This is a genomic window from Rhizobium sp. P1_E6 (genome assembly GCF_056405875.1).
Window position 1 is genome coordinate 1 of record NZ_JBFUBG010000027.1, and the last position, 57,212, is coordinate 57,212.

Consider the following 57,212-nt stretch of genomic DNA (forward strand, 5'->3'; position numbering starts at 1 on the left):
CTTCCAGATTGCCTTCATCCTTGCTCTTGAAATTCATCTGAAACGCGACGGTTTCGGCCGGCGGCTGCCAGTAACCGTTATGGTCGGCATCCAGCGCCACGAACGTCTTGTCGATCTCGGGAATGAAGGAGCCGATCCAGTCCATGTTGCCTTCGGGCAGGATGGCGAGCATCTGATCGTTGCCGGAGATCTGCGGCAGCCTCAGGCAATCGACATGCAGCGAGGCGGCATCCCAATAGTTCGGGTTGCGGCACTGTTCGTAGACCTGCGGGGTAAAGCGGCGCACATCCGTCATCGGGCCGGATCCGACCGGCTTCTCATTCTTGAAGGCGGCAGGATCGGAAACATCTTTCCAGATATGCTCAGKCACGACGGCGAGATCGGCAAGCGTCTCCGGGAAATCGGAATTGACGGCCTTGAGCTTGATCGCCACCTCGGTCGGCGACGGCGCCTCGACGGAGGCCACGGTCTCGCCGACGCCGACCGTATCGAGTGCGGCATTCTTCAGCATCAGATCGATCGTGTATTTGACGTCGGCTGATGTCAGCGGCTGGCCGTCTGACCATTTCACGCCCGGCCGCAGTTCATAGGTGATCGACTTCATGTCATCGGAAAACTTGTAGTTCGTGGCAAGGCGCCAGACCGGCTTGCCACCGTCCTGCGCGTTGAAGATGACGAGCGGCTCATAGATGAAATCCATGGTGCTCTGCCGGCGGCCGGCAAGGTCGAAAGGATTGAAGTTCTGCACCCAGCTCGTCTGCTCTTCGATATGCATCGTCAGCACGGATTCGGCGGCTGAAGCAGCCGATACCCCAAACGCCACGACCGCTGTAAGGGCGGTCGCCGCGGCCCAACCGGCACGCGCGGAAACACTGCGGAATACGCTCTTATCCAGTCCCATTTTTACGTTCCCTTAGTTTTTATTTTTGAAGTCAATCAAATTGATTTAATCAAGCTAGCGCAAGATTTCTGATCCGGTCAATCGGGTGGAAACTAAAATTTTCGGCTTTTAGCCTCTAACTTGATTACTTCGACGCACGAGCTGACAGGTTGCCAGCCAACCGCGGGCTGCGTCGAGAATGCCAAATTGTCATACTTATTTTGCGTCGCGAAAAGTTTGGCGCAAGCGCCGTCAGTCAGACTGAATTCGTTGAAATGTGATTATTGATCCAGTCTATATTGAAGCCATGACGGCTCTTTTCATTACTATCAGCCGTCCAGCACCTGCTGGACGGCTATTCCAACGTTGGTCGACTTGGATTGGCCTCTCCAAGAACTGCAACAAAACCATGTAATCTCCTGATTTTATTATGATATACGAGGCCTACAATAGCTTCCCGAACAAGCGCAGGTAACCAGGTTTGTTATCGCCGGCATATGTTTGCTGCTGCAGCTTGACGTAACGTTCGATACCCATGACCCAATTGGATTGGAGCAGATCCTGAGTGTCCTTCGAGTTCTTGGCAGGCAATCGTCCATCAATGTTCGCAAGGTGCTTTGGACCTGCGAAGAGATCGGCATGGATTAAGTGCAGGAGGATTGGGGACAGGGTTTGCTTCCACCCGGACGCCGGAATTTCGCGCGCTCAACTCGAATGGCCTGGTGCCGGTTATCGAAAGCGATGATGGCATCTTGTGGGAATCCAACACGATCTGCCGTTATCTCGCGTCCTGGCATGGTAGCGACGATCTCCTGGCGGCCTCCCCGTGGAGGCGGGCGCCGCCAGATAAGAGCAGATATCCAGCATCGAATTTGAAGGTTTCGCTCAGAGACATCCAATCAGGTCTCGGAATCTTCGTTGGCAATCGCTACTTCTTTCCTGATGTGATTGTGGGAAAAGGTGAGCCCGTGCAAGCGGACCTGCAGAAAGATATGACGGTCTGGTTCCGGTCGCTGGCGCCCGTCAAACCCGTCGAGATGGTTGGGTTATGGCGAGGCGTCGGCATTCCAACGGGGCATCCGCTCGATGGAGTCCTCGAAAACCTGCGATGGTTCGGCAAACGTTTTCATCCCGACATGCGGGCCGACGCGCTACTCTTTCAGTGGCATCCGGGACGGCTCGTGGCCATGGACCCGCGCTTCGCCCCTATCGGGCTCGCGACCAAGCTGGCACCATTCGGACGGACCGCCCTCGCCCGGACCATGTTTTCGTCTTTTCAGAAGGCGCTCCGCGCGCGAGGCACGACAGCCGCGCTGGAGGTTCGGGCATTCGAGCAGATCGCAAGCGCCGCAATGGTCTACGACGAGCAGCCGATCGTCGACCACTTCAGACGGGTGGACGAAAATACGCTGGCTGGGATGATGTGCTTGCGCGACGACGAAAAGCGGTTCTTTTTCAAGCTCACGAAGATGGACGCGCAAGGTTAGCGCGATGTTGAGGACAATCGCATGGGCAATCACGGCAGCTTCAGTTACGGGCAACTGTTTCGCGGCGGATGCGGATCGTGGTGCGAGAATTTTCCGGGCCTGTTCTTCATGTCACACTATCGATGACACCAGAAGTACATTCGGCCCGTCTCTGAAGGGTGTCGTGGGACGGCGGGCAGCTATCAAAGACGACTATGCCTACTCTCCCGCGCTGAAGACAGCCGGCCAAGACGGCCTTGTGTGGAGCGAGCATGAACTTGCAGAATTTCTGGCAAGTCCGAGCAGAAAAATCCCTGATACAAAGATGCGTTTCTGGGGACTCTGGAGTTTCGAAATCGACGACCTTATCGCCTTCCTGAAGGCAAATCCGTAGTAGAGCAGGCGGCAGGTACATATGAGCTCTGCCGCCGCCTCCACATCGATTCTCAGGATGGGCGCCTTCCACAATTCAAACGCTGGCAACGCATGACACCCTTGCTGCGAGCGATCATCTTCCTAAAATAATGCGGGATACCGCGTCCTGCCCTCGGTCGGTGCAGATCAAACTTGGGAGAAAGCGATGCAAGAGGCCCTCGTCGTTCGCCGCGAAACGCATCTTTCTGCGCCGCCTGCTGCAGTGTTCGCCCTGCTGACGGATCCGGAAAAGATCCTCCGCTGGATGGGAACAGAGGCGGAGATCGAGCCGCAGCCTGGAGGGCTCTACCTCGTCAACGTCACTGGTGCACGTTTCGCTCGCGGCTCTTTTCGCGAAGTGGTTCCGGTTCATCGTCTGGCTTACAGCTTCGGCTGGGATGGTAGCGAGGTGGTGCCGCCGGGCTCCAGCCTGGTGGAGATCGATCTGATCGAACAGCCTGATGGAACGCTCCTGCGTCTGACGCACACTGGTTTGCCCAATGTCGAGCAATGCGCCGGCCATGCCGAGGGTTGGGCTCACTACCTTGGCCGGCTGAGCACCGTGGCGGCCGGACGCGACCCGGGACCCGATGCTTTTCATGGCAGGAAATGACCAAGCTTCTCATTTGAAAGACAAGCTGAATTCATGCGGAGGGCGATGTCTTGCCGTATAAAAAACGGGCCGGCGTGCTGCAACAGCTGCCCGGCTGACATCAGGTAAGCGCTATGGCATGATCGAGGAATGGATTTGCCCGCCCACATTGCCTGGCTGATCGATGAGGCTAGCGGCTCGTCCGGCCCCGAACACTTCATAGCCGAGCTTGGTCCCCAGTTGCTTGCCGACGGTCTGCCCCTTGTGGGCGGCGCCCTCACTCTTGCCGTTCCGCATCCGATCATTGCGCGCCGCACCTGGTTGTGGCGGGCAGAAACCGGCGCCGTCATCGAGGCGCTCGATTTTGCCGGCGGCMCACTCAACAAGGCTGCGGGCGACTGGCTTGCCGGACTTGGGCCAATACATGAAGGAAGGATCGGCCGAGACTCCGACAGCCCGATATTGGGCTGGGCCGGATCCCGTTTGTTCGATCCGACCGAGGCGGATCGGTTAAACCAGGCCGCCCGCTTTGCGGCGGCACCCCTGGCAGCTCTGACCGCACGAACGGCGCTGACAACCCTGCTGGAGGCCTATCTCGGTCGACGAAGCGCCGCACAGGTGCAGGCCGGCGCGCTCGGCCGCAGCAGTGGCGAAACCATCCGCGCCGCTTTGCTCTGCGCTGATCTACGCGATTTCACAGCCCTCTCTGAAGCAACGGAACCCTCTCTCATGATCGCCACCCTTGATGCCTGGTTCGATCGGATTGCAGGCGCAGTCCACGCTTTCGGGGGCGAGGTGCTGAAGTTCATAGGTGACGGTGTCCTGGCAATCTTTCCCGTTACCGGCACGCCTGGTGAGGCCTGCGAAGCGTCGTTACGCGCCGTCGCGGCCGCCCGTGCCGGCATGGCCCATCTTGATACCTCGCGCCAAGCGCAAGGCCTGCCACCACTTCCGTTCGGCGTGGCGCTGCATTTCGGCGAGATGCTCTGGGGCAATGTCGGTGCGGCCGACCGACTGGATTTCACCGCCATCGGCCCCGCCGTCAATCTGGTGAGCCGGCTGGAGGGGTTGTGCAAGTCCCTCGGCCACCGTGTGCTGATATCAGGCGCGCTCGCTGCGGAGATCCCCACGCAACTGATCCCCTTGGGTGAGCACCGGTTGCGCGGCATTGCCGAACCCTGCGCTGTCTTCACTCTGCCAACGGATTGAACGGCGCGGTCGCGCGCAATCGCCGGGGGCAGTGACACCAGTCAATCTGCCCCCGCAGCGTTATCATTTGGCTTCCAGCAGATATCCCTCATTCAGATCATCAAGCGCGGTGCCGTTGATCGTCACGGAGCAGCGATCCGCGTCCACCTTCGAAACGGAAACCTGATATTTTCCACTCGGCAGATCGAGCTCGGCGGAGAAGCCGTCCCATCCGGGCGGCAAGGCCGGCTTGACCTGCAGCCGGCCATTCTCCGAGCGTATGCCGAGGATGCCCTCGATTGCCACACGGTAGAGCCAGCCGGCCGAGCCAGTATACCAGCTCCAGCCGCCGCGGCCCTTGAGGGCGCCTTCACCATAGACGTCGCCGGCGACCACATAAGGCTCGATCCGATAAACATCCGCAGACGATTTATCGAGCGAATGATTGATCGGGTTCAGCATCTCGAAGGCACGCCATGCGTCTTCGGCGCGGCCCATGCGGGCGAGAGCAAGGACCGCCCAGGTGGCAGCATGGGTGTATTGGCCGCCGTTTTCGCGCACGCCGGGCGGGTAGGCTTTGATGACCCCGGGGTCGTTGACAGGCTTGACGAAGGGCGGTGTCAGCAGACGAATGAACTTGCCTTCTTCATCGACGAGCTTGTCGAGCACGGCCTTCATCGCCATTTCGCTGCGCTCGGGGTTCCCCTCGCCTGACAGCACGCTCCAGGACTGGGCGATCGAGTCGATCTTGTCCTCTTCCGACTGGCTGGAGCCGAGCGGCGCGCCGTTGTCGTAATAGCCGCGACGATAATATTCACCGTCCCAGCCGGCCGTTTCGATTGCGGCCTTGAGCTTTTCCAGATGCGCCGTCCAGAGGCCGACACGCTGGGTATCACCACGGGTTTCGGCATAGGAGATGAACTGGCGTAGCGCACCAGCCAGGAACCATCCGAGCCAGACGCTCTCCCCGCGGCCGGCCATGCCGACGCGGTCCATCTTATCGCACCAGTCACCGCTCATCATCAGCGGCAGGCCATTGACGCCGGTGCGCTTGATCGCGAGATCGAGGCCAAGAGCGGCATGCTCGTAGAGCGATGCGCTCTCATCCGAAACGCGCGGCTGAAGGAAGGCGTCGTACTGGCCGGGGCTGAGCTGCGCGCCTTCAACGAAGGGCAGCATCTCGTCCATGATCGCGCTATCGCCGGTCGCCGAGCAATACTGATCGACCGCATAAGCGAGCCAGACCGGATCGTCGGAGATGTTCGTGCGAACGCCGGCGCCGCTGTCTGCCAGCCACCAGTGCTGAAAGTCTCCTTCCGGAAACTGGCGACGGCCGGTATTGAGGATCTGCTTGCGAGCAATGTCCGGCGAGTGCAGCAGGAAAGCCAGCGAATCCTGCAGCTGGTCGCGCAGGTTCCAGGCGCCGCTCGACTGGTAGAAGGCGGTGCGGGCCATGATGCGGCAGCTATAGGTCTGATAAGGCAGCCAGCTGTTGACCATGAAGTCGAGCCGCTGGTCCGGCGTCGAAACGCGCGTCTTGCCGGTGAAGCTCTTCCAGAAATTGCGGGTCTGGCTGAGAACGTCTTCAAAGCTCACGGAGCGGATTTCGGCAATCAGCGCTGCCGCTTCCTCCTGTGAGGCAGCATCACCCATATAGAAGCAGATATCGCGCACTTCGCCTGGCTGGATCGTCAGATCGAACGCCATGGCGGCTGCCGGATCCCCGTCGAGATCCATGGCGTTGGAGAGCCGCGAGCCCGCCGAGACGGTGCGTGGCTGCTGGATCGTTCCATGGCGACCGATGAATTCGCGGCGGCTGGTAGAAACGCTCGATGGCGTTTCGCTTGCAGCAAATGCCGCGACACGCGTCCCGAAGCTTACGCTGAACGGATTGCTCGCGAAGACCGACCCACTCGCGCTGTCGAAGCTGGAGATGATGAACGGTTTGCTCTTCGTCGGGTTGTTGCCGAGGATCCATTCCGCGTAGCCATAAAGGCGCAGCTTGCGTGCCTCGCTCGCATCGTTGCGGATGCGCAGCTGCGTCAGCTTGACCGACTTCTCCATATGCAGGGTCTGCGTGACCTCCAGGGCGATTTCGTCCTGAACCGTCGAAAAGACCGAGTAGCCAAGGCCATGGCGGGCTTCGAAGCGCGTGTCGGACCGCTGAGCGAGCGACGCATAGGGCACGATGACAGAGCCACGATCGAGATCCCTCAGATAGAAGGCCTCGCCCGGTCTGTTGGCGACCATATCGTTCGTCCACGGGGTCAGCTGATGGTCGCGGGAGTTCTGGCTCCAGGTGAAGGCAGAACCTTCCGCCGAGACATGGAAGCCGAAGCTGTCATTGGCCATGATGTTGACCCACGGATGCGGCGTCTGCTCGCCGCCCGACAGGCGTACGACATATTCGCTGCCATCGGCTGCAAAGCCGCCATAGCCGTTCCAGAACGCAAGATCGCCGCCGTCAGCCGGTTCTGGCGAGGCTACGCCGCGGAGCGTCCTCGGCACGAGGGTGGAATCACCCCACTGACCGAGCAGTGCGGGCGAACCGGCAACGGAGCGGGCCCGCTGCAACTGGTCGATGAGGCTGCCGTCGCGCCCGCGCAGAACGACGCGCGAGGCGGCGATGATGGCGTCATAGGCTTCGGGCGTCGTCAGATCCTTGCGCAGCACATAGATGTTGCGCTGGATACCGGCGATTTCGCTGGCGTGACGCGCCGCATCGCAGAGCTGGTCGATCGTGCGCTGCATCTCAGAGGCCGCCTCGCCGGCGCGCTCGTTGAAGATAACGAGATCGACTTCGACGCCGCGCGACTGCAGGAGACCCTGTGCCCGCAGCAACTCCTTGACGAGATCGGTACCGAGCTCATCAGTGATGCGCAGCGTCATCAGCGGCGCATCGCCGGACAGGGTCGCGCCCCAAAGCACAGACTGGGACTTCAGACCTTCGCGAACCGCCTTGCTGTCGGCACGCAGAGCCATATCGGGATAGATGATATAGCGCGAAAACCGCTGGTAGGCTGCTGCTTCCTTCGAGTTGACGCCGATCTGGCGCAGCTGGCTCTGTGTTCTCGTCCAGGCTTGAACGAGGCCCTGGGCAAAGCTTTCCGGCTGGCGATAGTGTTCCAGCGCCGCCTCAAGTTCAGAGCGTTCAGCAGCCGCAACGGTCCAGAAAGTCACGCTGACTTTTTCACCGGCCGGCACGCGTAGCGTACGGCGCAACGACACGCAGGCATCCATGGTGAAGCCGTCGGTGCCTGACAGCTTGGCGTCCGCGTCGAAGGCGGCAGCTTCGGTCAGGGTGCGCCCACGGCCGAGGAAGCGCATGCGGTCGGTTTCGTATTGCGTCTGGCCGTTCTCACCAGACGTATCGACGATGAGCTGCGCGATGGCGACATCGGGATCGGTCAGGCCGCGCTTCTGGCGTTCCACGAAGATTGCGTCACCGGCAGCGGCAATCTCCGTCTTCAGGAACATACGGGCAAAGACCGGGTGTCCTGTATCGACGACATCGAGTGTCGCGACCGGCTCCATATAGGAGGTCACTTCGATGACGCGGTCTTCTGTGCCAGTATTGGTTATCGTCAGGCGGCGGCCTTCCGCATCGTGATCGCTGGCGACGAAGACTTCCATCTCGCTTGTCAACTCGCCGACGGTCTTGATGAATTCCGCCTTGTCGTCGCTGAAGCTGACGCGGACATGCTCGTTGGCAATCGAGCGCGGCTCGGCCGTCGCAGACCACCATTCGTTGGATTCTGTATCCCGCAGGAAGATGAAGGAGCCCCAGCGGTCTTCGGTCGGGTCAGCCCGCCACCGGTTGACGGAGAGGTTTTTCCAGCGGCTGTAGCCGGAGCCGGTCGCCGTCAGCATGGTCGAATAACGGCCGTTGGACAGCAGCAGCAATTCGCGCTCGCGCGATGCCGGATCTTCCAGGCGTCGCACTTCCGGACGCATGAGATCGCCCTGGATGGTCGCCGGCGCATCGGTTTCGTGCTTGGCCGCCATAACTGGAATGTCACGAGGCGCCTTTTCCTGCAGCAGCAATTCGGCTGCCTCGATCACAGGATCGGCGTGGAAGAGTTCGCGCAGCATGCCGTCGAAAGCGACGTTGGCGACGGCAGCGATCGACATGCCGTGATGGTGCGCATAGTAGTTGTAGACCACGGAGCACTGCTTGCCTTCGGGCACACGGCTCGGCGTGAAATCGACGGCATCATGGAAACCGTACATGCCGAGCGCACCAAGGGTCCGCAGCCTGTTGAGGTTTTCGAGGGCGGCGACCGGGTTGTACTGGCTTGCCAGCAACGAGGCATAGGGCGCGATGACGGCGTTCTGGCCGAGGCCACGCTTCAGGCCAAGCGTCGGGACGCCGAAATTGCTGTACAGATAGTTCATCTGGTGGTCGCGGGCGTTGAAGGCCGCTTCCGAAATGCCCCAGGGCGTGCCGAGGCTGCGGGCATAGTTCATCTGCTCGAGAACGATCAGATTATTGGTCTGGTTGAGGATGCCTCCGCTGCGCTCCTGCATGACGAGTGGCGGCATCAGATATTCGAACATCGAACCGGACCAGGAAACCAGAGCGCCGCGCGGACCGACCGGGACGACATGGCGGCCGAGCTTGTACCAATGCTCTGTCGGCAGGTCGCCCTTGGCGACGGAAAACAGGCTGGTCAGACGTGCCTCCGAGGCAAGCAGGTCATAGCACGCCGCATCGACTTCTTCCGTCTCCACGCGGAAGCCGATCGACAGCAGCCGGCGCTCGGGGCGGTAGAGGAAGCCGAAGTCCATGTCGAAAGCGATCTCGCGGGCGCGACTGCCGACGCGGATCAGCCTCTCGCTGATGGCATGCACCTGCGAGGGATCGAAGGCCTTGTCGGTCAGATGAAGCTCGCAGGTTTCCACGAGCTTTTCGGCCCAGTGGACGATCTCGTCGCTTTGCGCTGTCTTCACCTCTCGGTCGAGGCTGCCGGCAAGTTCGCGGATTTCCCGCGCCTGTCCGGCAAATCGCTCAATCAGGCCCGAGGAGAATTCTTTCTCCCGCTTGCCTGTGGAAACCGCCGTCTCGAGATCGGCGATCCGGCCATCAAGCCGATCGTGGAGAGAGCGGACCGATTTATTCTCTTCCCTGAGATCACCGAGCACCTCGCGAAGAATGGCCGCGACATCGCCGATGCCATCGAGGTCGGTGTGAACCTGTGTAAGGGGAGACTGGGCCCAGATCCGGCATGCCGACGATACGGCAATCAGATGACCGGCAAAATTGCCACTGTCGACTGATGACACATATCGGCGGCCGAGCGGCTTCAGCGTATCGGTGTGGTACCAGTTGAAGAGATGGCCGCGATACTTCTCGAGCCTGTCGACTGTCTCGATCGTCTGCTCGATGCGCTTGATCGCATCTTCAAAGGAAATCCAGCCGAAACGGCGTGCCGAAATCACCGACAGCAGATAGACGCCGATATTGGTCGGCGAGGTGCGCATGGCGACAACGGCATGCGGCGTCTGCTGGACATTGTCAGGCGGCAAGTAGTGCTGGCCGGGAACCACGAAGTGATCGAAATAGCGCCAGGTGCGCCTTGCGATCTTGCGAAGCTCGTTGCGGACATTGTCAGGCACATCGAGCCTGTCTTCGGTTTCTGCCGTCTGGCTGACCGTCCAGGCGATGGCCGGCGACAGGACCCAGAGGATGACGAAGGGAAGGCCGACCACCCAAGCGCTGTCGCCTGAGGAAATGGTAAAGAGCAGCGCCAGAATGGCCAGCACCGGTGCCCGCCACATGACCTTGTAATGACCGAGGATCGTCGTCTGCGCCATAGCCTGCGCACTTGCGGCAGTGCGCCACTGCAGCATCAACTTGCGGCTGACGAAGAGGCGGTAGAGCGAGCGGATGATGGCGTCGGCCATGACGCAGGCAGTGTCGGCGATGAAGACGATGCGCATCGCCACCTGGGCGTTGGCATTCTCGATATCTTTCCAGACGGTATGCAGATGGGCCTGAAGAATGATGTCGCTCGTGCGCGGGATGATGCCGTTGATCAGCGACAAGGTCGGCGCAACGAACAGGCTGAAGATCAGCAGGATCTGCCAGATGAGTGCGCCGAGCGGGTCCATCCAGTACCAGCCCATCACGGATGCCAGGAACCAGGCGATCGGCGTCAGCGACCGGCGTAGATTGTCGAACATCTTCCAGCCGCCGAGCGCAGTGACGCCGCGGCGGTCATCAAAGATGTAGGGCAGAAGCTGCCAGTCGCCCCGCGCCCAGCGATGCTGACGCGAGACTTCCACTTCGTAGCGGATCGGAAAGTCCTCGACGAGCTCGCAGTCTGTTACCAGTGCGCAGCGCGCCATCGAACCTTCGAGCAGGTCATGGCTGAGAACCGAGTTTTCCTTGATTCGGCCCTTGAGCGACGCTTCGAAGGCATCGACGTGATAGAGACCTTTGCCGGTGAAGGTGCCTTCGCCGGTGATGTCCTGATAGACGTCGGAGACGGCAAAAACATAGGGGTCTAGGCCGCGATTGACAGAGAAGACGCGCTGGAAGGTCGAAGCATCCTTGCCTGTCGTGAGCGACGGCGTCACGCGGGGCTGAAGCACGCCGTAGCCATCGACGACACGTTGCTTCTTGGCGTCGAATACCGGGCGATTGATCGGGTGATGCAGTTTGCCGACAAGCTTGGTCACGGTGTCACGGACGACCCGCGTGTCGCTGTCAAGCGTCATGACATATTTCACATCCTGCGGCACGCGATCGGCACCGGGCAGGAAGCTCGTGTTCGGTGCGCCGCGCAACAGCATGTTGAGCTCGTGCAGCTTGCCGCGCTTTCGCTCCCAGCCCATCCAGGCGCCTTCGCCCGGATTATATTGACGGCGACGATGCAGCAGATAGAAGCGCTGCTTGCTCTCCTCGGCATAACGTGCCTCCAGATTGGCAATCTTGCTCAGCGCATAGTCGAGCACTTCGAGATCGCGGTCGCTCTGCTCCTCCTGCGCGTCCGGCCAGTCGCTCAAAAGCGCGTAATAGATCTCGCCGCGGGCATTGGCGAGATAATGGACCTCGAGATTGCGGACGAGTTCATCGACATGCTCGCGCTTGCCGATCAGGCAGGGGATGGTGACAAGTGTGCGAGCGTCCGCCGGCAGGCCCTTCTTGAATTCGTAACCGACCAGACGATCGGGCGTGATGAAGAAGGTAGCGAAGAAGTTGAAGAGACCTGTCGCGCCTTCGGATGCCGGAAGCGCAAACATCAGCAGCAGAACGATCATCGCAAAAAGCGGCATGCCGGCATCGACGAAAATCGCATCGGTGATGACCAGCGCCAGCAGCGTCAGCAGCAGAACCGGCACGGCGATCGCCAGCCAGTTCAGCTTGCGGATCGCGCGCATGAAGCGCAGGCCAAGCGTTGGCCGGAAACCGATCTCGGCCTCCAGCGCCCGTCGCCCGTTGCCGACGAAATAATAGCCGACATTGCCCGCCGAAGAGGAGGGATCCTGGCTTTCTGCTTTCGCGCGATCGGCCAGACGCACGGCCGCCTCGGCAATATCCATTTCCGTCTTGTCGGAGCGCTTGGCAAGCTTCTCGATCTGGCGGCGATAGCTGTTGCGGGATCCGGAATCAAGCTCGGCATAATCCGTCTGCTGCCAGAGCAACTTGTCGATCGTGCTGACTTCTTCGACCCATTCGGACCAGTCGGTATCGTTGATCTCGCGCAGGCTCTTGATGATGCTGCCCATCAGCGTGTTGGCCGCGCCAAGACGCACCTGCTCGGCCGACATCACCGCTTCGGCATCGGTCCCCTTTGCCGCGAGTTTCGCCTCGAGCCAGCTGAGCGCAGCTTCGGTTGGCTCCAGCGCGTTGCGCAGGCGATAATGTAGCTGGGTGACGAAGGTCGTATCGTCGAGATTGGCGACAAGGGTCTCCAGGAAGCCGGCGGACCCTGCATCACCGAGCGCTATCGCCTGGGTCGCGGCTGCATTGGCGCTGGTGCGCATTTCACGACTCTTGTCGACGCGCGTCGCAACATGGCGAAGATTGTCGATCAGCACGTAGCGGACGAGCGAGGGCAGCGCCCAGAGTTCGCCGATGCGTAGCGTCTCATTGTCCTGGAAGCCTTCCGTGACCGCCGCCATGCCGGCATTGCTGATATTGCTATGCGCATGCGCCATGTAGAGCCAGGCAAGCGCCAGCGTGCGCGGCACTTCCGTTCCGTCGAGCTTGATCTTGCGCAATTCGCGATAGAATTTTTTCGGAAAGTCACGGCGGACTTCCTGGATGGCTTCCTCGACGATGTAGTGGTTGTCGAGCAGCCATTCGGTCGCCGGCGTGATGCTTTCTCCCGCATCGACATCCTTTGCAGCAGCGCGATAGGCCCTCAGAATCTCGCCTTCGTTCTCCCGGTGCCGCTGGAAGAAGTCGAAATTCTTGAAACTCGTCACATCAAGCGCGCGGCTTTCCGCAAACTGCGCCGCCTTTACCCTCAGCTGATMATTCGACAGGAGAGCGGCGCGGATGCCGAAATCGGGATCAGCGGCGGTTGCATGAACATTCGCGCCCGAAGCGCCCGTAATATTTTGAGAGGACATAGCGTTTTCTCTTCTACTGGGTTCGTGTCCGGCCGATGCATTCTTGCGGAACTGGATGCGAGAAGGGGCACGAGCGTTTCGAATTGGGCATTTTCATTGCTTTGAGCGGGAGTTTACATTCAAAATTGGATTGTTCGAAATGGCGGATAGTGGTCAATAGCGGCGGCAAAATGAACGGGCGATTAATCGAACCATTGGCCGGATAAAATCAGTCCCTTAACGCTATGCCGACGCTTCCATCGCCGTCTCTGAAAATGCAATCGACCAGGCGGTGCCATGGTGGCTCCGCCTGGTCGATTATCTGTTCGTGCTGTGGATTAAGACTATCCGCCGGACGCTTTCAGGCCGCCAGCAATTCATCCGCCGGGCCGAAGAATTCATAATGGATTCGGTCACTGGAAACGCCAAGCGTGCGCAGATCACTGACCACCGACCGCAAGAATGGTTTCGGGCCGCAAATATAGAAATTTGCCGTTTCGATCGGCGTGTTTGCTTCCAACCACCCTCCGGTGATGAAGCCATCCTCGTCATGAGAAAAGCCGGCAACATCTCTGGCGGCGGGCTCGCTGTAGAAGGTGCTTACCGATACCCGGCCGTGCCGCTGGGCAAGCGAACGGACATGCTTGTCCATCGCATGCGTCGAGCTGTTCATTGCTCCGTGAACGAAATGGGCTTCGACGTCAGGATAATCGGCTGCGATTGCTTCCAGCATGCTGACCATCGGCGTGAGGCCCACGCCGCCTGAAAGCAGAATCATTTCGCTGGTCGGCTCTTCAGGCAGGTAGAAGTCTCCGGCGGGCGGCGTGACCTTCAACACCGTTCCGACCTCGACGTGATCGTGCAGATAGCGCGAGGCGCCCTTGCCGTTCTCTTCCCGCTTGACCGAGATGCGATAGAAGTCCTGATTTGGTCCGGACGAGATCGAATAGTTCCGCTTCATCTGGCTGCCATCGGGCAGGCTGAGATCGAAGGTCAGATACTGGCCGGCTCGATGAAGCGCAACGCCTTTGCCGTCGACCGGACGCAAGACGAACGATGTCACCACATCGCTTTCCTTGATTTTTTCGTCAACCCTGAATTCGCGCCAGCCGTTCCAGCCCCCTGCCCGCATTTCAAGCTCGGCTCGTATCTGTTCCTCTCTTTCGATCAGGGTGTCGGCAAGGTACCAGTATGCTTCTCCCCAGGCATTGATCAGTTCCTCGGATACCGCCTCACCCAATACCTCGCGGATTGCCGCCAGCAGCGATTTGGCGACGTGAGGATAATGTTCGGAGAGGATATGAAAACCGATGTGCTTATGCGCGATCCTTTCGATGACGGGCAAAAGAGGCGCGAGGTTATCGATGTTCTGGGCATAACCGACGATTGCCGCCGCCAGCGCGTGTACCTGAGAGCCGTTCTCACCGTGATTGGCCTGATTGAAGAGCGCCTTGATATGCTCGTCCTTGAAGAGCAGCCCGTACATTGTCTTCGTTATGTCACTCGCATGAACGGCAACCGCCGGAGCGCTCTGCTTCACCAGTTCGATGGTGCGTGCTGAAAGTGGTTTAGGCATGTTCTTTCCTTTCAATGCTATTAACGTGGAGAGGATCGCGATCGAAGAATTCGATCTGGAATTGAACCGGGCCATGGAGCTCAAGGTGATGCTCCACTTCCGGCAGGACCCGGCCGATGCGATCGGGATTTAATGGGCTCACCGTCCGCCCTGTCACCAGGCGCATGCTGCCCGTCAAAACGCGGATGAGTGCCCAGGCGCCGGATTTGACCCGATGGCTTTCGAGAAGTGCCGTTGGCACAGTGGTTTCGTCGAAGATCTTTGTCGTCTTGTATGGCTTCAATACCGTCCGCGCGGGTTTTTCGGCCCGCAGCTCAAGCATCTCCCCTGTCAGGGCCAGGTTCAGCCGCGAAGCTATTCGCCCTGCCTTGATCTGCATTTCCTGAGCGACCGCGAGTGGCAGCATCTCGTCCGTCGTCTCGCGCCATAGCGCAAGCCAGCGTTCAAACATTGGGGGCTCTATCCTGTCCGCATGGATCAGGTGCATCGCGACCGGATTGCCCTTGTATTTGCCAGTCGTGAGCATCAGCGAAGACCAGAATTCGGTCAGTCGCTGCAAATGCTCCGGCCAATCCGTCACCACGACGAAAATCGGACCAAGCAGCGAATCGCCCCGGACTTTCTCGTAGAACCGTTCCAGCACCGGCAGAATCTGGCTTTCTTCCAACTTGGTCGCGTCCATCGCGCCACTCCATAATCATGCATCTGGAATGCATGTATACGTAGCCAGTAAAAGATGCTATCCAAATGCATCATTTATTTTGGGCGTTTTGACGCAGGTGCCATGAAGCTCACCCGGTATACGGACTATGCGATCCGCGTGATGATCTACCTCGGATCACACGAGGGAGAAATCCGCTCCATCAAGGAGGTCGCCGACGCCTATGAAATCTCCCAGAACCATCTGATGAAGGTAGTTCAGGATCTGGCGAAAGCCGGTTTTTTGGAATCGATCCGGGGCAGAAATGGCGGAATCCGACTGGGCCGCCCGGCAACCTCCATCAATCTCGGTCGTCTGCTCAGACATACCGAGGGCCTGGACGACATTCTCGAATGCTCTTCCTGTTCCATCAGGGCCGGATGCGGCATGCCGTCAGTTTTGAGAGAGGCGACGGCCGCTTTCGTCGGTGTCTTCGATCGGTACAGCGTCGCCGATATCATAGAACGGAAAGACGTGCTGAGAACGCTCTTTGCCGCCGCATAGGCCACGGCCTGCCAAAAGGCCGTCAGCTCTCAGGTGCTTCCGCGCATCTTGACGTGCGGCTCGATCAGCAGATGACGAGCCTCTCCGCGGCCATCAATCCTGCCGAGTAGCGTCTCCGCCGCCGTTCTTCCAAGTGCAGCGGCGTTCTGGTCCACGCTGGTCAGACCGACGAGCGGTATGGCCGCTACCGGCGAATTGTCGTAGCCGATGATGGCAAGATCTTCCGGAACCCTTACGCCGCTCATGCGCGCGGCATTGATGAGCGGTACGGCATCGAGATCGGACCAGACGAAGACCGCGCGGGGTCGGTCCTTCAAGGCCAGAAAATCATTGATTGCTGCCCCACGGTCAGCACCTACCGATGGCAGCCGGATGATGCGGCCTTCCAGGCCCGCCGCCTTCATGCCGTCTAGATAGCCCTTCTCGCGCTGAACGGCGACGATGGTCGGCGGCGAATCGGCAAGCTCGTAGCCGAGCATTGCGATGTCCCTGTAGCCGCACTGCAAGGCGGTCTCGACCGCCAGACAGGCGCCTCCATGGTCATCGGAATTGACGGTGTCGTAAGTCTGGGCATGCGGCTCGTGATGGGCGATCACCACGATCGGAATTTGTCGCGCATAGAGCTCAAGGATCTTGCCCGGTATTCGCGGGGCGATGATCAACACGCCATCCATGCGGTTATCGATCATCGATTCGATCATCGATGCCTCGATCGAGCTCGCGGAACGGCCGATCCCGATCAGCGCCTTGAAGCTGCTCTCGGCCAAGGTCGCATTGGCTTCCTCGATGACACCCGCAAGGAATGGGTTCGACAATTCGATGACCAGCACACCGACCGTCTGGGTGCGGCCGCGCATGGCGCGAGCAGCGACAGAGGGCCGGTAATTGAGCTTCTCGATTGAGGTCTCGACCTTTGTCCGCAAGATTTCGCTGACACCATAGGCGTTGCGAAGAACCTTCGATACCGCAGCGACGGAGACGCCGGCATCTTGTGCCACGTCACGGATCGTTATCCTGTCTCTCGTCGCGTTAACGGACTGATTTTTCATTCCAAATTGCCTCACTCTCAAGTGTCGTGAAATTATAGGCACAAAACCTCTTGCGCAGCAATCGATAGTGTAGAATGATATACATAGAACGATACACACGGAGCAACCGCTGGAGGAATTGGCGGTTGAGGGAGGTTCTAAATGAAGACTGTTTCGGCCCACGGAATCGCCGGGGAAGATGGCCTTGCCGGTTCTGCTTTCCAATTTACGGCATCGATGATCGGCCCCTCCTGTGACGGCGGCCAGGCAAGCGCAGGCACATTCGTGTCGCGCGAATTCGCGCTCGATGCCGTTCCAGCCGAAGCAACGCTGCGCATCTCGGCACTCGGCCTCTACCGCGCCTTTATCAATGGCAAGCGCGTTGGCAGCGACCTCCTGACGCCGGGCTGGACCTGCTATGATGACCGGATCGCCTATCAGACCTATGACGTGGCGAAGCTCCTCCAGTCCGGTAACAATCGTATCGAAATCTGGCTGGGTGACGGCTGGTATCGCAGCCAGCTCATGTGGGCTTCCAATCCGATCATCAATTGCTGGGGCGACCGGACGGCCGCGATCGCAGAATTGCGCTCCGGCGGCGAAACACTCCTGAAGACGGATGATAGCTGGAAGAGCGGCTTCACCCCCGTTGTCCGCAACGGGATCTATTATGGCGAAGATTATGACGCCCGCATCCGCCCGCAGGACAGCGACGGCGTCGATGTCCTCTCCTTTGACAAGGCTTTGCTGGTTCCGCATGAGACCGGCGCGGTCAAGGAACTGAACGAACGCTCCCCCATCGATAGCTGGACGGAAGCCGATGGCCGAACTGTCTATGATTTCGGGCAGAACGCAGGCGCTTATATAAGACTGCGCCTCAAGGGTGCTGCCGGTGCGCAGGTGCGCGTCGAGCATTCCGAAGTGCTCGGCCCCGCCCGCTTCTTCGACAACCGCAATTATCGTAGCGCGCGCGCCGAGCTGATCTATACRCTGTCTGGACAGGCCGAAGAGGAATATGCGCCGCTCTTCACCTTCATGGGCTTCCGCTATGCGCGCATTACCGTGACCGGCCAAGCCGCGCTGCTCGCCGTCACGATGGTGCCGGTGACGTCGGTGCCAACAAGTGCCGGCGGCTTCACGTCCGGTGTTGCCGCTGTCAATCAGCTCGTCGACAATACCATCTGGTCGCAGCGCTCCAACTTCATCGAAGTACCGACAGATTGCCCGCAACGCGATGAGCGCCTCGGCTGGACAGGCGACGCCCAGGTCTTTGCCGGAACGGCTTGCTGGCTTGCCGATAGCGAAACCTTCCTCAAGAAGTACCTTCGCGACGTGATCCATGACCAGCGTACCGATGGTGCAGTCCCGCATTTTTCGCCTGATCCGACACGATTGCACCCGATCGACGAGCGCGGCGATTGGGCAGGCTCAACTGGCTGGGGTGATGCGATCACCATCATTCCTTGGCAGCTTTACCTGCATTACGGCGACAGCGCCGTATTGGTAGAATGCTTCCCCGCAATGCTGCGTTGGCTCGATTACCTCTGGAGCATCTCCGATGGACCGATCATCCGTCCACCGGCTGTCTGGGGCGCGCACGGTTTCACCTTCGGCGACTGGCTGCAACCGGTCGGGGACAACAGGAAACCGCGCCCGACCGTAGCAGACGATTGCGCCGCGACCCTGTATCATTTCATTTCCACCCAGCTGACGGCAAAGATCGCGCGCATTCTGGGTGAGAGTGTCGAAGCGACAAGGCTCGACAAGCGCGCTGATGAAATCAAGGCGGCGTTCAAGCACGAATTCTTCTCGCCCTCGGGCCGTATTGCCCATAACGACCAGACGTCCTGGTCTTTGGCGTTTCTCTACGGCCTCGTCCCACCGGAGTATGAACCGGCTGCCCGCGACTATTTCCGCAGGGTCGCGGAAGAGACAGACGGCGTTATCGGCACAGGCTTCATCGGCACCCCTGCCCTGCTGCCGGCGCTGACCCGGCTCGGCATGTTGGACCTTGCCGAAAAGATGTTCCTGAACCGGAAGGTTCCCGGATGGCTGTATCAGGTCGAGCGCGGCGCGACGTCGATCTGGGAACGATGGGATGCGCTTGCCGAGGATGGCACGATCTATGATCCCGATATGAACAGCTACAACCACTATGCCTATGGCGCCGTATGCCAATGGCTCTTCGAAGATGTTGCCGGGATCAAACCGCTGGAAGACAGGCCCGGCTTTGAGGAAGTCGCCTTCGATCCTGCGATCCTGCCTGCTCTCTCGCCGGTTTCGGCCTGGCACGACACGCGCTATGGTCGTATCGAGGCTGGATGGACTCTGGAGGAGGGAACCGTCACATGCCGCCTCGTACTGCCACAGGGCGTGACGGCACGTCTGCAGGGCAGAGGCGACCGCAAGTCGCTGACGGCAGACGGCGCCCGGATCGAGCAAGGTGAGGAGACCAGGCTCGGTGCGGGAGAACATACGATTACATTTTTCATCTGATGCGTTTGCCCGCGGATTTCGATCCGCGGGCAAACAGCCCAACGCATTCCGGTCTTCAAGAGGAGGAAATGACTATGCGAATGACGAAGTGCAGCATCCTTGCAGCCAGCATCATGGCTCTTGCCGCTGGAGTGGCACATGCGGATGTGACCCTCAGCGTGCTGATCGATACCAATCTGGAGACGATTGCCTCGTTCGATGCCGTTTCCAAAGCCTATATGGAAAAGCATCCGGACGTCACCTTTGACGTTGAACAGCGCGCCGGAGGCTCGGAGGGCGACAACATCATCAAGACCCGGCTCGCCACGGGCGAAATGGCCGATATCTTCCTGTATAACGGCGGCTCGCTTTTCCAGGCCTTGAAGCCGGAGGAGACGATCGCAGATCTTTCCGACCTTCCGTCAGAAGCCGGCATTCTCGAGAGCTTCAAGAAGGTCGTCACCAGCCCGGATGGCCGTGTTCGCGGCCTGCCTTTCGGTCCTGCCATGGGCGGCGGCATCCTCTACAACAGAAAGATCTACGCTGATCTCGGCCTCACCCCGCCAAAGACCTGGGCGGAATTCATGAGCAACAACGAGAAGATCAAGGCAGCCGGCAAGGTTGCCGTGGCGCAGACCTACGGCACGACCTGGACCTCTCAGCTCTTCGTGCTGGCCGACTTCTATAACGTTCAGGCCGAGGTGCCGAACTTCGCCGACGACTATACTGCCAACAAGGTCAAATATGCCAATACGCCGGCAGCGCTCCGTGGCTTCGAACATCTTGAGGAAGTTGCAAAGGGCGGGTACTTCAATGCGGACTTCGGTGCGGCGACTTTTGACGACGGCATGCGCATGGTCGCCACGGGCGAAGCCGCGCACTATCCGAACCTCACCTTCGGCATCGGTAACATCCAGCAGAATTTTCCTGATAACCTTAAGGATCTGGGCTTTTTTGCCCAACCTGGAACGGACGCTGCCAAGAACGGCCTGACCGTTTGGATGCCCTCTGCGCTCTATGCTTCAGCAAAGTCCGAAAACCTGGAAGAGGCAAAGAAATTCCTCGATTTCGTCGGCTCCAAGGAAGCGTGCGACCTGATGGCAAAGGCCGTTCCGTCAGGTCCCTATCTCGTCAAGGGATGCGAACTGCCGAAGGACATTCCGCCTGTTGTTTCCGACATGCTGCCTTATTTCGAAACCGAAGGCCGCAACGGTCCGGCGCTCGAATTTCTCTCACCCGTCAAGGGACCGGCGCTTGAGCAGATCACCGTCGAGGTCGGAACCGGTATACGCTCGGCCAAGGACGCAGCCGCCCTTTACGACCAGGATGTCGAGAAGCAGGCCAAGCAGCTTGGCCTGCCGAACTGGTAACCTCCCAGTCGATCACCCCACCCAGCCTTATCGGCTCGGGTGGGGACGTTTCACGGTGTCCGTATGATAACACGCAAGTCGCCCTATCCCTACTGGTTCGTCCTGCCGGCGGCGGTGGTATTCACCGTCCTCTTCCTGGCTCCGACAGTTGCCTCTTTCTGGTTTAGCCTCACGCGCTGGGACCTATTCACGACGCAATTCATTGGCCTGGAAAACTACCGCCAGTTCTTCCGCGAACCCTTCCTGATCCAGGGTCTGRTCAATACAGTCATCTACGCGGTGCTGACCTCCGGCACCAAAACCGTTCTCGGTCTCCTGCTGGCGGTGCTCTTGACCTCCGGCCTGTGGGGACAGGGCTTGCTTCGGACCGTGATCTTCTTTCCGGTTCTCGTCTCGACGATCGGTGTCGGCATCACATTCGCGGTGCTCATGCATCCGACACGCGGTCTGATCAACGTGGCGCTCGCCGCCATCGGGATCCACGGTCCCGGCTGGCTGACCGACCCTGGCCTGGCGCTCTATTCCATTATCTTTGTCGATCTCTGGAAGGGGATCGGGCTTGCCACCGTGATCTATATCGCCGGGCTCGCGTCGATCAGCCCCGACTATTATGAGGCGGCCCGCATCGATGGCGCGACCCGCACCCAGATGTTCTTCCGCGTCACCGTCCCGCTGGTCAGGCCTGCGACGGTGACGGTCGTGACGCTCTCGCTGATCGGTGGCCTCAGAAGCTTCGACCTGATCTGGGCGATGACGCGCGGCGGTCCCGGCTTTTCCTCGGATGTGCTCGCAAGCGTCATCTACAAGCAGTATCAGGCGGGCTTCTACGGCCTGTCGACCGCCGGCAACGTGATCCTCTTCCTGCTCATTGGTCTCATCGTCCTGCCGCTGACAGCCTGGTTCAATCGCAAGGAGGTGGATCTGTGAACCGCCGCCAGCTCTATACCGGGATTGCGGCATTGGCCGCCTGCGGCGTGATCTTCGTGCTGCCCTTCCTCTTCATCTTCATCACCGCCGCCAAGACGAAACAGGATGCGGCAACGCTACGATTCAGCTGGCCAGTCGAGTGGCAGCTCTGGCAGAATTTCATGGAGGTCGTGCAGACCCGCAACTACATGCTGCTGCTCGCCTACTTCAATTCGACCGTCATCACGGTGGCTGCCGTCACGTTGCTGGTGCTGTTCGGTGCTATGGTCGGTTATGTCTTGCAGCGCCGTCCTTCACGCTGGAACACCGTCATCTATGGCTGTGTGCTCGCCGGCTTGATGATCCCTCCCGCCATTGTTCCGACCATCTGGGTTCTACAATTGCTCGGCCTTTTCAAGACGCTGTCGGGCATGGTGCTCATCCAGGTCGCCTATGGTCTTGGTTTCACGGTTCTCCTGTTTCGAAGCTTCATCGCAACCATCCCGCGGGATCTCGACGAGGCTGCTATCATCGACGGGGCAAAGCCGTTCCAGATCTTCTTTCGCGTTATCCTGCCGCTTTTAAAGCCGGTCACCGTGACTGTTATCGTCGTCCAGTCCATCGCCATCTTCAACGATTTTACCAACCCGCTCTACTATCTGCCGGGCCGGGAGAACGTCACGGTGCAGCTGACACTCTATAACTTCCAGGGGCAATTCCAGACCCAGTTCAACCTGCTGTTCATGAACATCCTGCTGGTGACCATTCCGCCCCTGATCGTCTTCATCTTCTTCAACCGGCAGATCGTTGCAGGCATGACCGCCGGTGCAGTCAAGGGATAAGCCATGACATCAGTTGTTCTCGAAAGTGTCCGCAAGAGCTTCGGCAGCCTGGAGGTGATGAAAGGCGTCGATCTGACGGTCGATGCGGGTGAATTCTGCGTCTTCGTCGGTCCATCCGGCTGTGGGAAATCGACCCTGCTGCGCATCATCTCCGGGCTGGAGACGCAGACCTCGGGCAAGGTATTCATCGACAGCAAGGACGTCACTTATGCTGAACCATCCGAGCGTGGGATTGCCATGGTCTTTCAATCCTATGCGCTCTATCCGCATCTCACCGTCGCAGAAAATATCGGCTTCGGCCTGTCGCTTGCCAAGCGGCCCAAGGCGGAAATCGCCGAAAGGGTGAGGCAGACTGCCGATGTGCTGCAGCTTTCGCATCTGCTGGATCGCAAGCCGAAAGCGCTGTCCGGCGGTCAACGGCAGCGCGTCGCGATCGGGCGGGCGATTATCCGCAATCCAAAGGTCTTCCTGTTCGATGAGCCGCTGTCGAACCTCGATGCATCGCTGCGCGCGCAAATGCGGATCGAACTGACCGAGCTTCACGCCAAGCTCGGCGCCACGATGATCTATGTCACCCATGACCAGGTCGAAGCGATGACGATGGCCGACAAGATCGTCGTCTTGAACGGCGGACAGATCGAGCAGGTCGGAACGCCGATGGCGCTCTACAACAATCCGGCGAGCCCCTTCGTCGCAGGCTTCATCGGCTCGCCGAAAATGAACCTGTTTGAAGGAGAGATCGCGGCAAAGGAAGGATGCCGGACCTATGGCATCCGGCCCGAACATATTTCGCTCTCGTCAACCGAAGGAAAATGGCAAGGAAAAGTGCGCCATATCGAACGGCTCGGCGCAGACACGGTGGTCTATCTCGATGTGCCGGAACTGCAGACCCTTGTCGTGCGCACGGATGGCGACCGGCCGGTGACAATAGGTGAGACGCAGTTCGCCTCTCCGCTGCCCGCTAAAGAACACAGGTTCCCGTAATCCTCAGCGAACGATGCGGAAATCGCTCGGCACCTCGTCCAAAGTTGCCTCCTCCGCCTTGACGTCCGAGACGGATGAGCCTGCAGGGCCGCTCCAGAAGCGCTCGATCATGGTGCTGATAGCGTCCTGAGAGCCGACGACCAGCGCGCTGACTGAACCGTCGGCCTCATTCCGCACCCAGCCGGTCAGGCCGAGTTGCAAGGCTTGGCCGCGCGTCCAGGCGCGATAACCGACGCCCTGCACCCCGCCGGTGATGCGCACACGAAAAGCATCCTGGGTCACAGTCATACGAAAGCCTCCCTGACAATTGGATGATGATGTCGCGTCGGGCACTCATTGCAAGGGTCATAACATCATCGGCAGCAACCGAGAGATATCTTCAAGGGCAGACGACGACCGTCTCAACCTCCGACCGCGACCGTCCCGATCATCGAGCGCATATCCCGCCGGAAATCGGATGGGGACATACCGGCAATATTGCGGAAGGATTTGTTGAAGGCGCTGATCGAGCCAAAACCACTGTCCATCGCGATTTGGAGGACGTTTGCCCCTTCCCCCATAAGCTGCGCCTGGGCGTGAGAAAGGCGAAGCAGGTTGATATATTTGCTGATCGTCATGCCCGTCGTCTTCTTGAACAGGTTCATCGCGTATTTCGGGTGCAGATCTGCGGCGCGGGCAATGTCGAGCGAATCGATATCCTGCAGGAAATTGGCGGCGATGAAATCGCACATGCGGGCAACGCTACGCGAAGAGTGCGGTTGCGGATGATCGCCCTCGAGAGAAACCGGCGCCCTGGACGCCAAGGTGTAGGGTTCAAGGGCGATGCGCTCGACACGCAATAGTAGCTCGTCGACAGCGTGCTGCGCTTTCATCGGATCGCCCGAATTGGCGTAGCGGAACCAGCGCGGGAAGTTTTGCTCGTCGGCCGCATCCGTCGCTGACGTAAGCAATGTTTCGCCCCTCATCAACCGGGTCGATATTTCAGGCGGTAGCCGCATCCGGAAGAAATAGACGAGCGGCAGATGCGCGCCCGCATAAATCGAATCGTCGGACGATTCGTCCATCTGATGCGGCTGCCCGCCCCAGAAAAGGCAAATCTGGCCGGCCTCGAGGCGAATCTCGTGATCGCTCATGCGGTAATGTACCGTACCGCGCATGATGTAGTTGACTTCGACCTGCGCATGCCAGTGCGGCATGACCATCATAGGCGGATGTGCGTGAAACATCTGCAGCGCCGTCGGCAGCCCTTCGATGCTGCTTGCGCCCGGCTGATAGATCGCCCGCGTGCCAACCTTACTTTCCGCCAAATTCATGTTCCCTTTTTAGGAGACAGCCGCTCCCTTGCCGTTAGTGTAAGCGGGTTCGCGAAAGAACGGCAATTGAAAAGGGAGGATTTTCAATGCGCTTCAATCTTCTTACTGCGACCGCAGCTGTCGCATTGCTTGCTTCCGGCTCCGCATTCGCGCAGTCGGCCAATCTCACGATCTGGAGCTGGAACACGGCAGCGTCGGGACTGAAGTCCACGCTCGAAGGCTTCAACAAGCTTCATCCGGACATTAAGATCACGGTGGAAGATCTTGGAAACAATCAAGTCTTCGACAAGACGCTTGCAGCGTGCGCTGCCGGCGGCGATGGCATGCCCGATATTGTCAGCATCGAAAACTTCGAGGCTGAAATCTTCTGGAGCCGCTTTCCGGACTGCTTCGCCAACCTGAAGGAACTTGGATATACGCCTGAAATCCAGGCGAAGTTCCCCGAGTTCAAACGCACAGAGCTCGAAATCGGCGACGTTGCCTACGCCATGCCATGGGATTCTGGCCCGGTCGCCGTTTTCTACCGCCGCGACCTCTACGAAAAGGCCGGCGTCGATCCGAATACGATCAACAGCTGGGACGATTTCATCGCTGCCGGAAAGAAGATTTCTGCTGCCAACCCCGGCGTCGTCATGGCGCAGGCTGACTTCAACGGCGATAGCGAATGGTTCCGCATGATCGCCAACGAACAAGGCTGCGGCTATTTTTCGACCGACGGCCAGAACATCACCATCAACCAGCCGGCCTGCGTTGCGACGCTCGCCAAGGTGAAGGAGATGAAGGACGCCGGCACGCTGACGGCGGCAAACTGGGAAGAAAAGATCCAGGCCGATACCGCCGGCAAGGCAGCAAGCCAGATGTACGGCGGCTGGTATGAAGGCACCGTCCGCTCGACCTCTCCCGATCTCAAAGGGAAGTGGGGCGTCTACCGGATGCCGAGCCTGACAGCCGATGGCCCGCACGCGGCAAATCTTGGCGGTTCGTCACTTGCCATTTCTGCGACCTCGGCCAACAAGGAAGCTGCCTGGACCTATGTCAACTACGCCCTTGGCACGAATGAGGGCCAGGTGACCATGCTGAAGGAATTCGGCCTGGTTCCGTCGCTGCTTTCAGCCGTCCAGGATCCTTTCATCAGCGAAGCGCAGCCCTATTGGGGCGGCCAAAAGGTCTGGTCCGATATTCTGGCGACGCTGCCGAAGATCGTGCCGAGCCGCGGCACGGCGTTCCAGAGCGATGCCGATGCCATCTACAAGGCAACGCAGACGAAGTTCTTCTCTGGCGGCTACCCGGACGCAAAGGCTGCGCTCGATGACGCCGCAAACCAGATCGCCTCGGCGACCGGCCTTCCGATTGCTCAATGAATGACATCGCCGGGCGTCTTGTACGCCCGGCAACCCACCTGCCAGATAAGGCAGGCGGTCATTCACTGGTTTCGTAAGGAAGAGGCCCGATGCCGTTTAGAACTCGGAGCGCCTATGCGTTCCTCGCCCCCTATCTTCTGGTCTTCGCCACCTTCTGGGTTTGGCCGATCGTCAATTCGTTCCTGATTTCCTTCCAGAACACGCGCGTCAATCCCTGGAAATATAGTTTTCAGGCAAATTGGGGCCGGCTCTTCTACGACCCGGCTTTCTACAATGCGCTCTACAACACGTTGATCATCCTGGTGATCCAGGTGCCGGTCATGATTGCTCTTGCGACCGTGATGGCTGTGCTCCTCAATTCACCTCTACTCAAGGCGCGCCCGCTCTTCCGTTTCGCTTTCTTCGCGCCCGTCGTCGTCGGTGAGGTCGCCTATGCCGCAGTATTCCGGCTGATGTTCACCCTCGATTTCGGCATCATAAACAAGCTGATTTCAGCCATTGGACTCAGCCCGGTCTCMTGGTTCGACAACGCAAATGCAGCCATGGCCCTGCTGATCATCGCCGTCACATGGCGTTGGGCGGGCTATAACGCCATCATCATCCTTGCCGGCCTGCAGTCGATTCCTGAAGACGTCTATGAGGCCGCCACGCTCGACAAGGTGAGCAAGATCCAGCAATTCTTCCATATCACCCTGCCGCTCCTGAAGCCGATCATCCTGTTCTGTGTCGTTCTGTCGGTCATCGGCACCATGCAGCTCTTTACCGAACCTTTCCTGATCACCAATAGAGGCGGGCCTGGCGGCGGTACCGAAACCCTCGGCCTGCTGCTCTACCGCCAGGGCTTTACCTCGCTGAACTTCGGCTACGCCTCGGCGATCGCCTACACGATGGCGGCGCTGGCCGTGGTGATCTCGCTTCTCAATCTGTGGGTAGGGAGGGATCCCAAATGAGATCCAAATCGCAATCCTTGCTTTTGCGCCAGATCGCCCTTCACGCGGTACTCGCACCCCTCGCGATAATCTGGCTCTTTCCGCTCTGGATGATGTTCGTCTTTTCGACCATGCCGGATAACGGCATCTTCAGCCCTGAGATCGTGCTCTGGCCTTCCACCAATTTCATCGAGAACTTCAAAAACCTGCAGGCGGATACGGATTTCATCGGCGCAATGACGATCTCAGTCGGCGTCGCGATTATCTACACGGTTCTCTCGGTGCTTTTGACCTCGATGGCCGGCTGGGCGCTGGCGCGCTACCGTTTTGTCGGCCGCTCTATCGTCATTGCCATCATTCTCGGCACCATTACCTTGCCATTCTCCGTGGTCGTCATTCCGCAATTCATCATGGTGGCGCGCGAGTTCCGGCTGGCCAACACCTGGGTGGCACTGATCGTGCCGCCGCTCTTCAATTCGCTCGGCGTGCTCTTCATGCGGCAATCATTCTCGATGATGCCGAACGATCTTTTCGATGCGGCCCGTGTGGAAGGGGTCAAGGAATGGCAGATCTTCCTGCGTATCGCCTTACCGCTAGCGCGGCCGACGATGGCGGCACTGGCAATCATCCTCTTCCTCGCCTCGTGGAACAACTATCTCTGGCCGCTACTCATCAATTCCAAACCGGGGATGATGACGGCACCGGTGGCATTGGGGACGCTGATCGGCCTCACCAAAGTTTCCTGGGGCGGCATCATGGCAGGCTCAGTACTGCTGACCGCGCCGATCCTCGTCGTCTTCGTGGCTCTACAACGTCACTTCATCGCCGGCATCGCGGCCGGCGCAATCAAATAATCGGGGAGCCCATGGCAGAGCTTTCACTCAACAATATCGTCAAGCGTTACGGCGCGCTTGAAATCATTCATGGCGCCGATCTGGACGTGAAGGACGGCGAGTTTGTCGTCTTCGTCGGCCCCTCCGGCTGCGGTAAATCGACCCTACTGCGCATGATCGCCGGTCTCGAAGACATTACGGGCGGTGAACTGAAGATCGGTGGACGCCTCGTCAACGATGTCGAGCCGGCCGATCGTGGCATCGCCATGGTCTTTCAGTCCTATGCGCTCTATCCGCATCTGACCGTCGAGGAGAACCTAAGCTTCGGGCTGCGCATGAACGGCAACCCGAAGGCCGATACGGAACGGCGCGTGCGCCATGTCGCAGAAATCCTCCAGATCACGGAACTGATGAAGCGTCGGCCGAGGCAACTGTCCGGCGGCCAGCGTCAGCGCGTGGCGATCGGCCGGGCCATCGTGCGCGAACCGCAGGTCTTCCTCTTCGACGAGCCGTTGTCGAACCTCGACGCGGAACTGCGCGTGCAGATGCGCGTGGAAATCTCCAGGCTGCACAAGCAGCTCGGCACAACGATGATCTATGTGACCCACGACCAGACCGAGGCGATGACGCTCGCCGACAAGATCGTCGTTCTGCGCGCCGGCAATATCGAGCAGATCGGCGCGCCGCTCGATCTCTACGACGATCCGGCCAATCAGTTCGTCGCCGGCTTCGTCGGTTCGCCGAAAATGAATTTTCTCGAGGCCGAGGTAGTCGACGTGCAGGCGGGCAAGGCAACGGTCGTGCTCACCGGCGATAAGACAGTTCGGCTGGAGGTACCACTTTCCGACCCGTCCGTAACATCAGGCGCGGCGATAACGCTCGGCATCCGGCCAGAGCATTTCGGCGTGGCGGGTCAGGGCGAAGCGGATCTGACGGTTGCCGTCGATGTCGCCGAGCACCTCGGCAATACCAGCTACATCTATGCGAACTTTGGCGCCGAACAGCTCATCATAGAGCAGCCGGAATCCCGCAGCCTCGGCAAGACGGAGACGCTGACGGTGTCGCTACCCGCCGCCCGCACCTTCCTGTTCGATGCCGCCGGCAAGCGGCTCCGATAACGTGATCCCAAGACTGAAAGACGAAAGAGGATAGTCATGACTTCAGATAAACCGATCCGCTGGGGCATCATTGGCCCCGGCACCATCGCCCGCACCTTTGCCGATGGCGTCGCGCATTCGCGCACCGGCAAGCTCGTGGCGATTGCGACCCGCAACCCCAACAAACCGGGCCTTGCCGAGGGTTTTCCGGGTGCGCGTATCGTCAACGGCTATGAGGCGCTGTTGGTCGACAAGGAAGTCGATGCGATCTACATCGCCACGCCCCACACCGGCCATGCCGAATGGGCTATCAAGGCAATCCGTGCCGGCAAGCATGTGCTGGTCGAAAAGCCCATCGCGCTCTCGGCCTATGATGCCGAGGCGATCTATTACGAGGCGAAGAAGGCGGGCGTCTTTGCCGGCGAAGCCTTCATGTACCGTGTGCATCCGCAGACCGAGAAGCTGGTTGAGCTCGTCAAGAGCGGCACGATCGGCGAAATCCGCATCATCCGCTCCTCGTTCGGCTTCAGCATGGGCACCTACAAGCCGGAACATCGCTTGTTTGCTAATGAGACGGCTGGCGGCGGCATCCTCGACGTTGGCGGTTATCCCGTTTCCATGGCCCGGTTGATCGCGGGTGCTGCGGCCGGCAAACCCTTCCTCGATCCGGAAAAGGTTTCGGGTGTCGCCCATCTCGGCCAGTCCGGCGTCGATGAGTGGGCCTCCGCCGTACTCAAATTCCCGAACGAGATCATCGCCGAAGTCTCATGCTCGATCATGGCGCAGCAGGACAACGTGCTGCGTATCATCGGTTCGCAGGGCCGCATCGAGGTCAGGGATTTCTGGTTTGCGTCCGGTCACAAGGGGGGCGTCGGCAAGATCGAGATTTTCAAGAATGCCGAGCAGGAAACGATCGAGATCAAGGAAGATCGCTGGCTCTATTCCTTCGAGGCCGATGCGGCCGGCGAGGCCATCCGCGCCGGCGAAAAGGAATTCCGCGCGCCGGGCATGAGCTGGGCGGATTCGATCAACAACCTCAAGGTGCTCGACCAGTGGCGCGCCTCTGTCGGCCTCGAATATGCCGTCGAGAAAGCCGCCAAGCGGACGTCGAATATCGCCGGGGGTACCGTCCGGCGGGGCAATTCCATTCCCCAGCGCCAGATTCCAGGCATTGTCAAACCAGCCTCCGTCGTCACCCTCGGATTCGAATTCTTCCCGAATTTCGCCGCCGCATCGCTGACGCTCGATACCTTCTACGAAGCCGGCGGCAATGTCTTCGACACGGCCTTCGTTTATGGCGGCGGCAAGACGGAAAGCATTTTTGGCGACTGGCATACCAGCCGCCAGGTTCCGCGTGAGGAGATCGTGCTGATCGGCAAGGGCGCGCACTCGCCGCTCTGCTATCCCGACATCATCAGCAAACAGCTCGACCAGTCGCTCAATCGCCTGAAGACCGACTATGTCGATATCTACTTCATGCATCGCGACAACACCGACGTGCCGGCCGGCGAGTTCGTCGATGCCATGGATGCCGAGGTCAAGCGCGGCCGAATCCGCGGCATCTTCGGCGGCTCGAACTGGACGCGCGAGCGTTTCGACGAGGCGATCGCCTATGCGAAGAAGAACGGCAAGGTAGCCCCTGCCGTGCTTTCCAACAACTTCTCGCTTGCCGAAATGCTCGATCCGATCTGGGCCGGCTGCGTTGCCGCATCCGACGATAAGTGGAAGACGTGGCTGAACGAGAAGCAGATCCCGAACTTCGCCTGGTCGAGCCAGGGCCGCGGCTTCTTCACCGAACGGGCCGGGCGCGACAAGCGCGACGACGAGGAAATCGTACGCTGCTGGTATTCGGATCGCAATTTCGAACGGCGCGACCGGGCAATCGAACTTGCCAAGCAGCTCGGCCGGCATCCGATTCACATCGCGCTAGCCTATGTCATTGCCCAGCCCTTCCCGGTTATCCCGCTGATCGGGCCGCGCACGATCGCCGAGCTGGAAGACAGCCTCTCGGCATTGGACATCAAGCTGACGCCCGAACAGGTGAAGTGGCTGGAGGGCTGATTGCCTCTCCCAGAAGCTACGTGACAACAAGCGGCAGGCCTGAGCGCCTGCCGCTTTTCTGTCGCGCAACGGCGCCGCAACGAATGACAACAAATCCAACGGTGTTGCATTCTCGCCATTGCCCTCAACCATAGGTCATCTAATGTGGGGCTGCACGAGGGAGCAAGGCGATGACGCGAACGGTTTGGCCGAAGGAAGTGCTGACGTCGGAAGTGATGAACTTTCTCGACGGCATTCATCAGGAATGGTGCTCAGCCGCTCGTTGCCGGCGTGACAGCGACTTGGGAATGACAAGGGCGAAAGCGCTTGTCGACTGGTTCGAATTCGGCGTAAGGGATCGCGACGAATTGCTGGGCCTGCTGTCGGAAGATTTTTCTGGCGCCGCCTGAGGTGCCCCACTTGTTTTTGCCGTATTGGCTCTACCTCATTCTGAACGAGATCAGAAGGAGACGCCCTTGCGTAAACGTCTAGTATTATTCGGCATTATCCTGTTTCCGGCAGCAGCTTTCGCGCAATCCCCCGATCTCGAGGCGACCTGCCAGGCAGTCGCCAAAGGTTTCTTCATGACGGAACAGCTTTCGATCGGCTCCGTACAGTCCTTTCCGGAACTCAAGCCACCGGGGGTGCGGATGACCTACTCCATCCGGACAGGAACCGCTCCGGGCGACATGACGGATACGTTTGAATGCGAATTCGACAAGGCCGACAGGCCGCATCATTTGGCACGGTTCTGCGTGTCGAATACCTGTTATTCGGCGAATGAAGACGATGGCGACCGCAAGCGCCGCTTCGAGGAGGCGCGAATTCTTCTCGAACGAGCGGAGAAATAATCTACCTATACGCGACTAGCGACGAGAGTGAATATCGCCGCTCTCACCTGCACCTTGCAGCAGAGCGGCATCGTCGCGATCATCCTCGTCGATCAACTCCTGCAATGTCTCATGTTCGTCATCTTCGCTGAACTCATCTGATGCCTGCAGCCAATGGCGAAATGCATTGCCTTCCGGGCGGCCTTCCTGCTCCCAGATCTCGTAAGCGCGTTGACGAATTGCTTCTTCCCTGTCCCTGGCCATCGCCTTGCCTCCAATCGCCGTACTGTCGCCGGCATGCCTTCTCAGAGAGCGACCCCGGTTACCGGATCTACGATCGGTCGCTCACTTTCATCGTTTGCGCCCGCCGGTTGGACCGTCGGCGGAGCGATCGATCCCCTGTCCGCTCGATTCGGCGCTTCTGCAATCGGTCCGACGTCCTTCGGACGGCGCTGTTCGGCTTTGGCGTTGGTGTCGTTTGTGCCCATGGCTTATCTCCTTTGCTCAGAAAACACCGCCATCCGCCCGATGTTCCGCCGCACAGGCAAAAACGCGTGTGAGTTGCGACTTGCCGGACGGCTTCGCCGCCTACAGGCGGCGATGGGAACACGGTGGGGACGAAGCTGGGCGGCCCTTCCTCAGCGGAGCCACTCCAGGAGCGATAAGCAGAAGCTCTTGAACACCATAACCTCTCTGCTATCCGAACCTCTCGGTCGTATCGGCCTTGCCCTTGACCCAGTAGCCCGACGCCTTGATCCAGCTTAGCGGATATCCGCGATCATCGGTGAGATAGGCGCGGATTGCCCGCACCACCGACGCCTCAGCCGCAATCCAGACGAATGTCTGGGCAACGATGTCGATCCCTGCCAAAGCAGCGATCAGCGGTTCGGCATTCGTCGCATCGGAGAGAGGACGGTAAACCCAGCGCGTCGTTAGAGCCGCGGATGTCTCGAAGGATTGCTCTTCTTCGGGAGCGGCGACTGCAGCGATTGTCGTAATGGTCGTGCCGGCCCCGCTCTCCTCAATTCGCCGGCCGATGGCGGGTAGCGCCGTCTCATCACCGATCAGAAGCCATCTCTTCACCGTGCCGGCGACAACGGCCGAACCACGCGGGCCGCCGATTTCGAGTGGGGTACCGGGCCTGGCGTCGATCGCCCATTGCGTAACGGGACCGGCCTCATGCAAGGCGAAGTCGATACTCAGGCTGCGGGCAGCGTTGTCATAGCGACGTGGCGTGTAGTCCCGACGTTCCTCGACGCCATCGGCACCGGGCACGATGATCTTGATATGGTCGTCGGGTGCCAGGCTTGCGAAATCGGCGAGATCTTCACCCTTCAGCACGACACGCCGCATGCCGGGCGTGATATCGGTGACGCTCTCTACCGTCAGCAGACGGCGTCGCAATTCATGGCGTACCCGCTCGATCACGGGCGCGGCGTACTGGTGATTGGTGGATTGCTTGTTATCCATCATGTCCTTCCGGGGCTTCGGGAAACGATCCGCAGGACAAAGTCGCGCAGATCGAAGCCGCAAAGCCGTTCGATCATACGCGTTGAGTGACGTTAACGCTTACGTGGCCGGAGCGTATCGGGCCAATGACGATACTTCCTTAACGAAGGCTGGAACAAGACGCAATCAAAACTTGAGTTTTTATCTCCATTTTGTGAAGTTGCCCAAAAACCGAATTCGACCTGCAACCTTGAAGTTGTCGATGCATGATTTTCACACCCGATCGGTATGGTTCTTGCAACGTTACCAATATCGTTACGTTGGGGAGACCAAGTGTAATGGAATTGAACACATACGAGCGCTTTCCCCCTCTTGTGCTGATGCTGGGTGGCCGGGAAAAATACAGAGTCCTTAGGACGTTGAGAGACGCAGCCGAGGTTTTGATAACGGACTGGCCGTCCGAGGACGGCGAGGAATATGTCGTGGCCGTCAAGGCTTGCGCCGATGCGATCACCGGGCAGATCGATGTCGGCGAACTGCAGGACGCCATTCGCCGTGCGGCAGCCGAAGCCGGCATAGCGATCTTGACGGTTGTGCACTGAAGCCCGTCGCCCGTGGCCAAGCCGCGGGACTGACGAAGAAAGCTTGCCGTCTTGCCTGAAAACCGCGACGATATCGTCAGGCAAGGTTTGGTGATGATGAGATGTCACGTAGGCTCGACGGCTACCGCGCTAATTTTAGCCGCATGGGCTATCATGTCGCCCGGGGCCAGCGTTGCCGAGCCGGCCGCTCCAGAAGCCGCTTGCCTATACCAGGGTGACGCTGGTGACGGACAGACACTCTGCATTCGAAAAGATCATTTCAATACCGATCTATGCGCGATCATGGACCGTTTCGCAGCAATCCGTAACATTCCGCCTGCCTTCTTTGCCCGCCTGATCTGGCGCGAAAGCCTGTTCCGCCCGGAAGCGGTCAGCCCAAAGGGCGCGGAGGGTATTGCGCAATTCATGCCCGGCACCGCCCGGCTGCGAGCGCTGGAAAACAGCTTCGATGTCGTCCAGGCGCTCAAAGCCTCTTCCAGCTATCTCGACGAACTCAGGCTTCGTTTCGGCAATCTCGGACTTGCTGCGGCTGCCTACAATGCCGGTGAATCCGGTCTCAGCCGGTTTCTCTCCTCCGGCCGCCTGCCGATCGAGACCCGCGACTATGTGTTCGCGATCACCGGCCAGTCTGTCGAAACCTGGCGGGACAAGCCTCCGGAAACCGCCGCTCCGGACCTGCGGGATGGCATGCCGTTCCGCGAGGCATGTGTGGCACTCGCGGAGACGCGGCAGATGAACGAGCCCGTCCTGACCGGATCGGCTGACTGGGCACCATGGGGTGTGCAGCTTGCCGCCCATTACAATCCGTCCGTCGCGGACCGGCTCTTCACGGTATCGGTGGCGAAGCTTCCCGAACCGCTGAATGCGGAACGCGCGGTGATCGTGCGCCAGAGAGGCGGGAACTTCGGCTATCGCCCGCGCTATGCTGCCCGAATTGGGCGCGAGACCCGCGCCGAAGCGACCAAGCTTTGCAGTACGATCCGCGGTGCCGGCGTTGCCTGTACGGTCTTCCGCAATCGCTGATCCCAAGCCATTGCGCCTCGACCTATCCCACAGTTTAGTGACGGAGCGCCATCAGCGCTGCTAGGTTCGGGAGGCATGACATCAAGAGGATTGAGATGATCAAAACTGCTGAACCCACCAGCAAGCCTGCAGACACCGAAAACGCCGGGCAGGAACAGGACGACTTTCTTGAGGAGTCGCTCGAAGAGACATTTCCGGCAAGCGATCCGATAGCGCCCGGCCGACCCTCGCGGCAGCCGTCAAAGGATGCATCCTCGACCTAGTCGGCTTCCCGTTCCCAGTACCACGCGACGTACATGCTCTTCCTGTCATGCCGACGCGCCTTCAGGAAAGTCCGCATGGCGCGCGCATCCTCCTTCTCGCAGGCAAACCAGACGAAGCTTTCACCTTCCGTGGTGGCAACCGCCTGTTTGGCTTCTTCCAGCAGAACGCTCCTGGCGCCATCGGCATAATGCCTTCGGTGCAGCCAGCGCACATTGAGTGAACCGGCAGATGACAGGGTCTGCTCCTCCGTCTCGTCGGCAACCTCGATGATTGCCTGCAGCCGTGTACTGGCAGGTACCTCCTCCGCGATGGGTGCAATGGCGGGGAGCGCGCTTTCGTCGCCGGCAAGGAGGATGAACTGTGCCACCGGAAGATTGCCGCCGCCGGGACCGAGCAGAGCTACCTGCTGGCCGGGCGCGGCATCGCGGGCGAAATCGGCGCCGGGCGTTTTGATGCCTGATGCGGGATGCTGCAGGAAGTCGATCCAGAGTTCACGCATTTCGATATCGACGGTGCGGATCGTATAAACGCGCACCAAGAGTTCGTCCTCGCCTTCGGGCCAGGCAACGCGGCCGTCGGCGCGCAGGCCCGGCCAGACCGGGGTTCTGCCCTTCGGCGGCACGAGCAGGCGCACATGCATGTCACCGCCGATAAACGGCGTGACGTCGTCACAGGCAAATTTCACCCGGCGCATATGCGGAGTGATATCCTCGGCCGAAACGACGGTCACCTCATGGATATTCGGCAACACGGCAAGCGCTGCAGGATCAGACCAGGTGAGTTCAAACGGATCGTCGCCGGCGAAGTAGAAGAGATGCTCGGCAAGCATCGTGCGGCTCATCTGCAACGCCTGTTCCGAGGGGCAGGAAAGTTCGATCAGCAGCTTGCGGTCCTGAATGCGGATTTCGGCAGTGCCCGCTTTGCTCTTCAGAAGCGCGAGATCGTCCCTGCGCTGTACCTCGGCGTGTTCGACGAAGTGCTCGCAGATTTCGCCGAGCATGGCCGCGGCATCCCTTGGAAGCGCGACGCCCGAGAGCTTGAATTCATGAGCTGTGGTCATCTGTCCTCCCTATCGAATGCCTGTTGCAGTTCACTCTCGCCTGCTGCCATCCGGTGACGACCGATCGGCAGCATAATGGGTCGGCCAGATGTTGGATCGGTGATGATGCGGCTTTCGAGGCCGAAGACCTGCCGCACATTGTCTTCCGTCAGCACCTCCTGCGGCGGGCCGCAAACATGGACGCAACCATCCGTCATAGCGACGAGATGGTCGGCATAACGTGCCGCGAGATTGAGGTCGTGCAGCACCATGACGACGGTGGTGCCGCGCGCATGGTTGAGATCGGTCAGCAGGTCCAGCACTTCGACCTGATGGCTGATGTCGAGAAAGGTGGTCGGCTCGTCGAGCAGCAGGATTTCCGTCTGCTGCGCCAACGCCATGGCGATCCACACGCGCTGGCGCTGCCCGCCCGAGAGTTCGTCCACCGGCCGCTCCGCAAGATCCGAGGTCTTGGTGGCGTCAAGCGCACCATCGACGGCCTCGTCATCGGCGCGGGTCCAGCGGGAAAACAGGCTCTGGTGCGGATGGCGCCCGCGGCTGACGAGATCGGCGACCGTGATGCCCTCAGGCGCGATGGGCGATTGCGGCAACAGGCCCAACGTACGCGCAAGTTCGCGCGGCGGCGTGCGGTGGATCGACTTGCCATCGAGCAACACCTGTCCCTGGCGCGGAAAAAGCAGCCGCGACATGGCGCGCAGCAGCGTGGACTTGCCACAGGCATTCGCCCCGACGATGACGGAAATCTTGCCGGGCGGCACGGCGAGATCGAGCCCGTGCAGGATCTCGTCTTCGCCATAGCCTGCGGAAAGCCCGGTGGCAGTAAGCGTATGGATGGTCATAGCGAGCCTCCGATCCGGTTGACGCGCACGATCAGGAAAATCAGGTAAGGGGCGCCGAGGGCACCGGTGACGACACCGACCGGATACCGGCTCGGCAGCAGGAATTGCCCGGCATAGTCGCCAGCCAGCACCAGCACGGCACCGACAAGTGCTGCGGGAATGAGGATGGAACCGTTGTTTCCGACGATGCGGGCGGCGATCGGTCCAGACAGGAAGGCGACGAAAGCGATCGGGCCTGTCACCGCCGTTGCCGAGGCGATCATGCCGACGGCGGCAACGATGATCATGATGCGGGTGCGCGACACACCGACGCCGAGGGCGGCCGCGGTGTCATCTCCGAGCCGCAAGGCCTCCAGGTCGCGTGCGCGGCTGAGAAGCAGCCCGCCGAAGATGCCAAGCGCCAGAAGCAGTGGGGTCGCCTGGCCAAGCTGGGCTCCGTTGACACTGCCCGTCAGCCAGCGGATCGCCTCCTGCAGGCTCCAGGCCGGCGCCTGCGACAGGATATAGGCTATGACGCTTTCCAGCATGGCCGATACGCCGATGCCGACAAGGATGAGCCGTGTGCCCGCCACCCCGTTGCGAGAGGACAGTCCATAGACCATCAGCGCCACTCCGAGACCGGCGACGACGGCCAGGACGGAAACCACTGGCCCCTTCAGCGACAGCACGACGATGGCGAAGACGGCAGCCGCGCTCGCACCCGAGCTGATGCCGATAATATCGGGGCTCGCAAGCGGATTGCGCAGCATGATCTGGAAGGCAACGCCGCCGAGCCCGAAGCTCAGGCCCGCAAGCGTCGAAAGCGCTGCTCGCGGCAGCCTGAGCTGACCAACGGTGAAGGCTGTGCCCGGCACGGTTTCGCCCAGCAGCACGCGGATCACGTCTACGGGGGGCGTGAAGGATTGCCCGAGCGACAGAGTGAGCGCAAAGATCGCCACAACAAGGCAGAGCAGTAAGGCGACCACGAGCAAATGCCGGCGCGCCCTGCGGCGACGGTTGTTAACGATGCGATCGAGGGAGGAGACAAGCACGGTCATAGCGCTCGCACACGCTGGCGCCGGACGATGGCGATGAAGAAGGGCGCGCCGATGAGTGCCGTCACGATGCCGACATCGAGCTCTGCGGGTCTTGCAACAATGCGCCCGACGACATCGGCTGCCACAAGCAGGCAAGCACCGCCGATTGCGGAAAAAGGCAGGAGCCAGCGATGATCTACGCCAACCAGCAGACGGCAGAGATGCGGCACGACGAGGCCGAGAAAGCCGATCGGCCCGCAGACCGCGGTCGTCGCCCCGCAAAGCAGGATGGCACCGAGCGCTGCAATGCCGCGCGATAGCGCCACGCGCTCGCCGAGACCGGCTGCCAGCTCATCGCCGAGCGCCAGAGAATTCAGCTTGCGCGCCGACAGGAGGCTGATGAGGAAGCCGGCCGCGATAAACGGCAGAACGGGCAGGATGCGTTCGAAGGTCGCCCCACCGACGCCGCCGATCTGCCAGGATCGGATGCCGCCGGCGATATCGTTGCGAGGCAGCACGACGGCAATGACCATGGAGGCGAAGGCAACTGACGTTGCCGCACCGGCCAGCGCCAGCTTCAGAGGCGTTGCACCGCCGCGTCCGAGCGAACCGATCGTATAGACGAAGACCGCCGAACATCCGGCCCCGAGGATCGCCGTCCAGATATAGGCTTCGTTCGAGGAGATATCGAACCAGGCGACAGCAACGACGACTGCGAGCGATGCGCCCATATTGACGCCGAGGATGCCGGGATCGGCGAGCGGATTGCGCGTCACCCCCTGCATGATCGCCCCGGCAAGGCCAAGGGCAGCACCCGCGGTGACGGCAAGCAGCGTGCGCGGAATGCGCACCGTTACTGCCGCCTGGCCGATCGTGTCCGCATGCCCGGCGAGCGCCGCAGAGATATCCGCCCAGTCTACATCGCGCGTGCCGACCGTGACCGAGAGCGCACAGAGGCACGCAAGAGCCACTGCGAGCCCGAGAAGCCAAAGGCTGCGGATCCGGTTCGACCGGGCGGATATGGGCGACCGGGACGATGATTTTGGACTGCGTACGATCATTGGGGCTTGCTGAGAGACTTTCTGGCGGCGTCTGCGAGCAGTGCCACGTAATCCTTGAGGACCCAGGAGATCGACAGCGGCGTCGGGTTGGCGGCGGTCCCGACCGGGTTGCGGCCGAGCGTCACCAGCGCGCCCTTTGAAACAGCCGGCATTCTGGCCATAAGCGGATTCTTCTCCAGCGCTTCGAGCAGTTGCTGGTTTCCGTAGGTGACGACGATATCGACATCATCGAAGGAATCGATGCGTTCGGCGCTGATCGAGCCTGCGAATTTCCCCGGAACCGAGGCTTCGACGACGCTCTTTGGAGACTTCAGCCCGAGATCGGCGAAGAATTTCACGCGCGTATCGTTGGTCGTGTAGAAATTGACGGTGCTGAGATCGGTCGCGTTGAGATGGGTGATGAACATCKCCGATTTACCCTGCAGTTCGGGATGGCCGGCGACGGTCTCTGAAATTTCGCCCTCGATCTTCTTGATTAGTGCTTCGCCTTCTGCAGCCATGCCGAGCCCGGCACTGTCGAGGCGAATCATCTCGCGCCAGTCGGTCGACCAGGGCGCCTCCGGATAGGCAACGACCGGCGCAATCTGGCTCAGCGTATCGTAGTCCGACTGGTTGAGGCCGGAATAGGCGGCCAGAATCACATCCGGCCGGGTGGCGGCGACCGCTTCGAAATCGATGCCATCGCCTTCGTCGAACAAGACATGCTTTTCGGCATGCAACTCCTTGAGCTTGTCGGCCACCCAGGGCAGCAGTCCGTCACCGTTGTCATCGCCGAAATTGGCAGCAGCAAAACCGACAGGCACGATGCCGAGCGCCAGCGGCACTTCATGATTGGCCCAGGCGACCGTCGCGACCCGCTCCGGCGTCTTGTTAATGACCGTCGTGCCAAAGGCATGCTTGATGGTAACGGGATAGACCGTGCTCGCGTCAGCCCAAGCGCTGCCGGACGCAGCGGCAATCAACCAGACACAGGTTACCGCCAGTTTTGCGGCCAGAAGCAAAAAGCGCAGCATTGTGCAAACTCCGCCAGTTTTAAGTTGACCTCCACTTTCAGGTTAATCTAGCTGCGTCAACGGTCATGGCGGCGCTTCGGGGCTACAGCGCTGAGATTTCCGTAGGATCCTACAAAACCCGGGAAATTTACAATACTGGACAACCGCGCTCAAGTTAGTAGCAGTCGCAGGGGACATCGAACCAACCATTCCGACTGCCGGTCCGTGGGTAAATCTCTCGTTCGCACCGACTGCCGACATGCCGTTCAGACCGACCCCCAAACCGGCATTCCATTCGGCACCCCCTGTCGAAGGGCCGCAACGGCGACACCAACTTCTGGAACGTGAACATGGACATCGAAAGAACAGGCGCTCACTCGCGACAGACCCTCCTCCGCTACCGGAATGCGGTCCTTCTCGGTTGCACCGCGCTTGTCGCCCTCGCACCTGGCGCGGTGCTCGGTCAGGACAGCGGGAATTCCAATACGGTCACCACTCTCGCGCCGATCGTCATCCAGGGCAGCGGCCTTGATACCGACAACGACTCGAAATCGATCGTCGCGACCAAAACCATCAGTGGCAATGGCATGGCGACCGATCTTCTCGATACGCCGGCCTCCGTCTCCGTCATTACGTCAAAGGAAATCCAGGAGCGCGGCGCCCAGGATACCGAACAGATTCTGCAATATACATCCGGCGTCACGACCGACTTCTATGGCTCGGACGACCGCTTCGACTACTTCAAGATCCGTGGCTTCGATGCCTATACCTATCGCGACGGCCTGACACTCGGCGACCCCTTCGGCGGTATCCGTGAAGAGCCCTTCGCCTTCGAGCGTGTCGAAGTGCTGAAGGGCGCCAATTCCACCACCTTCGGTGTTTCCGATCCCGGCGGCGCGGTCAACTTCGTGACCAAGCGGCCGAAGAGCGAGCGCTTCGGCGAGGCCTATGTGACAGGCGGCTCGTTCGATCATCGTGAAACCGGCGTCGATTTCGGCGACAACATCACCGAGGACGATACCTTTTCCTATCGCATCACCGGCAAAGTGAAGCGCGCCGACGAGGAATATGACTACTCGCAGGACGACGAGAACTTCTTCATGGGCGGCCTGACCTGGCGCCCGAGCGCCGACACCAACCTGACTGTGGTCTATGACCATCTGGACAAGAACGGCGTTCCCGGCAGCGGCGGCCATCCGGTCGGCTCAGATTTTGCCAGAAGCCGTTTCTTCGGCGAGCCTGATTTTAACTACCGCGACGTCAACAGAAACACGCTGAGCGTCATGTTCGATCATGACTTCGGCTCGGGCCTGACCTTCAGCTCGAATGCGCGCTACAGCAATACCAAGAGCAATTTCGGCTATGCCTACATCTCGGCAACGCCGACGAACGGTTCGACCATCGCCGACCGCGCCTTCTTCGCCAATGACCAGGCGGCCGAGAACTTCATCATCGATACCCGCCTGCAATATGAGACGAGTTTCGAGGACATCGACAGCCGCAGCCTCGTCGGCCTGCAGTACAACAATCTGCGATCCGACAATGACGGCTATTTCGGCGGCGCGCCCGGCATCGACTGGACAAACCCCGTCTATACCGGCGCACCGACTTCGGTTCCGCTCTACCAGAGCCTGACAAATGACCAGAAGACCACGGGCCTCTACTTGCAGCAGGACCTGACCTTCTTCGACAAGCTGACCGCCTCAGTCGGCCTGCGCAACGACTGGCTCGACCTTCAGCAGCAGAACAACATGGCGGGCTCGACGACTGACGCCGATCTCAGCGAGTTCACCAAGCGCGCCGCGTTGAGCTACAAGATCACGGATCAGGTGGCGACCTATGTCAGCTACGCGGAATCGGTCCTGCCAGCCTCGCTGACGCTTGATCCCGAGCGCGGCGAACAATGGGAAGTCGGCGTCAAATACCGGCCCGACGAATTCCCTGCCCTCTTCAGTCTGGCAGTCTATGACCTGACCAAGAACAACATCACTCGCACAAATCCGGCGACCGGCTTCCAAGAGACGATTGGCGAGGTTCGCGTGCGCGGTATCGATCTCGAGGCCAAGGCTGAAGTCACCGACAATATCAGCCTGACAGCCGCCTATTCCTACATGGTCTCGGATATCGTCGAGAATGGCACGCTGGGCAACGAGGGCAACGAAATGTCCTTCGTGCCCAATCAAACCGCCTCGCTCTGGGTCAATTACGGCATCCCCGGCAACGGCTTCCGCGGCGACATGAACTTCGGCCTCGGCGCGCGTTATACCGGCTCCTACTACTTCAACGACGCAAACACCCAGTCGACGGGCAGCAACATCGCCTTCGATGCCGCCTTCAGCTACAAGATCCAGGAACACACATCCTTCGATGTGAATGTCAGCAACCTCTTTGATGAGAAGCATGTCGCCTATGGCGGCTTTGGCGCGGATTTCTACAATCCGGGCCGCGCGATCTATGCGACGTTGCGCCAGACCTGGTAATCGGCCGATCCCGTCCGCATCCTTGCGGGCGGGATTGTTTTTTGAGTTTTAGCGGAGCTGCTGCATCCGTCGCCAGGCAGCGGGTGTGTCGCCGGCGATGTGGCGGAAGACCTTGGTCAGATGCGCCTGATCGGAAAAGCCGAGCTGCACGGCGATATCGGCAACGGCAAGCTCGCTTTCGGTGAGTAGCCGTTTGGCATGGTCGATACGTTTGCCGAGCTGCCATTGCAGCGGCGTCTTGCCGGTCGTGTGCTTAAAGACATTGGAAAACCAGCTTTCCGACAGGCCGACCGTCTCCGCCATTTCGGCTACGGTCAGACGGCAGTCGCTCGGCCCGTCGACGCGGGCGATCAGCCTGTTCATCTGCGCCTGTGTTAGCCGCCCGTTCGGCTGTTCGGCTGCCTGCAGAGGAATATCCAGCAGACTGCTGACGATACTGCCGACGAGGCTTTCACCATAGATCTCGTGTTTCGACGGGCTGGCGACCTCGTCGACGACAAGCCGGCCAAGCGTTTCGATGGCTCCGGTATCCTGCACTTCGACCGGATTGCGCAAGGCCGTCATCGCCGCGGAATTACCGACCGAAGGCGCGAGGTATCGCAGCAGCCGGTCTTTGTGCATATGCAGATTGAGGTGCGAGAAGCGATGCGTGGTGCCGCTCGTCGTCCACATCGGCATGCCGGGCGGAACATAGACCGCTCGCGTCATAGGCCTGTAATGCTGCGGAAAATCGCCATCCCGGTTCGACATGCGGATCTGCGATGAGACCTCGCTGAAGAAAATCATGATGCGCGGATCGTCTGAGAGATAATAGCCCCTCGCCCCGGATTGACTTTCGGCTTCCCAGAAGACGCTGACGAGCCCGTCGAACTGACGCCATTTGGCCGGCGCCGTGACCCGAATGCCTTCAGTGTGCCAAACCATGGAATGCCAGAAACTCAACGTAGGGATCCATCCTTGCTCGACACGAATGACGTCGTGCCTGTCAGAAGTACGGGAAACACCCCGCTGCAGCCATTGCCCTGATGGCCATCCGTGGGCGATCGCGAGCTTTTCATACCGGCTTCTAAGCCAAAAATAACATGAGTTCAATTATCATGTTTATACAATGCAGACACAGCGTGCCCACCAATCCTTGGTGGTGATCGCGGAACCTTAAAAATCAGCTTGTCGGGACGACTGGTGCCTGAGGCTATTGCCTAAAAAACAAGGCGCCTGCCGGGGGAGGAGAGATCCAGCAGACGCCTTTTATGACGCGCGGCGGCCGAAGGAGGAGCCACCACGTAGACGCTGGCTTGGGAGGAGGTAAGCCACATCTCGGACAAAGCGACGAGGGAGGAGTTTCATCACTTCGTTGAACTGGGATGTAGGTCGATCGCTGCCGGTCTTCCAGGCATAGATTTGCAAACCTGCCATGCGCTATGCGTTAAACGAAAGGCTTAAGTGAAACGAAAAACGCGCCCCCTTCGTCAGGCGAGCGCKTTAGGCATTCATTCAGAACTGGAATTAGCGACCGATAGCTGCACGTGCAACGTCACGGATGTCGACACGTGCAATACCGAGGTCATTGAGCTCACGGCTCGACATACGGCCAAGCTCAGTAACGGTTTGACGATACTTGCGCCAGTTATTGAAAGTGCGTGCGATGCTCATTTTAATCCCCTTTCCGTGGGTCCAGCGACAGCTGCCAGGTAGCGGCGCTTCGTTCGCTTTGATGAGAGATATATAATATGGGGCTGCGAGAATGAGTAGCGTTTAGACTACAGTTCACCCATGCATTAAATGCATGGCTAGGCAGACCGATGGCCTCTTCTGAGGCAATTTCCTATCCGAGAGTATAGTTGAAGGAGGCCTGGCGAAGCCCCACGTGATCCCTTAGATCCTCCGAAGCCGATCAGGGGCACATTCGATGTCTAGCTCAGTCTGCGAAACCTATCCTGGAATATGCAGTAAATCCCGTCTCGCCCATCCTCGTCCTGTCCGCCTGTTCCATCCCGCAAACGACAACAGACAGAATGCGATCCGGCCACCCATCGTCGCTCTACCTACGAGCCTTCCAGTAGACGCGGCCGAACCGATGTCCGCCCTGGAAGTCGGATCGGTGATTTCGCTGCTGGGGCTGCTCGTCTTCGCCGCCCATGAGGAGATAGTGGCCTTCGCCCCCGCGGTCGCTTCCGCCCTCGAACAGCTTCTCGCGAGGGCACCGGTCGCCCTCTGGTAGCAGCAGTGTCTCATCCTATTGTAAAGCCTGCCCGGATGACCCAAGTGCAGGCGGGCAGCGCTGGAAATGACTGATGCTCTTTAAAAATTCACGGCTGACGATCGGTGTCGTCTCCCCATGCAGGAGCGAGAGCGGCAGGACATCGACTTCGGCCTTCAGCTGGAGCTTGCGCGCCGCGCCGATGAGCTCGGCTTCTCGGCAATCTGGGTTCGCGACGTCCCCTTGAACAGTCCGACCTATCCGGATCCCGTCGGGCATTCCGATCCATGGGTGCTCCTTGGCGCGCTCGCCGCATCCACCCAGTCGATCGCATTGGCGACCGGCGCAATCGTTCTACCCTTGCGCCATCCGCTTCATGTTGCCAAAGCGGCCCTGTCGATGGACATCCTATCATCGGGCAGGTTCGTTCTCGGCCTTGGTTCCGGCGACCGTCCGTCGGAGTTCGCGGCCTTCGACCGCAATGTCGACGACCGGCGCGAATTGTTTCGGTCCCACTGGGCTGCACTCGCCAATGCGCTTGACGGCCATGTCGGCTCGCAGACAGGTGAGGACCAGTTCGATATCCGTCCGCGCAGCGGGCGTCGCATTCCACTGGTCGCCGTGGGTTCGTCCTCGCAATCACTCGAATGGATCGCCAGGAACGCCGGCGCCTGGATGACCTATCACCGGCCCCTTGGCGTACAGAAGGACCGGATAGCCCTCTGGCATGGGGCGGTACAGCGCACGAACACCGAATTCCGGGGCCTGGGTCAGGCCATGGCCCTCGATCTCCTGGATACGCCATCAGACCATATCGACGAGATCAATCTCGGATATCGAACCGGACCAGAGGGATTGCTCCAAGCTCTCGCCGCCCTCCGCAATCTTGGCGTTCACCACGTTGCCTTCAACCTGCTCGTCAATGGGCGCAAGGCTCTCACCGATCTTGAGATCATCGCACGGGAAGTTCTGCCACGGTTGCATCAGACTGCAGACCTGCAGGCGTCTCGATAGTCTCTGGGGTGGGAGGCTAGCGGTCGAAGAAATTCTGCCAAAGCTTCTCGCCAACAAGGCAGTCCGTTGTCGGCTGGTTCATCGCAATTTTGCGGGTCTGTGCCGGCGGTTCGAGCCCACTGATTTCCCAGACCAGCTTCCGGCGAACAGCAACGGCAAAATCCTCGATCTTATGGACAGGCAAAACGAAGGAGCCGGGGCCGCCGATCACGCAGTCACCGTAATATTTGTCGAGCCCCTCGGGCACATCGGATGGTCGCAGCATGATGGCAAGGCCATTGATGACGATGCCTGCGCCCAAAGCCACATCGCGGGCGGGCGTGACGGGATCCCCGGAATTGTTGGGACCATCTCCGGAAATATCGATCACTTCCCGATTGCTTTTATAGGGGCTGGCGGCAAGCATCGCGACGCCTTGAACGATCGCTGCAGATATGGATGTGCGGCGCTGGGTGGCGATCGGCCTCGCGTCCAGCTTGTCGGCGAAATCCAGCGCATCCTTTTCCGTTTCGATCACCTGCCAGTCGAGGACGGAGCCTGGTACGACATAGCCGGCCCATTCGAAATAGCTGATGGCGATCCGCCCGGTCAGCCCTCCTTTCACGGCGTCGAGGAACTCCTTGTGCCGCAGCGCTTCGACATAACCCTCGCGCTGAATGCGGACTTCTTCGTAATCCATGGAGCGGGACGTATCGACGGCCAACACCAATTCGGCGTCGACTTCGTTTTGGCTCGATTGCGCGATCGTGGCGGCGCCGCCGGACAGGCTCGCGAGTATCGCAAGTGTTGTCAGCATCATCACTTCCCATCACTGCGTTATCCTGGGAACTCTAACATAGCTTGGCGTGGCGGCGACCGCTGCCAGAGAGCATCCTGTCAATTTTCGGTGATGTCGGCTGCCCTTGAGCGAAAGGCCACATATGAGGAGCCATATCTCTGCGACCAGCTTCACCACTTGTGAAGAACTCCTAGCCATTCTGCGGGACACTTGGCGATTCGCCCAGCAATGACGGAGATAGCATGCCGCTTCTGCAATTTCCCGCCGACCGCCGCACAGCTGAGATAAGGCGCTGCGCCGAGGCCCTCCAGAACCTTCACGGCGAGGCGGCCAACCGCTTCTGGCGGTCGGAGATGGCCGGGTTGGCGGCCAATTTGAGAGAACAGGGCTGCAGCGATACTGAACTGTCGCGACAGGCCTCTCTCTTCATGGATGCAGTGCAGAGGGAGCTTCAGGTCGTCTATGCCGCCGCCGCGGAGCGATAAGAAGCACTATTTAGGAAAACGGTTGTAGAAGGATTGCGGGTCGTAAACGCACTCGTAGTCGAGCACGCACATCTCCCCGTTGGCGGCCCGCAATCTGGCCACACTATATTTGTCGCCTAACCGGCACTGCGCAGGCGGGTATCGGAAGCTTCTGCCACCTATGCCCATGCGAATAAAGACTGCCTTTTTCTGCTGGATAATCTGCGCAAGCTCGCGGCAGGAATGGTCGCGGGCATTGACCTCCACAGCCTCGACGGCAAAGGCTGCCGTGGGGAGCAAAACAGCGGCTGCTATAATCAAACTTCTCATAGGACCTCCTGATGCGGGCGGGTTAACAGCAGCGCCTGCGACCTTCAATCGCAACATCAGCGCTGCTGGCGCGCGATAAAGGTAGGATTTGGGCGGACGGCAAACCAGATCGATCCATCCACATTGAAGACGCGCTGGGCTCAGATCTTGCCACGAGTGGCAAAGACCAGCGTCTTCAATTGCTCTTCGTCATGCACGCCCTGACGGTAGAGTTCGATGATGATCGCCGCCGAACGGCTCACCTCCTCATCGTCATCGGCAAGCCCGAACTCGGCCTTCAACACATCCAGCACATTCTGGCATTTGGCGAGGTCAACCGACGTCAGTGCTTCGTCGCGAGGCTTGATGTGACGGCTGATCATGATGCGTTCCCACGTTGGAGCGGACAGGTTTTTGGCACAGATATTTCTACCGCGCTTCAATCGACAGCGACAGATACCCAGCGTCGAAGCCGGCAATCTTCTGCAGCTTGTCCCAATCGAGAATGTTGATCACCCTCCCCTCCCAGGTAAAGGCCTTTTCTTTCCTGAGCGACTGCAGCGTCTTGTTCAAGTGAACCAGAGAAACGCCGAGAACGTCTGCCATGGCGTTCTGCGTCAGCGGCAGCTGGAAGCTCGGCCCGTTCGTCCGGCGCACCGTGCGAAGCCGCATGTAAAGTTCACAAATGAGATGGGCGATATGCGCCTTCTTCGAGCGGCGCCCCATGGCAACGATCCATTCGCGGTGCACCGCCCCGTCCACCAGCGTATCAAGCCACAACAGGCGCGTCAGATGCGGATTGGTTTCCGTGATCGCCTTCAGTTCCTGATGATCGACCGAGGCGATTCGACAGTTGGAGACCGCCAGAATACCGTGATCCACCACTTTCAATGGGAAGGCATGCAGATCGACGAAATCGCCGGCAACCTGCAACGCGGTGATTTGCCGGGTGCCATCCTCCAGAACCTTGTAGCGGGCAGCAAATCCATCTAGCAGCAGTGTCGAATGATTGGGCCTGCTTCCCTCGGATACGACGTCTTCACCCGCGGCCACAGATCTTTCCCGGCCGACAATCGAGCGTAGGAGCTCGATCTCGGCTATGGAAAGCACATCATGACTCTCCAGATTGAGAAGGAGCGGCTCGATCACGAACGGCTCTCCCCGTCTGAGACGAAAGCGGAAAAACGACGATTTGCGGTGTGGCTACAGGAGTGAAACAATTTGGACGGGCACTTCATGATGAAATATTTCAATGGGGTGAGCAGATGGCCCGATACTTTTTCGACCTTCACAATGGTGACGGCCCGATCAGGGACAACGAGGGAATGGAACTGGCGTCGTGGGCCGACGTGTTGAGAGAAATGGCCCGAATCCTTGTCGATATTGCACGCGATGAGTTGCCGGCCGGAGAAAGGACGATCATATCACTGACGGTGCGGTCCGAAGAACGGCCGATCTCGGTGGCGAGCCTTGCCTTCTCCAACGAATGGCTAGAGTGATTCCGTCCCTCAAGAAGCGGGCTAACCGGTGAATAGCTGGTGGTTACTGCCAAATTCGCGCCCCCTGACATGACATGCATGACAATACATGTCGCGGGACCATAGCTGGCGGTCTATTCGCCAGCATTTAAATTTGACACAACAGACATCCAACCCCGCAGATGTCTGCGCAATGCGGCAAGTCCCTTTGCCGTGTTGATGAAAGAGCTCGCACGCACCACCTCGCGATCCCGGATGAAACAATCCCTCGACGCGACCTTTCGCTCCCGAAGCAGGGAGAAGGCGACGATCAACGACCTCTGATACAAAAATGCCGTCATAACGTTGCTGCTTTCGACAGCAGGAGCCTTGCGATGGGATGACGGGGCGTGGGTCTACTTCGCCGCCGTGACGCGCCAAACCGTATTGCCAACGTCATCGGCAATCAGCAGTCCTCCGGACTTGTCGACAGCCAGTCCGACCGGCCGGCCATGCGTCTGGTCGTCGCCCTGAAGGAAGCCTGTAACGACATCCTGTGGATTGCCGTTCGGCTGGCCGTTCTGGAAGGGCACGAAGACAACCTTGTAACCATTGAACTCATGGCGGTTCCAGCTTCCGTGTTCGCCGACGAAAGCGCCGCCCTTGTATTGCGCCGGCAGGTTGTCGCCCGTGTAAAAGGCCATGCCGAGCGGCGCGACATGCGAACTCAGCGAATAATCAGGGACGAGTGCTTTTGCTACGAGATCCGGCCTTTGCGGCATGACGCGCGGATCGACATTCTGGCCGAAATAGCTGTATGGCCAGCCATAGAAGCCGCCCTCCTTGACGGAGGTCATATAGTCGGGAACAAGATTCGGGCCAAGCTCGTCCCTTTCGTTGACAACCGTCCAGAGTGCGTGGGTCTGCGGCTCCCAGCTGAGACCATTGGGATTGCGCAGGCCATCGGCAAAGATCCGGAAGCTGCCGGTCTGCCGGTCAACTTCCAATATGGCGGCGCGGTTCTTTTCCGCCTCAATGCCATTTTCCGTGATGTTGCTGTTCGAACCGACGCCAGCGTAGAGCTTGTTGCCGTCTTCGCTGGCGACAAGGCTCTTCGTCCAGTGATGGTCGATCGGCCCGCCGGGGAGCTCGGTCAGCACGGTGCCGGGCTCTGCGATCTTCGTCTCGCCGGGCTGATAGGGATAGCGCCTGATGGCATCGGTATCGGCGACATAAAGATCATTGCCGACAAGAGCCACACCGAAGGGTGAATTGAGACGGTCCAGGAAGGTTTCCTTGACTTCGGCAACGCCGTCTCCATCAGCATCCCGCAGTAACGTGATGCGATTGCTGCCTTCGTTACTGGAGCCGCCGCCAGAAGTCGCCATGGATTCAATCCAGCCCATAATAAGATCTTTGGGCCGCTTGATCGATGCGGCCGGCGGCGCGATGGATTCGACCGCCAAGACGTCACCGTTCGGCAGCACATAAACCGAGCGCGGATGTTTCAGCCCCGTTGCCAGCGCCTTGATCTGCAGTCCGTCGGCAACCTTCGGCGTCTCGCCCTCCTTCCATCCAATGACCGAGGCGACATGCATCGGCGGAACGAGATATTGCGACTGTTCCGGCAACTTGGCATTGGGGCCGATTTCGCTCATCGGATCGGGCTCGTTGTCGCTGCATGCCACGAGAAGTGCGCCACTGCTGCACAGGAAGGTTAAGGCCAAAGCGCTGGAGCGTAAAAAAGCAGGAGAGCGGGTCATCATTCGAGCCCTCCGGTACGCTGGCGCAGAACGGTCGAGCCGAGCCAGGCATTGATCACGATCAGCACAGTTGTGACGATCGAGAGTATCAGTCCTGTCGGCACAACAGATGTCCAGGCATCGCGGCTATGAATGAAGGCGTTGAAGAGCGATAGCACGAAGGCCGCTACATTGCCGATGAGGTAAAGCCAGCCCACCCCGCTGCGCAGCGGCAGCCGCCCGATGAAGATGTCGATCAATATCGCAATCGCGGCCAGTCCGCCAAGCAACAACCCGAAGGCTAGAAGCCAGGCGGAGAAATTGCTCCACATCATCTCCGCCGTTCGCCAATAGGTGATGTCGGTCAGCAGCGCGCCGACAAGGCAGGCGGCAGAAAAATGCAAGGGGACCGAGCGCAGGGGTGGCGCCACGATGGAGGGATAGGAGCGCTTAGTCGAAGACGTCATGATCTTGATCCGTAAAGGTCGCCCAGCGTCTGCTTAACCTTCACCACCTGCAATTGTTCCCGCAAGTGCAGCGCCAAAAGGGGGTTGCGGCATTTTGACCGGAACCGAAGTCGATGATCCGGCGTTGGTTTCAGGTTTTCAAAACGAAAGGCATTGCTGTGCCCCAAAACCAGCCCGCCCCAACCAGGCAAGAGCAACCTTCCGATCCCGCAAGAAATGAAGCTCCGGCCAAGGCCGTCGGGAAGGACGAGGAAACCGAGAAGCGCCCTTCCATCATCAAGCGCCATCCGTTCGCGACGCTTCTCATCGTGCTTGCGCTGATTGCTCTTGCTGTCGCTGGTTATTTCATCTGGCTCATCTATTTCCATCCCTATGAGACCACAGACGACGCCTTCATCGATGCCCGCAGCTTCTCGGTCGCTGCCAAGGTTTCGGGTTATGTCTCGGATGTTCCCGTCTCCGACAACAAGCATGTCGACGCCGGCGCAGTCATCGCCAAGATCGATCCCCGCGACTACCAGATCGCGCTGGATCAGGCGCACGGCCAGGTCGACGTCACAAAGGCTGCCATTTCCAGTGCCGAAGCGCAGATTGCCGCCGCAGCCGCAGCGATCGACGAGGCCAGGGCGCAGCAGATCTCGGCAGAAGCCGCCCTTCAGTATGCGCAGGATGAAAACGACCGGCAGCAGCAATTGGTGAAAAGCGGCGCCGGCTCCGAGCAGGCCGCACAGCAGGCAGCGTCCACGTTTCGCCAAAACAAGGCAAGTACCGCTCAGGCGCAGGCAAGCGTCACCTCGGCCATCAAGAACAAGGCGGCCGCCGAGGCGCAGCGAGCAAGCGCCGTCGCCAGTCTGCATCAGGCGGAAGCCCAGGTCGAAACCGCCGAACAGAACCTGAGTTATACGACGATCACGGCCGCGCAGCCGGGCAGTGTCGTGAAGCTCAGCGGGTCCAAAGGGCAGTATGTTCAGGCGGGACAGGCAGTCTCCATGTTCGTGCCCGACGAAATCTGGGTAACGGCCAATTTCAAGGAAACCCAATTGACGGATATGCGCGCGGGCCAGCCTGTCGATGTGACGATCGACGCCTATCCGGATCATGTCCTTCGTGGCCGCGTCGATTCCGTCCAGCCCGGTTCGGGCACCGCCTTCTCGCTGCTTCCAGCGGAAAATGCCACCGGCAACTATGTGAAGGTGACCCAGCGTGTGCCGGTCAAGATCGTCATCGACAACTGGCCGAGGGACGTTGCGATCGGTCCCGGCATGTCCGTGGTGCCGACCGTGACCGTACGGCCAAGGAACTGACATGAGTGACGCCACAACGGCCGATGGCAGTCCCACATTGGGTGCCAGCGTTACCAATCCATGGCTGATTGCGCTCGTCGTTTCTCTCGCCACCTTCATGGAAGTTCTGGATACGACGATCGCCAATGTGGCGTTGCGCTATATTTCCGGCGGGCTTGCCGTTAGCGCCGACGAAGCCTCGTGGGTCGTAACGACCTATCTCGTCTCCAACGCCATCATTCTCGTCGCCAGCAGCTTCATTGCCAAGCGTTACGGCAGGCGGCGCTTTTACCTCCTGTGCCTTGCAACCTTCACCATCGCCTCTCTCTGCTGCGGTCTTGCGTGGAATCTGCAATCCCTGCTGATTTTCCGGATGATCCAGGGCTTTGCGGGGGGCGGCATGGTGCCGATCTCCCAGTCGATACTGGCCGATTCCTTCCCGCCATCGAAACGCAGCCAGGCGTTTGCCCTGTTTGGCGTCGCCGTGGTCGTCGCTCCAGTGGTCGGGCCGACGCTTGGCGGCTATCTCTCGGATAATTTCTCCTGGCACTGGTGTTTCCTGATCAACGGACCGGTCGGCCTCTTTGCCTTCATCCTCGTCTACTTCCTCGTGGACGAACCGGATACATTGCGTCAGGAACGCGAGCGCATGCGCCGACAAGGCGTGCGTTTCGACATAATCGGCTTCCTGCTGGTCGCGACCTTTCTCGGGGCGCTCGAACTGGTTCTTGATCGCGGCCAGACGGAGGACTGGTTCGACTCGAACTTCATCATCACCATGACGGCCGTCTGCGTTGCAGCTTTTGTGCTTTCGATTCCATGGCTAATGAACGCTGCCAACCCCGTCGTCGACGTCCGATTGCTTGCAAGCCGGCAATTCGGTTCCTGCTTCATCGTCATGCTGGCGACGGGCGCGATCCTGATTGCCACGACCCAGTTCATTCCGCAGGTCCTGCAGCAGAACTTCGGCTATACGGCGACCTGGGCCGGCCTTGCGCTTTCGCCCGGCGGCCTGGTCACCATGTTCATGATGTTCGTAGCCGGACGAATCTCCAACAAAATCCAGCCGAAATACCTGATCGCCATCGGCACAGCGATCATTGCCGCCGCGATGTTCGACATGACGCGCCTCAATGCCGATCTGAACTTCGGTTTCTTTGTCTGGTCACGCATCTATCTCGGCTTCGGCCTGCCGCTGATCTTCATCCCGATGACCGCAGCCTCCTATGATGGCCTGCGGCCCGACCAGACGGACCAGGCATCGGCCCTCATCAATGCCGCGCGCAATACAGGTGGCTCAATCGGCGTTGCGATCGCGTCAAATGTGCTTGCCCATCGGGAACAGTGGCATCAAAGCCGGCTGGTGGAGCATATCATTCCGTCTGATCCTGCCTACAGTCATGCCCTGCAGGGCGCTACGCAATATTTTGTAGATAGAGGGACCGGAGCGATCGATGCGCAATCGCAGGCCATGGCCTGGATCGGCCAGCAGGTGCAGACCCAAGCGAGTTATCTCGCCTATATCGACGTTTTCTACACGCTGATGTGGCTRTCGCTCGCAGTTCTGCCACTCGCTTTCATCCTGCGCAAGATCGACCTTGGTGAGGGTTCGGGCCATCAGGGCGGACACTGATCTGCCTGATGTCGGCAACTTCTTGTATATCCCCTAATCTGGGGGTTCATTCGAATCGCTGCATGTACTATGTTTGTAGCGTGATATTCACACGAGACAGGTACTGATGCCCCCAGATATGTCCGGCTTTGAATGCACCCGCGGCAATGCCGTTTCCGGCAAGCTCAAGCTTTCAAGCAAACTGCCCTACTTTATCGTCGCAGGACTTGCTGTGGCCGTGTGGGCAAACTCTAGCGAACGCCCGCACGACACAGAGGTGGCAGCCAAGCAAGCTGCGCCGGCTTCGCTCGCCCGATAAGTACGGCAATGGCTCGGCCGACGATCATGGCTGCCGCGAATATGGTAAGAAGATTTATCCCTGATAAGTCATGGTCGCGCAGCGTCCCGCAGTAGACTGCTGCGGGAACCGATCAGACCGAAACCAGATCTCAAATTCTGACGCCACTGGTCTCATCAAAGAGATGCACCAGCGCCGGATCCACCGTTACGCCGATTGCCTGACCAGGGTGAACCGATCCCCTGCCCGTTTCGACGATCGTCAGTTCAGGCGTCGTCGCGGCAGTGATGAAGGTCGAGGACCCCGTGGATTCGACGACTGCGACCGGCACGTCAAAGCTCCCCTGCCCCTGATTGATAATGCCGATATGCTCCGGGCGGATGCCGGCGGTGACCCTGCGGCCGGGCTGGAGTTGATGGTCGATGGCGATATGCTGCCTGACCGTTCCGAGATCGAGCGTCAGGCTCTTTCCGTCTTCTCCGACGATTGCCGGAATGAAGTTCATCGCCGGCGAGCCGATGAAACCGGCAAMGAATTTATTGGCAGGCTTGTCGTAAAGGTCGAGCGGCCGGCCCTGCTGTTCGATGATACCATCACGCATGACGACGACATGGTCGGCCATGGTCATCGCCTCGATCTGGTCATGCGTCACATAAACCGAGGTCGCATGCAGACGATCGTGCAGTGCACGGATTTCCTTACGCATATGGACGCGCAGGGCCGCATCGAGGTTCGACAACGGCTCATCGAAGAGGAAGGCCTTCGGATGGCGGATGATCGCGCGGCTCATGGCGACGCGCTGACGCTGGCCGCCTGAGAGCTCACGTGGATAGCGCTTCAAGAGATGCGAAAGGCCTGTGGTGGCCGCGACTTCCTCGGCTGCCTTCTTCGCCTGCGCCTTTGCAATGCCGCGCATGCGCAGGCTGTAGGTGAGGTTTTCCTCAACGGTCATATGCGGATATAGCGCGTAGGACTGGAATACCATGGCGACATCGCGTTTACGCGGCGGCACGCCATTCATCAGCTCGCCGGCAATCTTCAGGCTGCCGTCGGAAATGGTTTCCAGGCCGGCCAGCGAGCGCAGTAGCGTCGACTTACCGCAGCCTGAGGGGCCGACGAGCGCGACGAATGTGCCTTTGGCGATGGAGAGATCGATGTTCTTCAGCGCATGGAAGGCGCCATAGTGTTTGTTGACACCGGCAAGCTCGATCTGAGCGGTCATTTGAGGGCTCCCGAAGTAAGGCCGGATACGATGCGGCGCTGCAAGAGAACGAAGATGGCAAGGATCGGCGTCACATACATCGTGGCGTAGGCCATGATGTTGTTCCACTCATTGGTGTTCGGCCCCATGAAGGAATTGAGGCCGACGCTTGCCGGCTGAAGCTCGGCGGCCTGGATCATCGACTTGGAATAGACGAACTCACCGAAGGCCTGCATGAAGATGAGAATGGCGCTGACCAGGATGCCGTTGCGGGCAAGCGGCAGCACGATGTTGAAGAAGGCGCCGACGCGCGAATTGCCGTCGACGAGAGCCGCCTCTTCGAGCTCCATCGGAACCGCCATGAAGGTGGCGCGCACCAGCACCACGAAGAAGGGCATGCTCTTTGCGGCAATGGCGATGATGACGGCAAGCCGTGGATAATTCAGCATGCCGATCTGCGAGAAACCGACAAAGATCGGCGTGATCATGAGCGATGCCGGCAGGACCTGCAGCATCAGAATGAGGAACAGGCCGATATCAACCCAGATGTTGCGGTAGCGGGCCAACACGTAAGCGCAGCCGACACCCAGCACGGTGATGATGAGGACCGAACCGATCGCAATCACCAGCGAATTCCAGAGATAGAGCCCCATGTTCCGGCTTTCCCAGACATAGGCGTAAGTGCTCCATTGCGGCGAAGCCGGCCAGAAGCTTGGTGGTGTGGCGAACATCTCCGAACCGCTTTTCAGCGCGGTGATATACATCCAATAGAGCGGGAAAAGGTAGATCGCCGCCATGATGATGGCGATCACGAGCATCAGGCGATTGCGTGCAGTCTCGCTCATCCGCGCACCTCGTGTCGGGTCGAGCGGACATAGACCACAGAGGCGAACATCACAAAGACGATCATGATGACGGAAATGGTCGCACCCTTGGCGAAATCATATTGGCGGAAGGACAAATCCCAGGCCCAGTATTGCGTAACGTTGGAGGAGTTGTTCGGCCCGCCCGAGGTGATGGCGGCAAAGAGATCGAACTGCTGCAGCGTGAAGATCAGGCCGAGTGCGATGATGGCGCCGATCGTTGAACGCATCATAGGCAGCGTGATGGTCCAGAAGCGTTGCCAGGCGGTGGCGCCGTCCAGCTCGGCGGCCTCATAGAGATCACCCGGAATGCCGGACAGGCCTACCGACAGAAGGATCATGTTGAACGACGTGCCGAGCCAGATATTGGCGATGATGACGGCATAAAGCGAATAATGCGGATCCGAGCGCCAGAAAATGTTGCTGGAGATGATGCCGCTTTCCTTCAGGATGAAGTTCAGCACGCCGAAATCGCCCGAGAGAATCCAATTCCAGATCGCGCCGACGACGAGGCCGGGCATCACCCAGGAGACGAGAAAGAGGCCGCGCAGCCAGGAGGCGCCGGGGAAATTGACCCAGAAGAACAGCGCCAGACCGAAGCCGATCAGGAACTGTCCGGCAATCGAACCGACAACGAAGATCGCGGTATTATAGAGGATCGGCAGCGTTTCCGGCTGCGCGAAAAGATCCGTGTAATTCTTGAAGCCTACCCACGGGCGCGAGAAGGTGCCGAGGCTGAACATGTCAACCTCCTGGAAGCTCATCACAACATTGTAGATGAGCGGCAGGCCTGCCATCAGGAACAGAAAGCCGAGCGGAAAGGCGACAAGCACGATATCGAAACCGCGGCC

52 protein-coding genes and 2 pseudogenes (1 of these 54 running past the window's edge) are annotated in these 57,212 nt (G+C 59.6%); 28 read left to right on the forward strand and 26 right to left on the reverse strand.

Features of this window, described 5'->3' with window-relative positions:
- The coding region (locus AC1D35_RS15615) for an ABC transporter substrate-binding protein (protein WP_477938973.1) at positions 1–901 on the reverse strand (901 nt) is incomplete at its 3' end.
- Positions 902–1,539: 638 nt separating this feature from the next.
- On the opposite strand from AC1D35_RS15615, the pseudogene AC1D35_RS15620 reads away from it, so the two are divergent.
- The 5 genes and pseudogenes from AC1D35_RS15620 to AC1D35_RS15640 all read left to right on the forward strand — a co-directional run.
- Positions 1,540–1,665: pseudogene (locus tag AC1D35_RS15620) on the forward strand (glutathione S-transferase N-terminal domain-containing protein); the annotation flags it as partial.
- A gap of 207 nt (positions 1,666–1,872) precedes the next feature.
- Positions 1,873–2,367 carry a GXWXG domain-containing protein gene (locus AC1D35_RS15625; RefSeq protein ID WP_477939042.1) on the forward strand — a complete coding sequence of 165 codons (495 nt, stop codon included), beginning with the start codon at positions 1,873–1,875 and terminating at the stop codon, positions 2,365–2,367.
- 4 nt (positions 2,368–2,371) lie between these two features.
- Positions 2,372–2,740: a c-type cytochrome gene (locus AC1D35_RS15630; RefSeq protein ID WP_113309530.1), complete on the forward strand. Its 369-nt coding sequence runs from the start codon at positions 2,372–2,374 to the stop codon at positions 2,738–2,740.
- A gap of 186 nt (positions 2,741–2,926) precedes the next feature.
- Positions 2,927–3,373, forward strand: coding sequence for an SRPBCC family protein (locus tag AC1D35_RS15635; RefSeq protein WP_113309532.1), 447 nt, complete (start codon positions 2,927–2,929; stop codon positions 3,371–3,373).
- 129 nt (positions 3,374–3,502) lie between these two features.
- Complete coding sequence (locus AC1D35_RS15640) at positions 3,503–4,561, forward strand: adenylate/guanylate cyclase domain-containing protein (protein WP_477938975.1); 1,059 nt, start codon at positions 3,503–3,505, stop codon at positions 4,559–4,561.
- Positions 4,562–4,624: 63 nt separating this feature from the next.
- Here AC1D35_RS15640 and AC1D35_RS15645 read toward each other — a convergent pair whose 3' ends face one another.
- The 3 genes from AC1D35_RS15645 to AC1D35_RS15655 form a co-directional block, all read right to left on the reverse strand.
- Positions 4,625–13,120 (reverse strand): glycoside hydrolase family 94 protein, encoded by an 8,496-nt coding sequence (locus tag AC1D35_RS15645; protein ID WP_477938977.1) that lies wholly within the window; start codon positions 13,118–13,120, stop codon positions 4,625–4,627.
- Positions 13,121–13,460: 340 nt separating this feature from the next.
- The gene (gene hmpA, locus AC1D35_RS15650) at positions 13,461–14,675 is read right to left on the reverse strand and encodes an NO-inducible flavohemoprotein (protein WP_477938979.1); all 1,215 of its coding nucleotides are present in this window, start codon (positions 14,673–14,675) and stop codon (positions 13,461–13,463) included.
- On the reverse strand, positions 14,668–15,357 hold the full coding sequence (locus tag AC1D35_RS15655; protein ID WP_477938981.1) for a TehB-like domain-containing protein: 690 nt from the start codon (positions 15,355–15,357) through the stop codon (positions 14,668–14,670). The genes hmpA and AC1D35_RS15655 overlap by 8 nt, the downstream gene beginning before the upstream one ends.
- Before the next feature lie 102 nt (positions 15,358–15,459).
- Here AC1D35_RS15655 and AC1D35_RS15660 point away from each other — a divergent pair, with 102 nt between their 5' ends.
- Positions 15,460–15,879: an RrF2 family transcriptional regulator gene (locus AC1D35_RS15660; protein WP_477938983.1), complete on the forward strand. Its 420-nt coding sequence runs from the start codon at positions 15,460–15,462 to the stop codon at positions 15,877–15,879.
- A gap of 29 nt (positions 15,880–15,908) precedes the next feature.
- On the opposite strand, the gene AC1D35_RS15665 is transcribed toward AC1D35_RS15660, so the two are convergent.
- The gene (locus AC1D35_RS15665) at positions 15,909–16,928 is read right to left on the reverse strand and encodes a LacI family DNA-binding transcriptional regulator (protein WP_113296413.1); all 1,020 of its coding nucleotides are present in this window, start codon (positions 16,926–16,928) and stop codon (positions 15,909–15,911) included.
- 141 nt (positions 16,929–17,069) lie between these two features.
- On the opposite strand from AC1D35_RS15665, the gene AC1D35_RS15670 reads away from it, so the two are divergent.
- From AC1D35_RS15670 to AC1D35_RS15690, 5 genes are all read left to right on the forward strand, one after another.
- Entirely contained in the window at positions 17,070–19,403 is a 2,334-nt protein-coding gene (locus AC1D35_RS15670) for a family 78 glycoside hydrolase catalytic domain (protein WP_477938984.1), read from the forward strand.
- A 68-nt stretch (positions 19,404–19,471) separates the two neighbouring features.
- Positions 19,472–20,752: an ABC transporter substrate-binding protein gene (locus AC1D35_RS15675; protein ID WP_477836625.1), complete on the forward strand. Its 1,281-nt coding sequence runs from the start codon at positions 19,472–19,474 to the stop codon at positions 20,750–20,752.
- Positions 20,753–20,815: 63 nt separating this feature from the next.
- Complete coding sequence (locus AC1D35_RS15680; protein WP_477938986.1) at positions 20,816–21,679, forward strand: carbohydrate ABC transporter permease; 864 nt, start codon at positions 20,816–20,818, stop codon at positions 21,677–21,679.
- Entirely contained in the window at positions 21,676–22,500 is an 825-nt protein-coding gene (locus AC1D35_RS15685; protein WP_113296410.1) for a carbohydrate ABC transporter permease, read from the forward strand. Before AC1D35_RS15680 ends, AC1D35_RS15685 begins: the two co-directional genes overlap by 4 nt.
- Positions 22,501–22,503: 3 nt before the next feature.
- Positions 22,504–23,484 carry an ATP-binding cassette domain-containing protein gene (locus AC1D35_RS15690; protein ID WP_115037178.1) on the forward strand — a complete coding sequence of 327 codons (981 nt, stop codon included), beginning with the start codon at positions 22,504–22,506 and terminating at the stop codon, positions 23,482–23,484.
- Between the two features lie 3 nt (positions 23,485–23,487).
- Here AC1D35_RS15690 and AC1D35_RS15695 read toward each other — a convergent pair whose 3' ends face one another.
- Both AC1D35_RS15695 and AC1D35_RS15700 read right to left on the reverse strand, forming a co-directional pair.
- Positions 23,488–23,772: an acylphosphatase gene (locus tag AC1D35_RS15695; protein WP_113296408.1), complete on the reverse strand. Its 285-nt coding sequence runs from the start codon at positions 23,770–23,772 to the stop codon at positions 23,488–23,490.
- A 113-nt stretch (positions 23,773–23,885) separates the two neighbouring features.
- Complete coding sequence (locus tag AC1D35_RS15700) at positions 23,886–24,797, reverse strand: helix-turn-helix domain-containing protein (RefSeq protein ID WP_113296407.1); 912 nt, start codon at positions 24,795–24,797, stop codon at positions 23,886–23,888.
- An 86-nt stretch (positions 24,798–24,883) separates the two neighbouring features.
- Between AC1D35_RS15700 and AC1D35_RS15705 the strand changes: the two genes are divergently transcribed.
- The 7 genes from AC1D35_RS15705 to AC1D35_RS15735 all read left to right on the forward strand — a co-directional run bounded on the left by AC1D35_RS15705 (position 24,884) and on the right by AC1D35_RS15735 (position 31,908).
- On the forward strand, positions 24,884–26,158 hold the full coding sequence (locus AC1D35_RS15705) for an ABC transporter substrate-binding protein (protein WP_113296406.1): 1,275 nt from the start codon (positions 24,884–24,886) through the stop codon (positions 26,156–26,158).
- A gap of 89 nt (positions 26,159–26,247) precedes the next feature.
- Entirely contained in the window at positions 26,248–27,108 is an 861-nt protein-coding gene (locus AC1D35_RS15710) for a carbohydrate ABC transporter permease (protein WP_113296405.1), read from the forward strand.
- Complete coding sequence (locus tag AC1D35_RS15715) at positions 27,105–27,941, forward strand: carbohydrate ABC transporter permease (protein ID WP_113296404.1); 837 nt, start codon at positions 27,105–27,107, stop codon at positions 27,939–27,941. The genes AC1D35_RS15710 and AC1D35_RS15715 overlap by 4 nt, the downstream gene beginning before the upstream one ends.
- A gap of 11 nt (positions 27,942–27,952) precedes the next feature.
- Entirely contained in the window at positions 27,953–29,038 is a 1,086-nt protein-coding gene (locus AC1D35_RS15720) for a sn-glycerol-3-phosphate ABC transporter ATP-binding protein UgpC (RefSeq protein ID WP_113508605.1), read from the forward strand.
- A gap of 36 nt (positions 29,039–29,074) precedes the next feature.
- Entirely contained in the window at positions 29,075–31,078 is a 2,004-nt protein-coding gene (locus AC1D35_RS15725; protein ID WP_477938991.1) for an aldo/keto reductase, read from the forward strand.
- Between the two features lie 170 nt (positions 31,079–31,248).
- Complete coding sequence (locus AC1D35_RS15730; RefSeq protein WP_113296401.1) at positions 31,249–31,467, forward strand: hypothetical protein; 219 nt, start codon at positions 31,249–31,251, stop codon at positions 31,465–31,467.
- A 66-nt stretch (positions 31,468–31,533) separates the two neighbouring features.
- Positions 31,534–31,908: a hypothetical protein gene (locus tag AC1D35_RS15735; protein WP_477938992.1), complete on the forward strand. Its 375-nt coding sequence runs from the start codon at positions 31,534–31,536 to the stop codon at positions 31,906–31,908.
- 18 nt (positions 31,909–31,926) lie between these two features.
- Here AC1D35_RS15735 and AC1D35_RS15740 read toward each other — a convergent pair.
- The 3 genes and pseudogenes from AC1D35_RS15740 to AC1D35_RS15750 all read right to left on the reverse strand — a co-directional run.
- Positions 31,927–32,151: pseudogene (locus AC1D35_RS15740) on the reverse strand (DUF2934 domain-containing protein); the annotation flags it as partial.
- Between the two features lie 41 nt (positions 32,152–32,192).
- Positions 32,193–32,375, reverse strand: a complete 183-nt coding sequence (locus AC1D35_RS15745; RefSeq protein ID WP_477938994.1) for a hypothetical protein — start codon at positions 32,373–32,375, stop codon at positions 32,193–32,195.
- Between the two features lie 208 nt (positions 32,376–32,583).
- On the reverse strand, positions 32,584–33,357 hold the full coding sequence (locus AC1D35_RS15750; RefSeq protein WP_477938996.1) for a siderophore-interacting protein: 774 nt from the start codon (positions 33,355–33,357) through the stop codon (positions 32,584–32,586).
- 317 nt (positions 33,358–33,674) lie between these two features.
- On the opposite strand from AC1D35_RS15750, the gene AC1D35_RS15755 reads away from it, so the two are divergent.
- The 3 genes from AC1D35_RS15755 to AC1D35_RS15765 all read left to right on the forward strand — a co-directional run bounded on the left by AC1D35_RS15755 (position 33,675) and on the right by AC1D35_RS15765 (position 35,224).
- Positions 33,675–33,938, forward strand: coding sequence for a DUF982 domain-containing protein (locus AC1D35_RS15755; RefSeq protein ID WP_477938997.1), 264 nt, complete (start codon positions 33,675–33,677; stop codon positions 33,936–33,938).
- 93 nt (positions 33,939–34,031) lie between these two features.
- Entirely contained in the window at positions 34,032–34,961 is a 930-nt protein-coding gene (locus tag AC1D35_RS15760) for a lytic transglycosylase domain-containing protein (protein WP_477939044.1), read from the forward strand.
- A 95-nt stretch (positions 34,962–35,056) separates the two neighbouring features.
- A complete protein-coding gene (locus AC1D35_RS15765) occupies positions 35,057–35,224 on the forward strand; it encodes a hypothetical protein (RefSeq protein ID WP_477938999.1) in 168 nt (55 codons plus the stop codon).
- Here AC1D35_RS15765 and AC1D35_RS15770 read toward each other — a convergent pair.
- From AC1D35_RS15770 to AC1D35_RS15790, 5 genes are read right to left on the reverse strand one after another with little or no spacing between them, the layout of a single operon-like run.
- Entirely contained in the window at positions 35,221–36,285 is a 1,065-nt protein-coding gene (locus tag AC1D35_RS15770; protein ID WP_477939001.1) for a DUF2218 domain-containing protein, read from the reverse strand. The genes AC1D35_RS15765 and AC1D35_RS15770 overlap by 4 nt on opposite strands.
- Positions 36,282–37,124, reverse strand: coding sequence for an ABC transporter ATP-binding protein (locus AC1D35_RS15775; RefSeq protein ID WP_477939003.1), 843 nt, complete (start codon positions 37,122–37,124; stop codon positions 36,282–36,284). Before AC1D35_RS15775 ends, AC1D35_RS15770 begins: the two co-directional genes overlap by 4 nt.
- Positions 37,121–38,161 carry a FecCD family ABC transporter permease gene (locus tag AC1D35_RS15780; RefSeq protein WP_477939006.1) on the reverse strand — a complete coding sequence of 347 codons (1,041 nt, stop codon included), beginning with the start codon at positions 38,159–38,161 and terminating at the stop codon, positions 37,121–37,123. The genes AC1D35_RS15775 and AC1D35_RS15780 overlap by 4 nt, the downstream gene beginning before the upstream one ends.
- Positions 38,158–39,201, reverse strand: coding sequence for a FecCD family ABC transporter permease (locus AC1D35_RS15785; protein ID WP_477939008.1), 1,044 nt, complete (start codon positions 39,199–39,201; stop codon positions 38,158–38,160). Before AC1D35_RS15785 ends, AC1D35_RS15780 begins: the two co-directional genes overlap by 4 nt.
- On the reverse strand, positions 39,198–40,214 hold the full coding sequence (locus AC1D35_RS15790) for an iron-siderophore ABC transporter substrate-binding protein (protein WP_477939010.1): 1,017 nt from the start codon (positions 40,212–40,214) through the stop codon (positions 39,198–39,200). The genes AC1D35_RS15785 and AC1D35_RS15790 overlap by 4 nt, the downstream gene beginning before the upstream one ends.
- A gap of 329 nt (positions 40,215–40,543) precedes the next feature.
- Between AC1D35_RS15790 and AC1D35_RS15795 the strand changes: the two genes are divergently transcribed.
- The gene (locus tag AC1D35_RS15795) at positions 40,544–42,673 is read left to right on the forward strand and encodes a TonB-dependent siderophore receptor (protein WP_477939012.1); all 2,130 of its coding nucleotides are present in this window, start codon (positions 40,544–40,546) and stop codon (positions 42,671–42,673) included.
- Positions 42,674–42,721: 48 nt separating this feature from the next.
- Here the strand turns inward: AC1D35_RS15795 and AC1D35_RS15800 are convergent, their stop codons facing one another.
- Positions 42,722–43,615, reverse strand: coding sequence for a helix-turn-helix domain-containing protein (locus tag AC1D35_RS15800; RefSeq protein WP_477939014.1), 894 nt, complete (start codon positions 43,613–43,615; stop codon positions 42,722–42,724).
- A 564-nt stretch (positions 43,616–44,179) separates the two neighbouring features.
- The gene (locus AC1D35_RS15805) at positions 44,180–44,326 is read right to left on the reverse strand and encodes a DUF1127 domain-containing protein (RefSeq protein ID WP_477939016.1); all 147 of its coding nucleotides are present in this window, start codon (positions 44,324–44,326) and stop codon (positions 44,180–44,182) included.
- A 256-nt stretch (positions 44,327–44,582) separates the two neighbouring features.
- Here AC1D35_RS15805 and AC1D35_RS15810 point away from each other — a divergent pair, with 256 nt between their 5' ends.
- Together AC1D35_RS15810 and AC1D35_RS15815 are read left to right on the forward strand one after the other, a co-directional pair.
- A complete protein-coding gene (locus tag AC1D35_RS15810; protein WP_477939017.1) occupies positions 44,583–44,894 on the forward strand; it encodes a hypothetical protein in 312 nt (103 codons plus the stop codon).
- A 117-nt stretch (positions 44,895–45,011) separates the two neighbouring features.
- Complete coding sequence (locus tag AC1D35_RS15815) at positions 45,012–45,887, forward strand: TIGR03571 family LLM class oxidoreductase (protein WP_477939019.1); 876 nt, start codon at positions 45,012–45,014, stop codon at positions 45,885–45,887.
- Between the two features lie 16 nt (positions 45,888–45,903).
- On the opposite strand, the gene AC1D35_RS15820 is transcribed toward AC1D35_RS15815, so the two are convergent.
- A complete protein-coding gene (locus tag AC1D35_RS15820; RefSeq protein WP_113309602.1) occupies positions 45,904–46,683 on the reverse strand; it encodes a DUF1194 domain-containing protein in 780 nt (259 codons plus the stop codon).
- A 224-nt stretch (positions 46,684–46,907) separates the two neighbouring features.
- On the opposite strand from AC1D35_RS15820, the gene AC1D35_RS15825 reads away from it, so the two are divergent.
- Positions 46,908–47,150 (forward strand): DUF6074 family protein, encoded by a 243-nt coding sequence (locus AC1D35_RS15825; RefSeq protein ID WP_113296384.1) that lies wholly within the window; start codon positions 46,908–46,910, stop codon positions 47,148–47,150.
- Positions 47,151–47,156: 6 nt separating this feature from the next.
- Here the strand turns inward: AC1D35_RS15825 and AC1D35_RS15830 are convergent, their stop codons facing one another.
- From AC1D35_RS15830 to AC1D35_RS15840, 3 genes are all read right to left on the reverse strand, one after another.
- Complete coding sequence (locus AC1D35_RS15830) at positions 47,157–47,459, reverse strand: hypothetical protein (protein WP_113309605.1); 303 nt, start codon at positions 47,457–47,459, stop codon at positions 47,157–47,159.
- Positions 47,460–47,599: 140 nt separating this feature from the next.
- Positions 47,600–47,821, reverse strand: a complete 222-nt coding sequence (locus AC1D35_RS15835; protein WP_477836602.1) for a hypothetical protein — start codon at positions 47,819–47,821, stop codon at positions 47,600–47,602.
- A gap of 46 nt (positions 47,822–47,867) precedes the next feature.
- Complete coding sequence (locus AC1D35_RS15840; RefSeq protein WP_477939022.1) at positions 47,868–48,587, reverse strand: Crp/Fnr family transcriptional regulator; 720 nt, start codon at positions 48,585–48,587, stop codon at positions 47,868–47,870.
- Positions 48,588–48,703: 116 nt separating this feature from the next.
- On the opposite strand from AC1D35_RS15840, the gene AC1D35_RS15845 reads away from it, so the two are divergent.
- Positions 48,704–48,937, forward strand: coding sequence for a DUF6894 family protein (locus tag AC1D35_RS15845; protein WP_477939023.1), 234 nt, complete (start codon positions 48,704–48,706; stop codon positions 48,935–48,937).
- 374 nt (positions 48,938–49,311) lie between these two features.
- On the opposite strand, the gene AC1D35_RS15850 is transcribed toward AC1D35_RS15845, so the two are convergent.
- Positions 49,312–50,658, reverse strand: a complete 1,347-nt coding sequence (locus tag AC1D35_RS15850) for a PQQ-dependent sugar dehydrogenase (RefSeq protein WP_477939046.1) — start codon at positions 50,656–50,658, stop codon at positions 49,312–49,314.
- On the reverse strand, positions 50,658–51,104 hold the full coding sequence (locus AC1D35_RS15855) for a DUF2231 domain-containing protein (RefSeq protein WP_477939025.1): 447 nt from the start codon (positions 51,102–51,104) through the stop codon (positions 50,658–50,660). Before AC1D35_RS15855 ends, AC1D35_RS15850 begins: the two co-directional genes overlap by 1 nt.
- 158 nt (positions 51,105–51,262) lie before the next feature.
- On the opposite strand from AC1D35_RS15855, the gene AC1D35_RS15860 reads away from it, so the two are divergent.
- On the forward strand, positions 51,263–52,408 hold the full coding sequence (locus AC1D35_RS15860) for an HlyD family secretion protein (RefSeq protein WP_477939027.1): 1,146 nt from the start codon (positions 51,263–51,265) through the stop codon (positions 52,406–52,408).
- A 1-nt stretch (position 52,409) separates the two neighbouring features.
- Complete coding sequence (locus AC1D35_RS15865) at positions 52,410–54,020, forward strand: DHA2 family efflux MFS transporter permease subunit (RefSeq protein WP_477939029.1); 1,611 nt, start codon at positions 52,410–52,412, stop codon at positions 54,018–54,020.
- A 428-nt stretch (positions 54,021–54,448) separates the two neighbouring features.
- Here the strand turns inward: AC1D35_RS15865 and AC1D35_RS15870 are convergent, their stop codons facing one another.
- The 3 genes in view from AC1D35_RS15870 to AC1D35_RS15880 are tightly spaced (each overlapping or abutting the next) and all read right to left on the reverse strand, a layout consistent with a single transcriptional unit that may run on beyond the window.
- A complete protein-coding gene (locus tag AC1D35_RS15870; RefSeq protein ID WP_477939031.1) occupies positions 54,449–55,519 on the reverse strand; it encodes an ABC transporter ATP-binding protein in 1,071 nt (356 codons plus the stop codon).
- Positions 55,516–56,343, reverse strand: a complete 828-nt coding sequence (locus AC1D35_RS15875) for a carbohydrate ABC transporter permease (protein ID WP_113508586.1) — start codon at positions 56,341–56,343, stop codon at positions 55,516–55,518. Before AC1D35_RS15875 ends, AC1D35_RS15870 begins: the two co-directional genes overlap by 4 nt.
- On the reverse strand, positions 56,340–57,212 hold the 3' portion of the coding sequence (locus AC1D35_RS15880) for a carbohydrate ABC transporter permease (protein WP_113296374.1). Its footprint extends 30 nt past the window's final position; the window shows 873 of its 903 coding nt (coding positions 31–903); the start codon falls outside the window, past its right edge — the gene reads right to left on this strand; the stop codon is at positions 56,340–56,342. The genes AC1D35_RS15875 and AC1D35_RS15880 overlap by 4 nt, the downstream gene beginning before the upstream one ends.

What these genes read in the sequence shown, in the direction of transcription:
- AC1D35_RS15625 (WP_477939042.1), top strand. Translation starts at nt 1,873, where the DNA reads ATGACGGTCTGGTTCCGGTCGCTGGCGCCCGTCAAACCCGTCGAGATG.
- AC1D35_RS15630 (WP_113309530.1), top strand. Translation starts at nt 2,372, where the DNA reads ATGTTGAGGACAATCGCATGGGCAATCACGGCAGCTTCAGTTACGGGC.
- AC1D35_RS15635 (WP_113309532.1), top strand. Translation starts at nt 2,927, where the DNA reads ATGCAAGAGGCCCTCGTCGTTCGCCGCGAAACGCATCTTTCTGCGCCG.
- hmpA (WP_477938979.1), bottom strand. Translation starts at nt 14,675, where the DNA reads ATGCCTAAACCACTTTCAGCACGCACCATCGAACTGGTGAAGCAGAGC.
- AC1D35_RS15655 (WP_477938981.1), bottom strand. Translation starts at nt 15,357, where the DNA reads ATGGACGCGACCAAGTTGGAAGAAAGCCAGATTCTGCCGGTGCTGGAA.
- AC1D35_RS15660 (WP_477938983.1), top strand. Translation starts at nt 15,460, where the DNA reads ATGAAGCTCACCCGGTATACGGACTATGCGATCCGCGTGATGATCTAC.
- AC1D35_RS15665 (WP_113296413.1), bottom strand. Translation starts at nt 16,928, where the DNA reads ATGAAAAATCAGTCCGTTAACGCGACGAGAGACAGGATAACGATCCGT.
- AC1D35_RS15675 (WP_477836625.1), top strand. Translation starts at nt 19,472, where the DNA reads ATGACTATGCGAATGACGAAGTGCAGCATCCTTGCAGCCAGCATCATG.
- AC1D35_RS15690 (WP_115037178.1), top strand. Translation starts at nt 22,504, where the DNA reads ATGACATCAGTTGTTCTCGAAAGTGTCCGCAAGAGCTTCGGCAGCCTG.
- AC1D35_RS15695 (WP_113296408.1), bottom strand. Translation starts at nt 23,772, where the DNA reads ATGACTGTGACCCAGGATGCTTTTCGTGTGCGCATCACCGGCGGGGTG.
- AC1D35_RS15700 (WP_113296407.1), bottom strand. Translation starts at nt 24,797, where the DNA reads ATGAATTTGGCGGAAAGTAAGGTTGGCACGCGGGCGATCTATCAGCCG.
- AC1D35_RS15705 (WP_113296406.1), top strand. Translation starts at nt 24,884, where the DNA reads ATGCGCTTCAATCTTCTTACTGCGACCGCAGCTGTCGCATTGCTTGCT.
- AC1D35_RS15715 (WP_113296404.1), top strand. Translation starts at nt 27,105, where the DNA reads ATGAGATCCAAATCGCAATCCTTGCTTTTGCGCCAGATCGCCCTTCAC.
- AC1D35_RS15720 (WP_113508605.1), top strand. Translation starts at nt 27,953, where the DNA reads ATGGCAGAGCTTTCACTCAACAATATCGTCAAGCGTTACGGCGCGCTT.
- AC1D35_RS15725 (WP_477938991.1), top strand. Translation starts at nt 29,075, where the DNA reads ATGACTTCAGATAAACCGATCCGCTGGGGCATCATTGGCCCCGGCACC.
- AC1D35_RS15730 (WP_113296401.1), top strand. Translation starts at nt 31,249, where the DNA reads ATGACGCGAACGGTTTGGCCGAAGGAAGTGCTGACGTCGGAAGTGATG.
- AC1D35_RS15745 (WP_477938994.1), bottom strand. Translation starts at nt 32,375, where the DNA reads ATGGGCACAAACGACACCAACGCCAAAGCCGAACAGCGCCGTCCGAAG.
- AC1D35_RS15750 (WP_477938996.1), bottom strand. Translation starts at nt 33,357, where the DNA reads ATGGATAACAAGCAATCCACCAATCACCAGTACGCCGCGCCCGTGATC.
- AC1D35_RS15755 (WP_477938997.1), top strand. Translation starts at nt 33,675, where the DNA reads ATGGAATTGAACACATACGAGCGCTTTCCCCCTCTTGTGCTGATGCTG.
- AC1D35_RS15760 (WP_477939044.1), top strand. Translation starts at nt 34,032, where the DNA reads ATGATGAGATGTCACGTAGGCTCGACGGCTACCGCGCTAATTTTAGCC.
- AC1D35_RS15765 (WP_477938999.1), top strand. Translation starts at nt 35,057, where the DNA reads ATGATCAAAACTGCTGAACCCACCAGCAAGCCTGCAGACACCGAAAAC.
- AC1D35_RS15770 (WP_477939001.1), bottom strand. Translation starts at nt 36,285, where the DNA reads ATGACCACAGCTCATGAATTCAAGCTCTCGGGCGTCGCGCTTCCAAGG.
- AC1D35_RS15775 (WP_477939003.1), bottom strand. Translation starts at nt 37,124, where the DNA reads ATGACCATCCATACGCTTACTGCCACCGGGCTTTCCGCAGGCTATGGC.
- AC1D35_RS15780 (WP_477939006.1), bottom strand. Translation starts at nt 38,161, where the DNA reads ATGACCGTGCTTGTCTCCTCCCTCGATCGCATCGTTAACAACCGTCGC.
- AC1D35_RS15785 (WP_477939008.1), bottom strand. Translation starts at nt 39,201, where the DNA reads ATGATCGTACGCAGTCCAAAATCATCGTCCCGGTCGCCCATATCCGCC.
- AC1D35_RS15795 (WP_477939012.1), top strand. Translation starts at nt 40,544, where the DNA reads ATGGACATCGAAAGAACAGGCGCTCACTCGCGACAGACCCTCCTCCGC.
- AC1D35_RS15805 (WP_477939016.1), bottom strand. Translation starts at nt 44,326, where the DNA reads ATGAGCATCGCACGCACTTTCAATAACTGGCGCAAGTATCGTCAAACC.
- AC1D35_RS15810 (WP_477939017.1), top strand. Translation starts at nt 44,583, where the DNA reads ATGTCTAGCTCAGTCTGCGAAACCTATCCTGGAATATGCAGTAAATCC.
- AC1D35_RS15815 (WP_477939019.1), top strand. Translation starts at nt 45,012, where the DNA reads ATGCAGGAGCGAGAGCGGCAGGACATCGACTTCGGCCTTCAGCTGGAG.
- AC1D35_RS15820 (WP_113309602.1), bottom strand. Translation starts at nt 46,683, where the DNA reads ATGCTGACAACACTTGCGATACTCGCGAGCCTGTCCGGCGGCGCCGCC.
- AC1D35_RS15825 (WP_113296384.1), top strand. Translation starts at nt 46,908, where the DNA reads ATGCCGCTTCTGCAATTTCCCGCCGACCGCCGCACAGCTGAGATAAGG.
- AC1D35_RS15830 (WP_113309605.1), bottom strand. Translation starts at nt 47,459, where the DNA reads ATGAGAAGTTTGATTATAGCAGCCGCTGTTTTGCTCCCCACGGCAGCC.
- AC1D35_RS15835 (WP_477836602.1), bottom strand. Translation starts at nt 47,821, where the DNA reads ATGATCAGCCGTCACATCAAGCCTCGCGACGAAGCACTGACGTCGGTT.
- AC1D35_RS15845 (WP_477939023.1), top strand. Translation starts at nt 48,704, where the DNA reads ATGGCCCGATACTTTTTCGACCTTCACAATGGTGACGGCCCGATCAGG.
- AC1D35_RS15850 (WP_477939046.1), bottom strand. Translation starts at nt 50,658, where the DNA reads ATGACCCGCTCTCCTGCTTTTTTACGCTCCAGCGCTTTGGCCTTAACC.
- AC1D35_RS15855 (WP_477939025.1), bottom strand. Translation starts at nt 51,104, where the DNA reads ATGACGTCTTCGACTAAGCGCTCCTATCCCTCCATCGTGGCGCCACCC.
- AC1D35_RS15875 (WP_113508586.1), bottom strand. Translation starts at nt 56,343, where the DNA reads ATGAGCGAGACTGCACGCAATCGCCTGATGCTCGTGATCGCCATCATC.